63 protein-coding genes and 3 pseudogenes (1 of these 66 running past the window's edge) are annotated in these 54,803 nt (G+C 41.9%); 15 read left to right on the plus strand and 51 right to left on the minus strand.

The features are described from left to right. From V5G28_RS04170 to V5G28_RS36580, 3 genes and pseudogenes are all read right to left on the minus strand, one after another. Positions 1 to 388 (minus strand): annotated as a pseudogene (locus V5G28_RS04170) (reverse transcriptase N-terminal domain-containing protein); the annotation flags it as partial. Between the two features lie 289 nt (positions 389 to 677). Beyond that, complete coding sequence (locus V5G28_RS04175; RefSeq protein ID WP_336229645.1) at positions 678 to 812, minus strand: hypothetical protein; 135 nt, start codon at positions 810 to 812, stop codon at positions 678 to 680. Between the two features lie 192 nt (positions 813 to 1,004). Continuing rightward, positions 1,005 to 2,545: pseudogene (locus tag V5G28_RS36580) on the minus strand (ISL3 family transposase); the annotation flags it as partial. 752 nt (positions 2,546 to 3,297) lie between these two features. Here V5G28_RS36580 and V5G28_RS04190 point away from each other — a divergent pair. After that, positions 3,298 to 3,840 carry a hypothetical protein gene (locus V5G28_RS04190; RefSeq protein WP_336229649.1) on the plus strand — a complete coding sequence of 181 codons (543 nt, stop codon included), beginning with the start codon at positions 3,298 to 3,300 and terminating at the stop codon, positions 3,838 to 3,840. Between the two features lie 21 nt (positions 3,841 to 3,861). Here the strand turns inward: V5G28_RS04190 and V5G28_RS04195 are convergent, their stop codons facing one another. Beyond that, positions 3,862 to 4,164 carry a hypothetical protein gene (locus tag V5G28_RS04195; RefSeq protein ID WP_041042283.1) on the minus strand — a complete coding sequence of 101 codons (303 nt, stop codon included), beginning with the start codon at positions 4,162 to 4,164 and terminating at the stop codon, positions 3,862 to 3,864. Positions 4,165 to 4,205: 41 nt separating this feature from the next. After that, positions 4,206 to 5,156, minus strand: coding sequence for a ParM/StbA family protein (locus V5G28_RS04200; protein WP_336229650.1), 951 nt, complete (start codon positions 5,154 to 5,156; stop codon positions 4,206 to 4,208). A 304-nt stretch (positions 5,157 to 5,460) separates the two neighbouring features. Between V5G28_RS04200 and V5G28_RS04205 the strand changes: the two genes are divergently transcribed. Further along, positions 5,461 to 6,717, plus strand: a complete 1,257-nt coding sequence (locus V5G28_RS04205) for a ParM/StbA family protein (RefSeq protein WP_336229651.1) — start codon at positions 5,461 to 5,463, stop codon at positions 6,715 to 6,717. A gap of 85 nt (positions 6,718 to 6,802) precedes the next feature. On the opposite strand, the gene V5G28_RS04210 is transcribed toward V5G28_RS04205, so the two are convergent. Both V5G28_RS04210 and V5G28_RS04215 read right to left on the minus strand, forming a co-directional pair. Then, positions 6,803 to 7,213 (minus strand): hypothetical protein, encoded by a 411-nt coding sequence (locus V5G28_RS04210; protein WP_336229652.1) that lies wholly within the window; start codon positions 7,211 to 7,213, stop codon positions 6,803 to 6,805. Positions 7,214 to 7,324: 111 nt separating this feature from the next. Continuing rightward, on the minus strand, positions 7,325 to 7,681 hold the full coding sequence (locus V5G28_RS04215; RefSeq protein ID WP_336229653.1) for a hypothetical protein: 357 nt from the start codon (positions 7,679 to 7,681) through the stop codon (positions 7,325 to 7,327). A 132-nt stretch (positions 7,682 to 7,813) separates the two neighbouring features. On the opposite strand from V5G28_RS04215, the gene V5G28_RS04220 reads away from it, so the two are divergent. Continuing rightward, entirely contained in the window at positions 7,814 to 8,080 is a 267-nt protein-coding gene (locus V5G28_RS04220) for a hypothetical protein (RefSeq protein ID WP_336229654.1), read from the plus strand. A 277-nt stretch (positions 8,081 to 8,357) separates the two neighbouring features. On the opposite strand, the gene V5G28_RS04225 is transcribed toward V5G28_RS04220, so the two are convergent. The 4 genes from V5G28_RS04225 to ssb all read right to left on the minus strand — a co-directional run bounded on the left by V5G28_RS04225 (position 8,358) and on the right by ssb (position 11,408). After that, the gene (locus V5G28_RS04225; protein WP_336229655.1) at positions 8,358 to 9,365 is read right to left on the minus strand and encodes a ParB/RepB/Spo0J family partition protein; all 1,008 of its coding nucleotides are present in this window, start codon (positions 9,363 to 9,365) and stop codon (positions 8,358 to 8,360) included. Then, positions 9,362 to 10,132 (minus strand): ParA family protein, encoded by a 771-nt coding sequence (locus V5G28_RS04230; RefSeq protein WP_336229656.1) that lies wholly within the window; start codon positions 10,130 to 10,132, stop codon positions 9,362 to 9,364. The genes V5G28_RS04225 and V5G28_RS04230 overlap by 4 nt, the downstream gene beginning before the upstream one ends. A gap of 402 nt (positions 10,133 to 10,534) precedes the next feature. Continuing rightward, positions 10,535 to 10,954, minus strand: a complete 420-nt coding sequence (locus V5G28_RS04235) for a hypothetical protein (protein WP_336229657.1) — start codon at positions 10,952 to 10,954, stop codon at positions 10,535 to 10,537. 73 nt (positions 10,955 to 11,027) lie between these two features. After that, positions 11,028 to 11,408, minus strand: a complete 381-nt coding sequence (ssb, locus tag V5G28_RS04240) for a single-stranded DNA-binding protein (protein WP_336229658.1) — start codon at positions 11,406 to 11,408, stop codon at positions 11,028 to 11,030. A gap of 238 nt (positions 11,409 to 11,646) precedes the next feature. Here ssb and V5G28_RS04245 point away from each other — a divergent pair, with 238 nt between their 5' ends. Continuing rightward, the gene (locus V5G28_RS04245; protein ID WP_336229659.1) at positions 11,647 to 12,840 is read left to right on the plus strand and encodes a hypothetical protein; all 1,194 of its coding nucleotides are present in this window, start codon (positions 11,647 to 11,649) and stop codon (positions 12,838 to 12,840) included. Between the two features lie 209 nt (positions 12,841 to 13,049). Here V5G28_RS04245 and V5G28_RS04250 read toward each other — a convergent pair whose 3' ends face one another. From V5G28_RS04250 to V5G28_RS04285, 8 genes are all read right to left on the minus strand, one after another. Next, positions 13,050 to 13,721, minus strand: a complete 672-nt coding sequence (locus V5G28_RS04250) for a hypothetical protein (protein WP_336229660.1) — start codon at positions 13,719 to 13,721, stop codon at positions 13,050 to 13,052. Between the two features lie 79 nt (positions 13,722 to 13,800). Next, positions 13,801 to 14,694 carry an AAA family ATPase gene (locus V5G28_RS04255; protein ID WP_336229662.1) on the minus strand — a complete coding sequence of 298 codons (894 nt, stop codon included), beginning with the start codon at positions 14,692 to 14,694 and terminating at the stop codon, positions 13,801 to 13,803. Continuing rightward, a complete protein-coding gene (gene holA, locus V5G28_RS04260) occupies positions 14,691 to 15,647 on the minus strand; it encodes a DNA polymerase III subunit delta (RefSeq protein ID WP_336229664.1) in 957 nt (318 codons plus the stop codon). The genes V5G28_RS04255 and holA overlap by 4 nt, the downstream gene beginning before the upstream one ends. Positions 15,648 to 15,758: 111 nt before the next feature. Beyond that, positions 15,759 to 16,559 carry a hypothetical protein gene (locus V5G28_RS04265; RefSeq protein WP_336229665.1) on the minus strand — a complete coding sequence of 267 codons (801 nt, stop codon included), beginning with the start codon at positions 16,557 to 16,559 and terminating at the stop codon, positions 15,759 to 15,761. A gap of 72 nt (positions 16,560 to 16,631) precedes the next feature. Next, positions 16,632 to 18,449, minus strand: coding sequence for a ribonuclease H-like domain-containing protein (locus V5G28_RS04270; RefSeq protein ID WP_336229667.1), 1,818 nt, complete (start codon positions 18,447 to 18,449; stop codon positions 16,632 to 16,634). 109 nt (positions 18,450 to 18,558) lie between these two features. Further along, positions 18,559 to 18,861: a hypothetical protein gene (locus V5G28_RS04275; protein WP_336229669.1), complete on the minus strand. Its 303-nt coding sequence runs from the start codon at positions 18,859 to 18,861 to the stop codon at positions 18,559 to 18,561. A gap of 39 nt (positions 18,862 to 18,900) precedes the next feature. Then, positions 18,901 to 19,257: a hypothetical protein gene (locus tag V5G28_RS04280; RefSeq protein WP_336229670.1), complete on the minus strand. Its 357-nt coding sequence runs from the start codon at positions 19,255 to 19,257 to the stop codon at positions 18,901 to 18,903. A 4-nt stretch (positions 19,258 to 19,261) separates the two neighbouring features. Further along, positions 19,262 to 19,402, minus strand: a complete 141-nt coding sequence (locus V5G28_RS04285; protein ID WP_336229672.1) for a hypothetical protein — start codon at positions 19,400 to 19,402, stop codon at positions 19,262 to 19,264. A 246-nt stretch (positions 19,403 to 19,648) separates the two neighbouring features. Here V5G28_RS04285 and V5G28_RS36585 point away from each other — a divergent pair, with 246 nt between their 5' ends. Continuing rightward, the gene (locus tag V5G28_RS36585) at positions 19,649 to 19,753 is read left to right on the plus strand and encodes a hypothetical protein (protein ID WP_442994218.1); all 105 of its coding nucleotides are present in this window, start codon (positions 19,649 to 19,651) and stop codon (positions 19,751 to 19,753) included. A 215-nt stretch (positions 19,754 to 19,968) separates the two neighbouring features. Here V5G28_RS36585 and dnaX read toward each other — a convergent pair whose 3' ends face one another. The 5 genes from dnaX to V5G28_RS04310 form a co-directional block, all read right to left on the minus strand. Further along, positions 19,969 to 21,282: a DNA polymerase III subunit gamma/tau gene (gene dnaX / locus V5G28_RS04290; protein WP_336229673.1), complete on the minus strand. Its 1,314-nt coding sequence runs from the start codon at positions 21,280 to 21,282 to the stop codon at positions 19,969 to 19,971. A 68-nt stretch (positions 21,283 to 21,350) separates the two neighbouring features. Then, positions 21,351 to 22,727 (minus strand): DNA polymerase III subunit beta, encoded by a 1,377-nt coding sequence (gene dnaN / locus V5G28_RS04295; protein WP_336229674.1) that lies wholly within the window; start codon positions 22,725 to 22,727, stop codon positions 21,351 to 21,353. A gap of 71 nt (positions 22,728 to 22,798) precedes the next feature. Further along, on the minus strand, positions 22,799 to 23,806 hold the full coding sequence (locus V5G28_RS04300) for a DUF5895 domain-containing protein (protein ID WP_336229675.1): 1,008 nt from the start codon (positions 23,804 to 23,806) through the stop codon (positions 22,799 to 22,801). Between the two features lie 139 nt (positions 23,807 to 23,945). Next, positions 23,946 to 24,161: a hypothetical protein gene (locus V5G28_RS04305; RefSeq protein ID WP_336229676.1), complete on the minus strand. Its 216-nt coding sequence runs from the start codon at positions 24,159 to 24,161 to the stop codon at positions 23,946 to 23,948. Positions 24,162 to 24,379: 218 nt separating this feature from the next. Then, positions 24,380 to 24,862, minus strand: coding sequence for a hypothetical protein (locus tag V5G28_RS04310; RefSeq protein WP_336229678.1), 483 nt, complete (start codon positions 24,860 to 24,862; stop codon positions 24,380 to 24,382). Positions 24,863 to 24,886: 24 nt separating this feature from the next. Here V5G28_RS04310 and V5G28_RS04315 point away from each other — a divergent pair, with 24 nt between their 5' ends. Further along, a complete protein-coding gene (locus V5G28_RS04315) occupies positions 24,887 to 25,039 on the plus strand; it encodes a hypothetical protein (RefSeq protein ID WP_336229680.1) in 153 nt (50 codons plus the stop codon). 243 nt (positions 25,040 to 25,282) lie between these two features. Here the strand turns inward: V5G28_RS04315 and V5G28_RS04320 are convergent, their stop codons facing one another. The 15 genes from V5G28_RS04320 to V5G28_RS04390 all read right to left on the minus strand — a co-directional run bounded on the left by V5G28_RS04320 (position 25,283) and on the right by V5G28_RS04390 (position 36,072). Next, positions 25,283 to 26,914, minus strand: a complete 1,632-nt coding sequence (locus tag V5G28_RS04320; RefSeq protein WP_336229682.1) for a hypothetical protein — start codon at positions 26,912 to 26,914, stop codon at positions 25,283 to 25,285. A gap of 125 nt (positions 26,915 to 27,039) precedes the next feature. Next, positions 27,040 to 27,270 carry a hypothetical protein gene (locus V5G28_RS04325; RefSeq protein ID WP_336229684.1) on the minus strand — a complete coding sequence of 77 codons (231 nt, stop codon included), beginning with the start codon at positions 27,268 to 27,270 and terminating at the stop codon, positions 27,040 to 27,042. After that, positions 27,255 to 27,542, minus strand: a complete 288-nt coding sequence (locus V5G28_RS04330) for a GIY-YIG nuclease family protein (protein WP_336229685.1) — start codon at positions 27,540 to 27,542, stop codon at positions 27,255 to 27,257. The genes V5G28_RS04325 and V5G28_RS04330 overlap by 16 nt, the downstream gene beginning before the upstream one ends. Before the next feature lie 5 nt (positions 27,543 to 27,547). Then, the gene (locus tag V5G28_RS04335) at positions 27,548 to 27,916 is read right to left on the minus strand and encodes a helix-turn-helix domain-containing protein (RefSeq protein ID WP_336229686.1); all 369 of its coding nucleotides are present in this window, start codon (positions 27,914 to 27,916) and stop codon (positions 27,548 to 27,550) included. An 11-nt stretch (positions 27,917 to 27,927) separates the two neighbouring features. Beyond that, positions 27,928 to 29,073 (minus strand): tyrosine-type recombinase/integrase, encoded by a 1,146-nt coding sequence (locus V5G28_RS04340; RefSeq protein ID WP_336229687.1) that lies wholly within the window; start codon positions 29,071 to 29,073, stop codon positions 27,928 to 27,930. Positions 29,074 to 29,219: 146 nt separating this feature from the next. Further along, positions 29,220 to 29,852 carry a hypothetical protein gene (locus V5G28_RS04345; RefSeq protein WP_336229689.1) on the minus strand — a complete coding sequence of 211 codons (633 nt, stop codon included), beginning with the start codon at positions 29,850 to 29,852 and terminating at the stop codon, positions 29,220 to 29,222. A 4-nt stretch (positions 29,853 to 29,856) separates the two neighbouring features. Further along, positions 29,857 to 30,156 (minus strand): hypothetical protein, encoded by a 300-nt coding sequence (locus V5G28_RS04350; RefSeq protein WP_336229690.1) that lies wholly within the window; start codon positions 30,154 to 30,156, stop codon positions 29,857 to 29,859. Then, positions 30,153 to 30,842, minus strand: a complete 690-nt coding sequence (locus V5G28_RS04355) for a hypothetical protein (RefSeq protein ID WP_336229692.1) — start codon at positions 30,840 to 30,842, stop codon at positions 30,153 to 30,155. Before V5G28_RS04355 ends, V5G28_RS04350 begins: the two co-directional genes overlap by 4 nt. A 185-nt stretch (positions 30,843 to 31,027) precedes the next feature. Continuing rightward, on the minus strand, positions 31,028 to 31,891 hold the full coding sequence (locus V5G28_RS04360; protein WP_041041993.1) for a ThiF family adenylyltransferase: 864 nt from the start codon (positions 31,889 to 31,891) through the stop codon (positions 31,028 to 31,030). Next, the gene (locus V5G28_RS04365; RefSeq protein WP_336229694.1) at positions 31,879 to 32,475 is read right to left on the minus strand and encodes a Mov34/MPN/PAD-1 family protein; all 597 of its coding nucleotides are present in this window, start codon (positions 32,473 to 32,475) and stop codon (positions 31,879 to 31,881) included. The genes V5G28_RS04360 and V5G28_RS04365 overlap by 13 nt, the downstream gene beginning before the upstream one ends. A gap of 2 nt (positions 32,476 to 32,477) precedes the next feature. Continuing rightward, the gene (locus V5G28_RS04370; protein WP_336229695.1) at positions 32,478 to 33,365 is read right to left on the minus strand and encodes a hypothetical protein; all 888 of its coding nucleotides are present in this window, start codon (positions 33,363 to 33,365) and stop codon (positions 32,478 to 32,480) included. Continuing rightward, positions 33,362 to 34,090 carry a hypothetical protein gene (locus tag V5G28_RS04375; RefSeq protein WP_336229696.1) on the minus strand — a complete coding sequence of 243 codons (729 nt, stop codon included), beginning with the start codon at positions 34,088 to 34,090 and terminating at the stop codon, positions 33,362 to 33,364. Before V5G28_RS04375 ends, V5G28_RS04370 begins: the two co-directional genes overlap by 4 nt. Positions 34,091 to 34,133: 43 nt before the next feature. After that, complete coding sequence (locus tag V5G28_RS04380; protein WP_336229697.1) at positions 34,134 to 34,571, minus strand: hypothetical protein; 438 nt, start codon at positions 34,569 to 34,571, stop codon at positions 34,134 to 34,136. 8 nt (positions 34,572 to 34,579) lie between these two features. Then, entirely contained in the window at positions 34,580 to 35,071 is a 492-nt protein-coding gene (locus tag V5G28_RS04385) for a hypothetical protein (RefSeq protein WP_336229698.1), read from the minus strand. Positions 35,072 to 35,073: 2 nt separating this feature from the next. Continuing rightward, the gene (locus V5G28_RS04390) at positions 35,074 to 36,072 is read right to left on the minus strand and encodes a bifunctional DNA primase/polymerase (protein ID WP_336229699.1); all 999 of its coding nucleotides are present in this window, start codon (positions 36,070 to 36,072) and stop codon (positions 35,074 to 35,076) included. 83 nt (positions 36,073 to 36,155) lie between these two features. On the opposite strand from V5G28_RS04390, the gene V5G28_RS04395 reads away from it, so the two are divergent. Beyond that, positions 36,156 to 36,284 carry a hypothetical protein gene (locus V5G28_RS04395; RefSeq protein WP_336229700.1) on the plus strand — a complete coding sequence of 43 codons (129 nt, stop codon included), beginning with the start codon at positions 36,156 to 36,158 and terminating at the stop codon, positions 36,282 to 36,284. A gap of 23 nt (positions 36,285 to 36,307) precedes the next feature. Here V5G28_RS04395 and V5G28_RS04400 read toward each other — a convergent pair whose 3' ends face one another. The 3 genes from V5G28_RS04400 to V5G28_RS04410 form a co-directional block, all read right to left on the minus strand. After that, on the minus strand, positions 36,308 to 36,526 hold the full coding sequence (locus tag V5G28_RS04400; RefSeq protein ID WP_336229701.1) for a hypothetical protein: 219 nt from the start codon (positions 36,524 to 36,526) through the stop codon (positions 36,308 to 36,310). Positions 36,527 to 36,618: 92 nt separating this feature from the next. Next, positions 36,619 to 37,116: a hypothetical protein gene (locus tag V5G28_RS04405; RefSeq protein ID WP_336229703.1), complete on the minus strand. Its 498-nt coding sequence runs from the start codon at positions 37,114 to 37,116 to the stop codon at positions 36,619 to 36,621. A gap of 321 nt (positions 37,117 to 37,437) precedes the next feature. Further along, positions 37,438 to 37,887, minus strand: coding sequence for a hypothetical protein (locus V5G28_RS04410; RefSeq protein ID WP_336229704.1), 450 nt, complete (start codon positions 37,885 to 37,887; stop codon positions 37,438 to 37,440). 170 nt (positions 37,888 to 38,057) lie between these two features. Between V5G28_RS04410 and V5G28_RS04415 the strand changes: the two genes are divergently transcribed. Further along, positions 38,058 to 38,471 (plus strand): hypothetical protein, encoded by a 414-nt coding sequence (locus V5G28_RS04415; protein WP_336229705.1) that lies wholly within the window; start codon positions 38,058 to 38,060, stop codon positions 38,469 to 38,471. 118 nt (positions 38,472 to 38,589) lie between these two features. Here V5G28_RS04415 and V5G28_RS04420 read toward each other — a convergent pair whose 3' ends face one another. After that, positions 38,590 to 38,901, minus strand: a complete 312-nt coding sequence (locus tag V5G28_RS04420) for a hypothetical protein (RefSeq protein ID WP_336229706.1) — start codon at positions 38,899 to 38,901, stop codon at positions 38,590 to 38,592. Positions 38,902 to 38,964: 63 nt separating this feature from the next. On the opposite strand from V5G28_RS04420, the gene V5G28_RS04425 reads away from it, so the two are divergent. Beyond that, entirely contained in the window at positions 38,965 to 39,111 is a 147-nt protein-coding gene (locus V5G28_RS04425) for a hypothetical protein (RefSeq protein ID WP_336229707.1), read from the plus strand. A 598-nt stretch (positions 39,112 to 39,709) separates the two neighbouring features. Here the strand turns inward: V5G28_RS04425 and V5G28_RS04430 are convergent. The 5 genes from V5G28_RS04430 to V5G28_RS04450 all read right to left on the minus strand — a co-directional run bounded on the left by V5G28_RS04430 (position 39,710) and on the right by V5G28_RS04450 (position 44,862). Beyond that, on the minus strand, positions 39,710 to 39,856 hold the full coding sequence (locus tag V5G28_RS04430) for a hypothetical protein (RefSeq protein ID WP_336229708.1): 147 nt from the start codon (positions 39,854 to 39,856) through the stop codon (positions 39,710 to 39,712). A 65-nt stretch (positions 39,857 to 39,921) separates the two neighbouring features. After that, on the minus strand, positions 39,922 to 40,050 hold the full coding sequence (locus V5G28_RS04435) for a transposase family protein (protein WP_336229710.1): 129 nt from the start codon (positions 40,048 to 40,050) through the stop codon (positions 39,922 to 39,924). 273 nt (positions 40,051 to 40,323) lie between these two features. Then, positions 40,324 to 41,103: a hypothetical protein gene (locus V5G28_RS04440; RefSeq protein ID WP_336229712.1), complete on the minus strand. Its 780-nt coding sequence runs from the start codon at positions 41,101 to 41,103 to the stop codon at positions 40,324 to 40,326. A gap of 90 nt (positions 41,104 to 41,193) precedes the next feature. After that, positions 41,194 to 43,530, minus strand: coding sequence for a DEAD/DEAH box helicase (locus tag V5G28_RS04445; protein WP_336229779.1), 2,337 nt, complete (start codon positions 43,528 to 43,530; stop codon positions 41,194 to 41,196). A gap of 105 nt (positions 43,531 to 43,635) precedes the next feature. Further along, entirely contained in the window at positions 43,636 to 44,862 is a 1,227-nt protein-coding gene (locus V5G28_RS04450) for an NF041680 family putative transposase (RefSeq protein WP_336229713.1), read from the minus strand. Between the two features lie 480 nt (positions 44,863 to 45,342). Between V5G28_RS04450 and V5G28_RS04455 the strand changes: the two are divergent. The 3 genes and pseudogenes from V5G28_RS04455 to V5G28_RS04465 all read left to right on the plus strand — a co-directional run. Continuing rightward, positions 45,343 to 45,885 (plus strand): annotated as a pseudogene (locus V5G28_RS04455) (RNA-guided endonuclease IscB); the annotation flags it as partial. Positions 45,886 to 46,032: 147 nt separating this feature from the next. Beyond that, on the plus strand, positions 46,033 to 46,443 hold the full coding sequence (locus tag V5G28_RS04460) for a hypothetical protein (RefSeq protein WP_336229715.1): 411 nt from the start codon (positions 46,033 to 46,035) through the stop codon (positions 46,441 to 46,443). A gap of 293 nt (positions 46,444 to 46,736) precedes the next feature. Continuing rightward, complete coding sequence (locus tag V5G28_RS04465) at positions 46,737 to 48,989, plus strand: alkaline phosphatase (protein WP_336229780.1); 2,253 nt, start codon at positions 46,737 to 46,739, stop codon at positions 48,987 to 48,989. A gap of 381 nt (positions 48,990 to 49,370) precedes the next feature. Here V5G28_RS04465 and V5G28_RS04470 read toward each other — a convergent pair whose 3' ends face one another. The 3 genes from V5G28_RS04470 to V5G28_RS04480 all read right to left on the minus strand — a co-directional run bounded on the left by V5G28_RS04470 (position 49,371) and on the right by V5G28_RS04480 (position 52,189). After that, complete coding sequence (locus tag V5G28_RS04470; RefSeq protein ID WP_336229717.1) at positions 49,371 to 49,748, minus strand: hypothetical protein; 378 nt, start codon at positions 49,746 to 49,748, stop codon at positions 49,371 to 49,373. A 351-nt stretch (positions 49,749 to 50,099) separates the two neighbouring features. After that, on the minus strand, positions 50,100 to 50,777 hold the full coding sequence (locus V5G28_RS04475) for a tetratricopeptide repeat protein (RefSeq protein WP_336229719.1): 678 nt from the start codon (positions 50,775 to 50,777) through the stop codon (positions 50,100 to 50,102). 86 nt (positions 50,778 to 50,863) lie between these two features. Then, positions 50,864 to 52,189, minus strand: coding sequence for an Nramp family divalent metal transporter (locus tag V5G28_RS04480; protein ID WP_336229720.1), 1,326 nt, complete (start codon positions 52,187 to 52,189; stop codon positions 50,864 to 50,866). A gap of 256 nt (positions 52,190 to 52,445) precedes the next feature. On the opposite strand from V5G28_RS04480, the gene V5G28_RS04485 reads away from it, so the two are divergent. From V5G28_RS04485 to V5G28_RS04495, 3 genes are all read left to right on the plus strand, one after another. Then, positions 52,446 to 52,679 carry a hypothetical protein gene (locus tag V5G28_RS04485; protein ID WP_442994216.1) on the plus strand — a complete coding sequence of 78 codons (234 nt, stop codon included), beginning with the start codon at positions 52,446 to 52,448 and terminating at the stop codon, positions 52,677 to 52,679. A gap of 96 nt (positions 52,680 to 52,775) precedes the next feature. Beyond that, positions 52,776 to 54,515, plus strand: a complete 1,740-nt coding sequence (locus V5G28_RS04490) for an ISL3 family transposase (protein ID WP_336229721.1) — start codon at positions 52,776 to 52,778, stop codon at positions 54,513 to 54,515. A 46-nt stretch (positions 54,516 to 54,561) separates the two neighbouring features. After that, positions 54,562 to 54,803 carry the 5' portion of a four helix bundle protein gene (locus V5G28_RS04495; protein ID WP_336229723.1) on the plus strand. It continues 109 nt past the right edge of the window, so only the first 242 of its 351 coding nucleotides appear in the window; its start codon is at positions 54,562 to 54,564; its stop codon lies off the right edge, out of view.

Genomic DNA, 54,803 nt, shown 5'->3' on the forward strand with positions numbered 1-54,803 from the left:
GCATCTATCCGCAATAGTGGGAATTTTGAGCATTCTGGTACTGCCATCTTTTTTAGGGATAGGTATACTGCGTAACTTTTGGTGTTTCCAATTGTTACTTGATGCTCTTAGCAGTTCTTCAAGCTGAAAGCGCTCTTCAAATGTAAAGGACTTTTTGCCATCGATACCTGCTGTTTTCTTTCCAGCATTTAGCTGTGTTACTTGACGAATAGCCAGTAATCTAGCCGCTTTAGATTTCAGAATAAGTTTTTGCAAAGACAAAGCTTTGCGCTTGTCACCTGCTCGAACTGCTTTGAACACTCTCTTTGTAGGCGGAATAAATTGCGTCGAAATTTCTTCCACGGTAAATTCTTCCAAGATTCACTAGCCGTTGACTGTGCCTAATCATGCTCTGCTCCCGGACAGTGTTTTCTGAATACCTTGCGAAAATTACTTCGCATCCTACCCGACTCAAAGGATTTCCGTATCTCGTCTTACCTACCTGGGATTCGACCTCCCCAAGACTCTTAATTCGTTTTTATTCGTTCCCTCAGATGATTGATTGTTCCATTAGGTAGTGCCAATTTAACCATCAAATCCCCTAGATTCTTGCTGCTATCATTCGGAAATGCAGCGGGGATAGACTCTGATAAAGTCGGGTTTTAGGGTTATGTCCTGCTTATTATTAGGTTACTTTTCTAGGCTTCTGTTTTACCGTAGGAACTCCCCGTTAGCACCAGTGTCCGCCCATAACAGTCGTCTGATTGCGCCCTGTTCCCAGCTTCAGCCTCCGAAATTCCGAGTTCGGTCACTGTGGGCAGATAAGGAGTCACGCCTGAATCTTGCTGGTAGAATTTTCACCTTCATCCTTCTGAGAGTTCAACCATTGCTGGTTGGTTAAGCTATTTACGGACTGATTACCGTGATTCACTTAACAACGAATCGCACTTGAATCATAATTTGGTTCTTGGCAACTTTTGGTGATCTCGCTTGGGGGAAAGGCAGAAGGCAGAGGGCAGAGGGCAGAAGGAGCGCAACAAAGAAACCGAGCTGTTTTTAGCTTTGTCTAACCAAGCATCGAGCTCTCTAGGCAGGCGTTGACGCACAAGAAATGCAAACTGTTGAGCTAGTTCAATAGCTGACTCCAAATCAGAATGGGCTGTTTGTAGTCGAGCGATTGCTTCACGCTCCGACCGGCTCTGTTAGTTCCGGTCGTTGCAAGACTAAAGCAGTGACGCGACTGGGGGTGAGAGGACGATGGGAACAAGAGCTTACCCTGGGGGAAGTGTTTTTTCTTGAACCTTTTACTGGTTCAAATCCGGGCAAGGTCCTAGTTGCCGAGTGAAGCGATTGACCGTGGCATAACTACCGATATAGCCGCAGGCGCGAATTTCCTCAAACAGTTCTTGGGTGTTGTAGTGGCCGCTATTCCAGCGACTGAGGAGGTAATCATGATAAGGGTTGAGAAGACTGAGACCTTGGTCGCTACGGAAAGCGACGTTCGGTAAAAGTTGAGCTACGCAAGTAATTAGATACGGTATTTTTAGCAACTCCCAGTTCTTGAGCGATTGCTTGCACTGATAAGCCAACAGACCGTAAGCTCCAAACTTGCTCATGGATGTCCCTGCGTCTGTCCCGCGCCTTGGCGGATTGGACTTTTCTTTTTAAAGATGTGTTTTGGGGAAACCTTGGCACAACTGGGCAGGGATTCGCCTCAGCAATTAGGGAAAGGTTGTGTGCTGTTTCCACTTCTTTTAGCACTTTAGTATCAGTATTAAAGACTTGTTTTTCCACTTCTTTTAGTGCTTTGGCGTGAGTACCAAATACTTGCTCAAGCGTTTGAGATAAGTTTTGCAATAGATGAAAGCGGTCTGCAACGTGAATGGCTTCTGGCGCGCCTTGGCGAATACCACTTTCATAAGTTTTTGACCGATCTCGTGAGACGACTTTGACACCGGGATGAGCTTTTAACCATTCTGCCAAGGTTTCAGCCTTTGCATCTTTGAGTAGAGCAATTGGTCGGCTGCGTTCCAGGTCAATTAGTGCTGTGCCGTAAGTCTTACATTTACGCGCAGCAGAAGTCATCTACCCCAAGAGTATGTGGCGTTACGATTGGTGGCAGTGGGATTGAGCGGACTAAATTTAATAGTGTGTTGCGAGAAACTTTTATCCCCAATTGCTCCGAGAGCCTTCCCCCTGCTGCACCACCATTCGCTAAACCAATCGCACTTAGTCGTTGAGCTAAACGCAGAGTCCTTCGCGCCCAAGGTGCAGTTACATTGGTCAGCCTTTCGGTGAAAATGCGCCGTTTACATAAAGTGTTAATGCAAAAAAACTTCCGCACCCTTAACTGTAAAGTAATACTGTAATCAGCCCAGGGTAAGTCTGCTAAGAAGCGTTCATAGCGACTATGAATTTTATGAGTTGGTTGGTTACAAACTGGACAATTAACTACTCTACTGATGGCGCAAACAATCAACCAAATCTTCGTCTTTATCTCGTCAAGTTGGCAATTCTCAAGTTTCAGATTGGTTGAATCTGGTAATAGGTGAGTTAGCACCGACATAGGGCAAGCTTCGGCTTATTCCTCAAATGTTTGATGGAGTCAAGTTTGAAGTATCTCAATTATATCTTTCTTCCTTCTGCCTTCTGCCCTCTGCCCTCTGCCCTCTGCCTTCCCCCAACCTAGATCACCAAAAGTTGCCAAGAACCCATAAAATGGTTAATGCTTTCTGAAGCATATTGTGAGTTGAAAGTTTATTTTATGATTCAAATCACAGCCCTGGGCAAATCTCGCATTACACTCACGTGATCGCAGTCATAAGACAATTGTAGTGCTATATACTGCATCCGAGGGCGTGCAGTGTCAAAACTATTTTCAATAAAATAAAGTTATTGAGAAAGTAGGCAATGTAAAAATGACCCTACTAAACATACCTTGTTTCAAAACTGGGACTTCACCGTAGGGCAATTCCTTTAGGGAGAGGGTGCGACCGAGCGCAAATCCAGCTACAGAGTGGGTTCTGGGCGAAGTTCAGTCATGTTTACCCAAGTCATGATATCTAGGAATAAGGTAGGAAAATACTCCGAGTATAGTACGGCTTAACTTTTACCTTACTCTTCCCCTGTTGAATGATATTTCAACTAAAATAATAAACTTAAATATACATTTAGTTGTTAATTACCTTATTTTTGGAGAGTGGAGTAATAACTGAGTAAGAGTTGGATAAGAGTAGGGTATGGCACAACTCTCATCAGTAGGTTATTGTAGTGTTAATTACAAATAAATTGCTGAGAATCCCCATTTTATTAAGATTTATGCCAAGAAAGAAAGATTTAGAGTCATCGGTGATGCTGACGGTGATAAGGAAAAAGTCAACACTTGAAGGTAAGGTGCTGGAGTATATCAAGGAGAGTGAAGAGGGAGGGAGCGATTTGGCAATGGCAGCTATCATGCCGCGATATAAACCGTATTACTTACGTAAAGCTGGCGTGCGGGGAGAAGAACTACACTCCTGCGTTTTGGATGCGATCGCGGATTTAGAAGCCGAGATAGTCAAGTTAAAACGGGCATTTGGAATGGAGGGACTTGCCCAAGTAGTGCTAGTTCAACCTTATAATGGAGTTCCTTCAATGGGTGCAACTCTTACAACTGCTAACTTGGTTCCTCCAAAAGAGTCTTTTTTTGGTTTGAGTGAACCTGCTTCCGTTGAATCTGCTGCAGCAACTGAAGTGTCGGTGTCAGCAGACTTGGATGAAGGGGAAGCTTCAGACGATGATGACGATTTTTTTGATGACGATGAGGATGACCTAATTGCCAAAGCAGATATAGAAGTTGATGCGGGGTTTCGTTTAGAATGAGAAAACTCTGTCTAAACTCATTCACAATTCCCAATCCAGCGTAAAAGTTTCCTCACCATCTTCTGATTCAACTTGGGGGTCATTTGAGGTATAAGTTGAATCATCAACAGTGGGCTGATTTTGTTGTATGGGGGTTGTATGGGTGTTAACTACTGTAGACTGTACTGGTAATACACCCTGCTTAAACGCAAAGTAGCAATCAACAATAAAGTAAAGCGTCTCAAGATAACTTTTACCTAATCGTTGCGATTCTGCAAATATACGCTCGCGGTAGCTATCTTTGATTCGGACTTTTTCTGGAGTTTTATCTTGCTGAGAAATCATGTTAAATTGGTGCTTCACTGTTCACTGTTGACGGTTGACTGTTAACTGTTAACCGTCATTACAATTGCTTTAGCCATTTGCAATAGTCCATATGAATTAGCCTCTACCGGATTTTCTAGAATTTCAAACCCATTTTGTATAAGCAGTTTTTTAAACCCAGGAAGCAAGCAACCACCACCAATAGCCCAAATCTCATCGCCTTGGTGTTTGGCATCAAGGGCAAGATTAACAGGTTTTTTCAGATAGCTTTCATACCAATCTTTCAGACAAGTGGTGTATACTTCTTTGATATCAATATCACGGCTGTATTTGGTATGTCCCATTTCAAGGCAAAAGCGAATTTTCGATAAGTCCCCAAGCTTACCACCGTTGAGATGTTTCATCTTCTTAGCAATCTCACCGATGAGAACTTCCACTCCAGCAGCGTAGGGGGTATGTACTTCTCTTTTACCTTGATTGTAACGAGAATAAAGTGTTGTACCATTCCCAAAATCTACGACAGTTAACTTTTTGGGCAGCTTTCTACCAAATAAAGCACCCATACCTTCAGGTACGACTTTGAGAACTTCTACTTTAACATCAGATAGCTTGCCAGCGAGCATTGGTTGATATTCACCATTGAGTACTTTGACACAATTCTGAGTGAAAGCAACATCATGTAAACTGACAACTAGCTTTAAGTGCCAAACCTTACGATATGGCAAATGAGCGAATGCACCCAATAAAGTGATAAGGGCATTGTTGACTTTATTGATATTATTATCTGTATTACGCTCAAAATAATACCCAGTGCGGAAAGCCGACTCACCAACAGTGTAGGCATTACCATTAAAAACCACCCGACCGGGTACATCTTCCATTTCTTCTCGTGAGATGTAACTTGGAATTCTAACGACATCAAAACCATCGACTAACAGTTTGACGCTACCATAGCCATTATCAAAACCCGCACAAAAAATCTTTTGATTCGCGTGAATGTTCTTAGAACTCATAGGGGTCAAGTGGGGTATAAAGCCTCAATAAGTTTAATATACCCAAGAGAACCCCATATACATCCCTTGTAGGAGTTAATTTTACCGAAAAAGTTTTGAAAAATTTTTGGGGTATTTATAGCCCCTATTTATACCCCATTAAAAATTAAAATATCGTCGGTTAAAGAATCTCATAATTCGTGATTGTAAAATTTTTTCTAAAACAGCGTAATGCTGTTGTAAAGAAGGCTTTTTTCTATACCAAGATAATACTGGCAACGGTTAAATTGTAAGCAATAGTAGAGATTAATTTAAACCTTTATATATGTCTAAGACCAAGGGGAAACCAGATTTAAAAAAGATAGTCATCACGATAGACATGGGTGCAAGTAAAACCAAGGCTATTGTGCAAGAGTACCCTGAAGGAAAGCCTGTGGTCTTACTTTTAGATTCAGAAGTAGCTGATGTTGCTAAGGCTTCGGTTGAAAGTGTTGAAGCAGAAGGTAACCCCTCTTCTCGTGCTTGGGTAGGAATAGGTGGTGAGTATTGCGCTTTAGGAGAACTTGCCCGCCGTCGTTTCGGGGGTATATCGCAACTAAAAGAACTTAAATACGAGCTAGCAGTCCCCAAGATATGCGGTGCAATCTGGCTAGCGAAGGAGAAGTTGAACTTTGATAACGATGTTGCAGCTTACTTGAGTATCCTGCTGCCGCCGGGGGAGGTGCAAGACTCCGAACAGTTACAAGTTCGCTTGAAGGATGCATTTCGAGGGTTTGATACGCCAGCGGGTAAGATGCGAGTGAAAATGCTTCGTTATGATGCAGCTTCTGAGGGTAGTGGGGTATTTTTCCACCGCAGGAGGGTGCTTGACGAGAATATGCCTGCTTCGATGTACGTGATGCTTGGTTATCGCAACGCGAGTATTTTCACTGTTCAAGGTGGCATTCCGAGTGCGGGAATAACTAGTAATTTCGGTATGTCTTGGCTGGTAAACAATTTCACTTCTAAGGTATCGGGACTAAGCCCTGATAATCCCAATATTGTCGAGGTGTTGGTAGAAGCTGGGGTTAGTTGTGACCCCCAGGTGCTTCAAAAACTCTCGCGCAAGCGCAAACGCGAGGAGGTTCAAATTGATGGCGAGTTGATGTCTAAGGCTTTATTGCTTGCCAGAGATGAGTATTGGCGTGTGATTGTGAGGTGGTTGCGCTCAAAAATGGATGAAGATATCGAGGAACTGGTCTTTTGTGGAGGGACTGCTGATTACATTCGCCCAGAAATAGACGCTTACTTCCAAAAAGAGGGGATTAACGTATCCTGGCACGCCGACATTTTTATCCCTGATGAGATATCTTCTGGCATGGGTAATCGAATGGTGGATGTCTACGCGTTGCACCAGCATATAATTATTCAGTTTGATAAACTGACTGGTTATGCGCGCTCTGAAGTAGTGGTTTTAGCTGAATCTTCTGGAGTTAGTGCAGGTGATAGTACAACTACAACCATAGACGACCCTTTTTCTAAATTTGATTTTACGCCTGTTTCCCGCCCCAATGTTTTTATAAGAGTTAACGAAAATGCTTGAATTATTGTAGATGTAGAGTAGTGGGTTAAAAAAAATCAGCTAGAACATGGCTGTGCGGAACAGTTGCGCTCTAGCTGAATCTTGTTTAGTTGGAAATATTGTCAGTGGTTTCGGTGGAGTTATCAGTTACAGTGGGAGCATCCATCTCGGCATATTTCTTCTGCTGTTCTTCACGACGTTTCCAAGACTTGCGGTTGTATACCAACAAGTCTTCCAAACCCATGTTGAACTTTTTTTGTGCGAATATTAACAACTGTTCGATGGTGTAACGGCGGTCTTCGGGACGACCAAAGCATATTTCAAACTGTGCTTTAAACGCTGCCCAGTCGAAATTGTCAGCCCCTAATTGTCGTTGTGATTCGCGTCCGTACAAATCTCGGATGGAGTAGAAAATTGCATTGTACTTCCGCACATCAAATGACTCAACTTTGAATTGCTCCATAGCCGAATCATCGATTACAATAGCTTGGGTTTTAGTAGATTTTAAGCCAGCCATAATTGTCTCCTAGATGAGTTTTTTCGGGAATGCTGGGCGTATGCCCGTGTAAAGAAAAAGAAATCCCACTCAAGACACGAGTGAGATTTCCTTACCATGTAGACTTATTGATTAAGCGTCTGCAGTTTCTTGTTGTTTCCAGCGTTCGCGTTGTTTCCAAGTCCTTTTGTTGACTTCGAGTAGTTCTTTTAGCCCTTTGTTAAAGTGCTTGATAGAATACTCAATCATTTGTTCTACGTTGTACCTGGGATTTTTGATAGTACCGAATGTTGCAACAAACCGAGATTTGAACTCATTCCATTGGGCTTTGTTCCAGTTAATTTGAGACTGCGCTTGGATGGTCTTGCCCCAGGTTTCCTGCAATCCATAGTAGACTGCCTTGAGCTTGCGCTCATTGTAGTCAGCAATCTGGTAAATGCCCATTGCGCTGTCATCAATTAAGCTAACTTTCTTGGTTTTAGTAGCCATAGTTATCTCTTGTACGATAGATATTTCTTAGAGAATTAGCGTAAGCTTTAGTGCTTTTTATCATTGCTCCATACGATTTTTGGAGCAGAATTTTTTCTACGTTAGTAGCAGTTTTTACTTTGGGCAAATTGAGTGAATGGTGAAAAAAAACCGCAAGCGTGTTTAATTGCTTACGGTTTTTATGGATTTGTAGATGTAGATTTAGACGTAATAGTGATTTCCATTCCCAGCTTTCATATTCCCAACTATCAGGGTATCCCCGCTCCTCATCGCTTATATGTGTCTTCCGCTCCGGACGAGCAATATGTTCACTGTTCCAGTACCAACTACCATCAGTTCGACGACAAATCTTGGTTTCTAACCAGTTGTTTGTACGAACGAGAAAACCTCCATCTTTAAACTGGATAGCGCCTTTGAAACAGTTTCACGCATGCGTTAGATAGCCAGATACCAAAAACTTGCGCATTGGAATTGCATAGTCGAAGCGTGCGTGTTAGGTAACTTGTGCAATTCCAATACGTAAGCCTTTGTTGATTGAAGGGTATGGTAATGTTATTTCTCTGTCTTGTTAAACCAATTTTTGGTCAATAAATACTTGTCAACAGGCAATGCAAAAAATCACCCTACGGCTTAGTTCACATACTTGACAATGCCTACTTAACCCATGAGTTAACTTCTAACCATCAAGTTCCTTTTCTAAGCCATTATCTGCCACTAGACTATTCTCCACCGATGAAACTTTATCTATGTTAGATTCTTCTAAAAGCTCTTGAATTTGGGCAAAAAGCTTATTAATTTTTTTTAGCTTTTTCTCATCGTCCCAGATTTTACTCTTTTTGAGTGCTTTGTATATTCTGTCTGTTTTCTCTTTTTCTTCTTGTTTGCGAGATAGTGGCTTTTTCTCATCCTGAGTTTGAAGAATATCTCCTATTTTCTCTTTGATTTCAGACAGTGACAGATTTTCCTCAATCGCTTTATTTAAGAAATCTTGCCGTTTTGAATCATCCTTGAGCCGGGCGATTAATTGTGCCTTAGTGTACTCGATTTTTCCTTGCTCTAATACGGCTTGGATATCTGGAGGAAGTTTGAGCAAGGGAAGGCGGTTAGCAACAAACGACTGCCAGGATATCTTGCCCAATTGTGAGAATATCCTTTGAATAACTTGGGCTTCGTCACTAACCATAACGTTATGGTTAGAATTTCCCTTCGCGTCATTGTTCATCTGATATAGCAGAGAAACCACCATATTTGACTCAACTTCCAACTCAGTAGAAATTAGCGATAATATACCGATAGTTTCCTCAAAAGCGTTGAGTTCTTCCCGTTGGAGGTTTTCTACGAGTCGGATACGAAGTGCTGTTTTCTCGTCACACTCGATAATGCGGACGGGAATATCTATTAGTCCAGCAATTTCACAAGCTTTAAGACGGCGTTCACCAGCCACGAGTTCATGTACTTCACCAACTGGTCGGACAACGATAGGTTCGAGTAAGCCTTCCTGTTTGATACTATCAGCTAGGGATTGAAGTTTTAAGGGGTCGAAATAACGACGAGGCTGGCTGGATGGAAGAGTAATTTCGGCAATGGGTAAAGTGCTTTTAAAATCTGATGAAGGCTGTTCCTCTTCCAAACCAAATAAATTATCGAGTCCGGTTAGTTTTTCGAGTTCGCGTTTTTGGCTCATAGCTGAGTTATATATTTTGTAATTTCTTCCAGTGTGCTAACGGCAGGGTGGTTTTTCTTGTATAGTGCAAGTGGCAGATGTGCCTGGGCGGCATCAGGAAAAGCGGTTGATTTGGGAATGGGATTCGTGATGTGTATACGCTCTCCTACTTGCTTTTTAATCTCTTCCAGTATTCCTGTGTCTTGGAGGTTGCGACTATCGTATTTAGTCGGAATAAAACAAGCGATTTGTACTTTTTTGTGTCCTCCTTTTTTGATCCGAGCGATTGTTTCCAGCAGTTGGTTGGTGCCGAGATAGCACTTATACTGAGTTTCGACTGGAATAACAATATGTGTTGCCGCTACTAAGCTCATAATACTTAGTATTCCAAGAGAAGGCGGACAGTCAATCAAAATATAATCATACTTGTCAAGTACATCTTCTAGCGCGAGTTTGAGCCTTTGTCGGTTGTCAATTGTCAGGTCAGTAAGAATTTTTTGCTCTGCACCTGCTAATTGGATATTTGTTGGTACGAGGTGCATCCCGTGAATGGGTTTTTCCCATATATATAGGGGAGTTTCTTCGGCGATCGCACTATAGACAGTTTGCCCAATTTCAAGTTTTACGGACTCTAAACCCATAAAAGCTGTTAGCGATGCCTGCGGGTCCATATCTACAAGCAGTACCCGGTGTTTTTGGGCAAGGTGATAACCGAGGTTATGTGTAATGGTCGTTTTGGCGGCTCCACCTGACTGGTTGAAACTGGCAATTATTTTGGTTGATGTCATGTTACTAGGGAATTGGGTTCAAAAGTTGGGAATTGGGTTCAAAACTAATTGTCACACGCGCCCGAAAACCCTTACCGTATGAGAGTATTATATTTCCAGGGTATTTATGTGTGACAGTTAAGAACTTAATTGTTTGTGCAAGAGTTAAGAGAAGTGAAAAAATCGCTCGACCGTAAAGAAATGCGCGAAAAGTATTGACAACGACAGAATCAGGGTTTAGTACCGTTGCTAGTAAAAAACTTAATTGTTCGCGTTACATATCATATAAGCTGAAGCGATTTTTTAAACCATATAGCGCGATTTTATCAAACTGTGGTTTTTTATTCTGGCTTTCTGTAAAAAAAATATGCTAATACAAACAATCGAGCTTGTCTGTACTAGCACTATTTTTAACTACTCATCTTAGAAAGGAGGCTTAGAGTCGAATTCTTCATCCGTTGAAGTAATATTATCTTCAAGCAATTCCTTAGCAAATTCGGGTGTTTCAGGTGAATGAGCATTGCTGTCGCGTTGTACTAGTTCGCTGATTGGTTCTGCTGATACAAAGTTTCTGATTACAAGCGTCGCAATCTTTTCCTTGTAGTTTTCTCTTATATCAACCTGCTGGTCAATATACCCTTCCGCCGTACCATGTATGCCTACCCCTTTAGAGTTGATGATGACGGCTGGTGCGCCCTTGGAACGGTAGGGTATCTCATCAGCGACAACTCCCTCTCTTCCCCGGTAATAGAATTCGGCAATTCCGAAAGCAATCAAACTTCCTTCTTTATCGTGGGTTTGATTTACAGACTTAATTCGTACAGTGCTAGTAGCATTAATCATGTTCTTGTAGTTTGTAGATTTAGTAGATGGTTTTTCGCCTACACAGTATTCGTCGTAGGCGAAAAGTACTTTTCTAGAAATTGGCGTTAGCAAAAGCCTGTTCGTTTGGTGCAGAAGTAGATGTAGATTCTTCCTTACGGGGTGAACCTAATAACTCGATCGCGTTAATTGTGATTACGGGTTTTTGGCGCATGGTACCAGAATTTTTATCTGCCCAACGGTCAAACCCAAACTCACCAGTTATTGCAATCTGGGTTCCTTTACGAACGTAGTTATTGATAACTTCTGCGATGTGTCCCCATGCTACAAGGTCAAACCAAAGGGCTTGTTCGCTTCTGTAGGGAGGTCTGACAGCGAGGCTAATACTAGCTTTAACCGCACCGGACTCGAAATACTTTAGCTCCGGGTCTTGTCCGCATCTGCCAATTAGCATGACTTTGTTGATATAGTTCATATCGCAAGAATTGATTTACTTTTTTTCTGACTGCGTTAGCAAAAGTTCCTTCAGGATTTATTACTTGACGAGTTGTTTTTTCTTCAATCACACCCTTTTTACTCCACAGTCATAGGTGGTTATTCTTCGTCCTTGTTTTTCCTAAAATCGTGGTTTTTACCAAGGGATGGAAAGTTACTTTGTGCTATGGTGGTATGGCTATAAGTGATATTTATTTAAGTAATATAAGTAATTATTTATGCCTGAATATCTTCTCCTGAAGCGAGTAAATATTTGTAAGCTGATTCTTCTGGCTTTGATGTGGATACAATCTGATGAGGATAGCCAAAGCCAACTTGCTCCTGACTATTCATCCCCTTTGCGGGTAGAAAATCTGACTTGGTTAGGGGAAACCTACGTAGGAGAGGATGTTGAGCATTTTTGTGACGTTTCTAATACCACTAGGATAGGCGTGTGGGGAGAAATCTTAGAACTGAAGCTGGTAGATTTGGTTACTAATTTACCGACTTGCTTGCATGACGCATCATGGTATGCCCTGTTGGTGATCACAATGATGCTAGTGGACTTGGAACTAGATGGTGTGTACTTACATCCACAAGATAAGTATTTTGCCCGTTCTATTGCGCTTGATAGTTTAGAGCAATTGGGTGGTTCTTACTTAGCGAAAGGTCATCCTTATTTAGACTTTCCTTTATCTTTAGAAGAAGCTAAATTTCTACTACCAGTTGATAGAAAGCAAGAGTTAGAAATCGAGCTAGGAAAGTTTCTTATTAACACTTATGAACATGATTTTGAAGATGATGCACCAGATATTAGCCAGTTTCCCAAAGGTTATTTGAAAGAGGTTTTAAAAGACTTTTTTGCTAATTCTGACTGGCGGAGTGATATTGACACTGAAGCAGTTGTACAACTACAAGAGAAGTACGGGTCAGAGTATTCTCAAGCTGCATATTCCATTCAAACCAAGGATAATGAACGTTGGGGTTATACCCTTGTTTTTCTCAAGCAGTTTCTAGGCTTAGATTCCAGTTTTCTAGACAGCCATAGTGATTTATTCCTTGATGAATCTGAAAAAAGTAATTTCCCTGAATACTTTCGTATCAAGTCTCATTTAGAACGCTGGCAAGACCGAGCAGTTATCTTATCCCGATTGGTACATACCTTGGTTTATTTTTTGCTAGTAGGAGCAAATTATCATCCTAGTCATATTGATGAATTAATGGCTATCCCAGCTTCTTCACGGGCGATATCCAGCTTACAACCTTGCTTAGGGGTAGCTGCTTATCGGAGTGGTTACTATATGGCTGCTTCTGGTATTCCTGAATCAAAAGTCGGTCGAGACTGGCTTTTGGAGAAAGCTTTCCCTAACCTGCGTGATTTTTACCAGTGCGGTCGGTTGAAAGGGAAAAATATTAGTGTTGGTTTAGTATAAATTTTTCATATTTTTACTTGTGAATAAGCTTGAATAACTTCAGTGTCAGAACTTATACCATTTTGAAAAAAGAATGCGACACATGATTGCCTATATAACGGTTCTATCTGTCGCAAACATTTTTTGAATTGGTATTACGTAATTTTTACTACAAAGAGAACGACCTTTCCTTACAGAGAAGAAGAGATCAGAATTTGAACGAAAACTGATTATGAAAATAGTGATAATTGTTCTATCTGGACGATACTTTCGGTTTGAGGTTTTTCTGTAGGCTGTTTGTTGTTTAACGACTTTTTACCCCATCCTTCTTTTGCCGCGTGTTTGACCACCCGGGAGCGGATATCACTGGCTACCGTTTCATAATCGGAGCGGATTTTCTTATACTGAATTGGGTCGGTTCCTATCCTTTGCCAGAGACTATCGTAATTGTAGTTTTTGAAGGGTCTGTGCTTGGTAAGAGCATCATGACTTGCCCAGAGGTAGACATCCGTCCATTCTGGTGAAAGTGGTATCTCGAAAGTGATTGGCATCATGAGAGCCAAAACCTCACTACTTGAAGCCAATTTTCCTATTTCCCCTTTGTCTATCTCTTCTAGCGCTGCGTCCAATCTATCGATAGCGATCGCACACCAAACCCAAGCCGGAATTGACTGTTCCCAGTCGTTCTGCTGAGTTACAATTGGTCCTGCAACGTACTGAACAATTTCAGGACTTGCCCCTGCCAAATTAAGTAAGCTGGCGGTTACAGCTTTATGAATCCCTTGGCTGGTTAATAGCTGAAGTATCTTTCTGGTACTGGGGGTAAGTATTTCACTTGCTTTTTGGCTTTTGCTGTTACAGATAGTTTGCTCAATATCAAAAAGGCTTTGCTGCTGGTTCATATCATTCCTTGTGTAAATAAATACTGCCAGCTAAAAACGCTTTTAGCTGGCAGCAATTGCTGCTAATAGATGTATTTGGCTATGGCAAAAGTAAACTATCCCAAACACTTCTAGGGTTAACGTGGTACAAGAGTTGGTTTCTCGCCTGCGTAAATTTAGCGAGTAGCTGAGTGTTTTGTAACTTTTTCCACCAGTTGTGTTGTAGGTAAGTAAGTAGCCATAACTGCGTCTCGTGATTCCAACTTGAGATGCTGTTACTCAAACTGAGTGCGCTGAGGATATCGCTAGGAGGTGCTTCTAGTTGGCTTACAATTGCTTTTGGTATAGATAACAACATCTTTATGTGAGCGATCCCTCGACCGGGACTGCCTTCACTAATAGCCAGAATTTCTTGTGTTAGTTCAATTTGTTGGTTTTTTATAACAGACACAACCTCCTCATCGGTTAGTCTATGAAAGGGTATTATTTGGCATCTACTTTTAATAGTGGGTAGTAGCTTTTGGGGATGAGATGAAATAACGATGAATGTTCCAGTTTTAGGTTCCTCCAGGGTTTTGAGAAGGGTATTGGCGGCGCTGGGGTGCAGCATATCGCAAGAGTGGATAATTACTACCTTTTGGTTGCTATTAATGGCGCTAGTTGAGAGGAATTCAATGACTTCTCGTATCTGTTCAACCCGGATAGTGGGGATACCTTTTTGTTGAGAGGTGTTTTCACAGAGAAGTTGCCGGGGGGATGTTCCCTCCAGCAAACTTCTGGAGGAAGTCGGTTTGATATGCAAGACGTCTAAATGATTTTCTCCCACAATAGTGTTTGCAAATGCTAGAGCAGTTTTGGTTTTTCCCACTCCTTCAATCTCACTGGTAAATAGGTATGCGGGGGCAATCTTATTATGTTCGATTGCTTCAGTAAGCAGAAGTTTGGCGGTATGTTGTCCGATGATTTCCGTAAATGGATTAGTTTTATTGTTCATACGGTGCAGATTTCGATAATTCTGCTAGTTAAGCTATGAGTTCCAGTTTTGAGCTCGGTTTCGAGTTGTACGAGTGTAGTGAGGCTGTTTTTGAGCTTTTGAACAGCTACATACTTGACCTCATCCTTGAGGTAATGCAATCTTTTGGGGTTTTTCAGTTCGGCGATTTCTGCAATCTTGTTTTCGGCGAGTTTTGCTTCTAATCCAGCTTTAGTTATTAACCAGATGCGGAAAATAGACGTGAGCGTTGCTACTATTTTGAGTGGATGTTCGTTGTTATCCAGTAGTTTGGATATTTGCATTATTGCTAAGTTTGGATGGTTTCTTAACATAGCAATCGTAAGTTCTGAATAGTCAGTGTTATTATTACTAACTAGCTGGGATACTTCTTCAAGCTCTAAGGTTTTTCCATCTGCGTAGATAGCAAGAAGAGCGAATTCGCTCTTCGCTCGTGCGGTGTTGTTGCCAATTGCTTCGACTAAGTAATGAGTTACATCTGGTGTGAGTTTAACTTGATGAGCAGCTGCATACTTCCCTATCAAATTAATTATCCCTTTTTTATCCCAACTGGGAACGAGAGGGAATTCCTCTTGTTGAGCAGATTTTAGAATAGTTTTTACTACTGCCCTACGAGAATCTGGCTTGTTATTACCAGTAATTAAGAGGATGCTATTTGAAGGTATTTGAGAAAGCTGATTATCAAGGTCTAGGTTATCTTCATTTGATAAACTTCCAATCAGATATTCGCTGTCTACATGAACAATTTTGCTACCTTCTCCAAAGGGAAGAGTCATTACCTCAGTAAAAACGTTGGCAGCAATATTTTTCTCGTTACCAGATAATCTGACGTAGTTAAAAGCTTTCCAGTCCGGATAAACATTTTGATTAACCAACTGGTCAATTTTTTGATTGAGCGAGTAGGTATCCTCGCCGTAGTATAGGTATACAGGCATGATAATTTTGATATATTTCTAACTATCAGACGTGAGTAGTAAGTGGTGGTTTGAAAAAATAGAAGAGTTAGTATTAACTCTTCCCACTTGCCTAGTTTTTAGGATGCAGCTTCAAGGCGAATAGTTGTCTAAATCATATACTTTTACAGTTGTGACTTTAACTTTTGATTGATGATTTAAATTTTCTACAGATTTTATCCCATTAAACTTGCGAATTGAATCCTTACCTTCCAAGTAATGCAATACACATGATGGACCTCCCACTTGATATAAAGAAATAGCCGATTCCCACTCATCAAGTGATGCTTTTTTCTCTTGAAGAATTTGGACAATCGCAGAGGGAAGTTTGACTTCTTTATTGGTATCTAGGTTAAGATGGGGGGTGGTTTCAGATAGGAGTTCTTGCTCGCTTTTTGGTAGTTCGCCATACCTAATGTTTATCTGATTTAGCTCTGCTGTAATACCTTGCAGAGGTAGCGTGTGCTGTACAAATTTTTTCTGTTTTTTGGTTTTAACCTTTCGTTTTGGTTTGACTACAACAGGGTTTGTAGGAGTATGTACAGCGTAACATTGGGGAATGTAGAGTGAAAGTTGTCCCCAAAGCTTATAGGATACAGTTTTCTTCTCTGGTTGGTTAATTTTGTACTCAAATTTAGCAGTATGCCTGGGGACGCCACACCTGCGGAGTTTGACCTCAATTTTGTACGATAGACTGCCTTCTATAAGCGTATGGCTGTCAAGAATGACTGCGTTTGTTCTTTCCCACCATTCGACAATTACGATGCGATCGCCGCTTAGTCCTTCAATAATGTTACTCAACCGGGAGTTAGGACGAGAAGCAATAAATTTATTGACCCAGGCTCGCTGTTTTTTGTTAAGCCTGGGCTTACGATATGAGGATTTATTTTTCATTTTATTGCATTTCTATTGATGAATGATACCCCCACCAATCAGTCGCTCAATAATTGATAGGAGTTTGGTTATCTAGAACAGAGATAATTGTCGCTTGTTAGGTTCTAGTATTTCGGGAGCAGCTATTGTGAGAATTTCTTCTCGTTTTTTCTCAATCATGTCTAGATAATACTGATGTGAATATTTCTCATCACTAGTGATATTGGTTAACCCTCTAACACCATAATAGTAAGTGACTACATCACCAGGTTTTCCCAGTTTGAGGAGTTCCTTTTCACCCTCACGAATCCTGCGAGTGATGGCAAGTTTGTCTTTTGGATATTTCCTTGATAAAATCTGAGATTTGACATTCTCGTAATATTCCTCTGCGCCTACTTGGTTTTGGATTAAGTAAGTTAAGTATTCAACAGGAAATTCTTTCTCTAACTTGGAGCGAGAACGGCTTCTCCAACTACCTTTGCGGATAATCTTGCCATCTTCTAGCCATAAGAGATAGTTCTTAGTTCCCCTTTCAGGAATAAACATCGCTTCGGCGATAAACTCTAGTTTGACGCTTATCTTTTTGGGTAATTGAGATTGAAGTGTAGCGTACACTTCTTCTGGTTTAGGGTGAGTAAAGAACACCCCATCAGTATCAACTTCTATAGGAGTTGCGCCAACGCTGTTGATTACCTCAATCATGAACTGTAATATGCGCCTACCATAGGCTGTCACCAAGGCAGCTGCTTCCATATCGTTGAAAGCGAGTTCAGATGTTCCAAAGAACCCAAACTGAGAATTAGCCAGAACTTTGATGGATTCTCTTTTTTCCTTGGCAACAATGTCTCCAGTACTGGCAAGTTGTTCCAACCTCGACTTTTCAGTTACCAAATATTGCAAGATGCTCAGCCCGATTCGCTTTGTATCCTTACGAGAGACAATTCCTTTCGACAATATAGTTCTGGGGTACATGGAACTGATATCGATGTATCCAACCTTTCTATAGAGTCCTGGAATGGAGTCGGCACAACCTCCTTGGAATTTGTACTTGCGATCGGGTTTGGGTTTGTGTCCAGGATAATAATGCTCAAAAATTCTTTCCCACTTTGTGCCGTTACCTGCCAGAGCTAACTGCTGGAGGTTCATGCCCGGTACAATCAATGTTTCATAGTAATAAGAGGGCACAAGCCGGTTGGCTATAAGTTGAGTATCTTCTAGGTCGTAGGTAAGATACTCCTTAATTTTCTGCCATCCCTGATTACCAGAACCAGCTTTCCAGCAAGCGAGAATTTCCTCATAGGGGAGAACTAGTCGCGGTTCTGAGCGCAATCTCATTTCCAGTACCACTTGTTTGAGTGATCGCCCGTTGGTAAGTTCCTTGGCGACAAAATCCCACCTGAGAACGCAGATAAAGATATCTACATGCTGGCAGTTGCGGATGAATACTTCTCGAATCTTCAGTGGTTTACCACGTACCTGGGCAGTTCGGATAATGCGTGTTTTAGATGCAATTCTAAAGGGATGAGGAATGCCATGTAATTCACAGCGGGTGATAATAAACGGTAGGTCAAACTCAGTTCCGTTGTAGGTGTAAATTACATCTAATTTGCTTGCTTCTAGATGTAGGAGAAACTCGAGGAGAATTTTGCTTTCGGCTTTATCCATAAAGATGGTAATTTCCCCTATCTCGCTCATGCAGCCAATTGCATAGATCCGATTTTCTCTTGGGTTTATCCCTGCCGTTTCAATATCGACTACCAGAGTTTTGAGGCTAGAGTATGTCGGAATATTTACCGTGGTATGCCACTCAGGTATTGGGGTAGTATCTGACCAGAATATGTCAAGTTTTTCCTCATCAACGATGATTTTATTACCAGATTTGGTAATAAAATCTCGGTGGTTATAATTCATACTTTACTAAAGTTTACAGAATTACTTACTTTTCTTTGGCATGAATCCTTGTGGTTTAGTAGGGGGTTTTTTTGATGGTAAAAATACCTCAAAAATGATGTCCAGATTATTAGTAAGTGCGAAGATTGAAAGCGGCTGCACTAAGGGTTCTTTTTTCTTCTAATAGTGCGGTCATAATCCTGTACCAGGGTACTGCTGCTAATATTGATGTTGTCGCTGTAAGCAGCCATACTGGAAATTCGCGTACTTTTAATTGATTGTAAGTGTTTTTAAGATTTGAATTGTATTCCACCCAAGCAAAGGCTACTAATTCTTTAAGAAGGTCTTGCCTATCATTACTGTATATGTATTTGCACGCTTCATCTACACATCGCTCATGAGTTTGTTTGTAAGCAATTGTTATTTCTAGCATTTGGATTTTTTCTGCTTCTGCTACTTGCTAAGAGTGAATTCAATTGGTGCTGTATAAATTTTTGGCACAGCTAGAGGCAACTGCTAGAATACAGTCAAGGTGTTTTCTAAGTCGGTCAATTTCAAGCAGACAGTCATTAAAATGCGCTATTCCATTGCTGCATTGAACTGAATTTCCCTTAACTTGTTCTGATAGCTGTCTGGTGGCGAATGGTCCATCGATAGTTAGTGTGCCATTAATGGCTATATCTAAAATTTCGAGAAAACGTTTTTTAAAGAGTGCAAGGGTTTGTTTACGGTCTAATGTTTTAGGACGGGAATAGATAACTCCGCTAATTTCTGATTTATCGGGACATTCATCTCCTACGCCTGGAAAATGTCGTAAGTTCGGTGGCATTTTTTCACCCTTGGCAAGGCATAACTCGCCAAAACATTTGGAGCCGAAGCGGTAATTCATCAATATAGGTATCGAAGTCGGCGATTGCTGCTGGCAATACAAGTCCTGTACGAAAGCTAATTGCTTCAACTGGCATAATTTTCATCAGATACTTCCAGAATGCCAGTTGTTAAATTCTGTTGTGGTCTTGTTTGATATCTTAATTTTGGGCTTCCCAATCAGGGCAGTCTTTATAAAGAAAAACGCCTGAAAACCCTGAAGTAAAAACATGGAAACTTAAAAAGCTTTGATGTTTTTTGTCTTTTCAAGCGGGTATGAAAGCCAGTAAAAGGGCGTTAGCTCTCAGTCAACCCCTTCGCTTAATTCAAAATTCACGCATTATAAATTCAAAATTAGACCAAACGTGACTCAATCAGATAAGATGAGTCATTGGGTTGATATGTTGAGAAGTCACTATAATTGGTGTCTGAAGGACATGGTGAGCCTGGGAACTTGAGCAATCAAGATATTAAGGCAGTGATGTCTTAAGAATCATCGTCGCTTTTAGCGCGGTGAGTGTCAATAAGGTTGGGGCTTACTACACAAGCTAAATATTGCTGTAGATGCAATTTGTGTATTATATTTAATGTGGCTTTTGATAGATAAAAAATCTTTCCCCAAACTTTTTCATTGGGGAAAGTGAGTGTCTTTACAAAGCGGCGAACACTTGAATTAGACGGTTTGTAATTTAGATTTCATCTGAAGCTTTTGTACAAGTTGTACCCAGGCTGGCGCTTTCTTACCTTGGATGGGAGTCAGATTGTTCCAATGCATTTCCAGTTCAGATTGGGATAAATGTGGGAGTTGTTCCTTACCCCAATTGATTGCATCTTGGATTGTTTTCCAATTAGTCCAAGGTTGTTTTGCTCCTTTGATATTGCTTAACTCAATTAGTGTTGCTTCCAACCAAAGTTTAGCTGCCTCCGAGTCACGCATTAACTGTTGTCTTGACATTAACAGGGCAATACTTGCTTGAATCTGGGTTATTTCCCACATTTGAGAAATAGGTACGAGTTCTTCCCAGGTGTCTTTCTCCAGTTGAGTAATTTGTCTATTATCAGGAGCAGTTTTAGCGACTAGCAGGTCTTTGAGAAACCCAGTTAAACTTGAGTATATGACGAACGGGTTCTTGCCATACTCAATTAAGTCCTGGAGAATTTGTAAGTTAGCTGTTACTTCCCCTTTGGCAAGGTTTTCGGTTAGGGTAAGTAGGTCGTGTTCGGGAACGACACCTGATAATTCCCAAACCCAATTTGGTGTTATTTCTTCTACTCCCAAGTTGCTCAATTGATCGAGCAATACAAGACAGTTGCGAAGAAAGCCTCCACAAGACTTGACAATTGCCCAAATACCAGGTGCGTTAATGTTAATGTTTTCGTTCTGGGCAACTTCTGATAAATACTGAACAAGTGTTTCTAGTCCTACTCTCCTAAAATCAAACTTTTGGCAGCGCGAGATGATAGTTTCGGGAACCTTGTGTATTTCAGTTGTGCAGAAGATGAAAACTACATGACGGGGCGGATTTTCAATAGTCTTGAGAAGCGCCTGCCACGATTGGCTGCTTAAGGCATGACATTCATCAATAATGAAAATTTTGAATCTGCTCTCAACTGGTGCAAACTGGGTAGTGGATATTAGCTCGCGCATCAGTTCTACTCCGCTATTGCTTGCCGCATCCAGTTCGGTTACATCGAGGGAGGAGGAAGCTGTAATTCCCTTGCATGAGTTGCACTTTCCGCAGGGTTCAGTTGTCGGCTTTTCGGTTGATTGACAGTTGAGTGATTTGGCGATGATGCGGGCGGTACTAGTTTTGCCCGTGCCTTTGGGACCATTAAACAGGTAAGCGGGTGCAATCTTGTGATGTGCGATCGGGTCGCGACTCCCTCCTGGGAGTATCGCATTTGTGAGGGTGCGGACAATATGCTCTTGTCCGATAACTTCGCTAAGAGTTTGGGGACGATATTTCAGATGTAGTGGTTGGTACATAGGTTTGATGATGAATGGTGGTATTTATGTACTCCCTACCATTGACATTTGGTAGGGAGTTTGGATTTTTAAGCGTTTGCTGCTTCTTTCTTCGGTTGTGATGAGCGTGAGCTTGACTTACCCTTATTGGTAGGCTTAGCTACTGTGGGTGGTGTTTCTACTTGAGGGGTTTCGTTGTCTACAGTTACTACTGTCTCTGTCTCCTTGGTTTCTTTGATTGGCTCTGCTGCGTTGTTTGCCTTAAGGTCGGAAACTTCCTTATCGGGAGGAACCTCTGTTTCAGATTTCATGCTTTCCGTGTCTATCCTTTCAAATCCCTGCTTAATTTCTACTGGCATTACCAGATACAACTGATTAAGCAATCCACCTACTGGGCAGATGATGACTGGATGCGTGGGTTTATTGCACCGCACTACAATTTCATCCGTACTAATGTGCTTTAACCCTTCAAGAACATAGTCGATATTTAATCCAATACCGATGTTTTCTGAATTACTGCTAGTTGACGGTTTCATCAGTACCGAGTCAACCGCATCCCCGATATCAGTTGCTTCGGTGTATAGCGTTGCTTGCGTTGCTTTTAACTTCCAAAGGATTTTGACAATCTTTTGCTTGCGTTCGGCAAGATAACTTACCCGTTTGAGCGCGCTCTCGAATCCCTTCCGCTCTAGTGTAAATTCGTACTCAAATGACCGAGGAATCAAGCTGTTGATTTTCGGGTATTCTCCCTCTAGAAGTCGAGAAGTAACCTTGGTGTTAGGAAGGCTAAACTCGATGGTTTTATCTGATAGGAGAATATTGCATACGCTTGTATCGGCGCTTTGAGAGAGAATTTTGTTTAACTCGCCAAGCGACTTAGCTGGAACGGTAAAGTTGATTGGTTCAGGATATTCGCTATCGAGTGTTCCTGTTACCAGTGCGAGCTTGTGACCGTTTGTACTAGCGGCTTGCCACTTGTTGGTATGAATGTCAAAGTTGATACCAGTTAAAACCAACTTTGTTTCATCGCTGTTGGCACAATAGAGCGTTCCTTCAAGTGCGGCTTGTAGTTTCTTTGCAGCAAGATTTATTTCGGTTGGGTTTTTGCTTGGTGGAAGCGTTGGGAACTCGTGACTGTTTCCTCCAATTAGGCGACACTTACCGCTATTGTGAGTAATGATACAAGCTTGGTTTTCAACAAGAAGGCTAATTTCTCCCTTGACATTACTAACAGTGTCGGTTAGCAGCTTGGCGGGGAGTGCTGCTAACCCTTGAGTTTCCACATTAGCTGTGGTTGTAGTATGAATAGTCAGGTTAAGGTTTGTGCCAACTGCTGATACTGTCCCGTTTACGTCTGCAATAAGTAAGATATTTCCTAAGATTGGGTCAGTTGGTTTGGGACTAACTGCAAGGTAAGCAGTTTCCAAAAGTTCCGCGAGTTTAGATTGTTCGATGGTTAGTTTCATTTGCTACTTCATTTTTAGTAGATGATTTCTTAACGGGTGCTATTTCTAGCACCCTTTTCGGTTACTGATTGTTAGTAGGGCAGTTGTTCCATCCCCCTGCTATAGGCTGTATGGGCATCACCTGTTGTACTTGCGGGAAGTGCTGCTACTGGCATATCGGCTGCACCTATCAGGCGATTATGTTCGGCTACAATTGTTGAGGTTTTGCCAATGCGGTGGGAGAATTCGGGGTTTGCTTGCATAGTCGTTTGGAATTCGGCTTCTTTGTCTTCTGAGAAGAACTCAAGGAAGTCGCTACCGTCTGGGTTTGGTGATTTGTAGGAGGAAACAACTGCTACCCAGGATTTATCTTTTTGGTTGACTGCCTCCTTTGGTTCTAGCGACGGTGTAAAGGTAGGTTGGAATACGCCCAGGCGATGAAATTCTGCGCGTTTCTCAGCTACGGTTGTATCAGTGAACCGGGCGTATGCAACCTCTAGTTCGCGTTGAAACTGCTTGTAAGCCTCGCCAAACCGTGATGACGCAACACCTTTAATTGACAGGACAATTGGTACTGAGTGCAGGTTGTTGTTGTTTTCATCGACAAGTTGTAACAAGTAGAACCGTCTCAATACCGCCGCATCTTTTCCTAGCGCTTGGTACATTTCATACCCATCAGGTGATTCGTACACTCCGACGATTTTGCCGTCATCGCGCTGTTCAATATATCTAGGAGAGACATCGAGAATGTGCATCCTGGGAGATTGCAGCAGTACTCCCATTTCTGGTGTGCCGCTGGAGAAGGTATGCTTGTGGGTGGGTTCTTGCCCCTGCCAGTTGATTCCTGCCAAGAACTTGTCTTTGATGAACAACCCGACTTTTTCTGCCTCCATGTGGTTGATTACTTGACAGATGCAGATATTGCTAATTGGTGCGTTGTACTCAGGATTTGCAAACTTAGAAATAGCTGATTTACGCTTGTGTATATCAACTCTCCCATTTTGAACAGTTTCTTGAATGGGTTCAGATTGTGGATCTGCGGTTTCTTGAGCAGTTTCTTGAGCGACACTTGTAGCAGGTTTTGTTTGATTTATTGCCATAAATTTAGTTAATTGAAATCAATATTTAATGCGTTAGGCGAAAAGCTGTGGTAAAAAAACTTAAGTCGCCTGTTAGAAGACGACTTTTAATATTTTTTGAACTTTGAGCTATTTAGGTGAAATTTTCATTCTGAATAATTTAGGTTGTGGTATTAACAAGTGCTTTGTATAATTGTTGGAGGATGATAATAAATTGCCTGAGTAAAAGTGTATTTTTCGTTGTGAAAGTCAGTGACACAGATATCGTTTTTGAATTGTAAATTGCAACGGTTTGTTCTTCAGGAGCGCCGTAGGTTGTTACGTAACTTCCTTTGCCGCGAATAAACCTGTAGGATATAATAGTTTCGATTGCCATATTTTATCTCCTTATTCGTCGGGGTTTGGTTTCAAGCATTTTCTTAGTAAGCTTAGTCGCGTTTGTGACTTTCCAACTAGCAAGCTTGCACTTAGCAATTGCTAGTTCTAGCTCCTGCTGATTAAGAATTTTGTATCTCAAGTATCCTCCCCATACAGGGAAGATATACGTAAAATACTTGTCATCAATTTGGCAGTATGCTATGCGCTTGTAGTACACTATGGTTTGATGATTTTGATGATTCTGGTGGCTACAGCTGTGGGGTTATTTGAACTAAGGAAGGCATTTTTATCTACCATCTCGACATAAGTATTGTGGGTTTCTAACCATTCTTTAAATGTTGCATACTTGCGGTTGAAGAAAACTGATTCTGGTACTACTGAAATTAGTAATCCACCTGATATAAGTAGCTTCCATGCGTAGTAGATATGTTCGACAAGTTCACAAAACGGAGGGTTCATGATACAGGCATTGTATTGATGGTTAGGGTGAAACTCTAGAAAGTTTTTTCCTACGAGATTAAACCCTTTGAGATCGAGAATATGTCGTAATTTGGGATGGACTTCAACTACCTCTAATTGAACAGTTGGATGATTTTTGCTGATGTACTCGGCAATATTTCCGCTACCAGCACTTGGCTCTAGAATTTTCTCTAAGGTTTTAAGTTTTTCTTGGCATCTGATCGTGCTCCAAAAAAACATTAGATATTTTTTTTTGAAATATCCTTGAGTCGTTTCACCCAAGTGGCTCGTAACTTATTAGGTGAGAACTTTGGGGCTATTTTAACCTCCAACGGAAATGGAGGGCGATCGCCTGCGGCGCGGCGAAGCCGATTGCGCTCTGCGCAGAAGGGAGGCAATCGCGAACATGGAAATTGACGGGAAAATAAGGGTAAGACTCCAAAGGCTAAGGGGCTGCACTCAGTAATGCCAGCCTTATATATAAAGACACTCAGCCCAAAAAATCAACGCGGGTGGCTGTTTCAAATGGCTTGGGGTAAACAACCTCTCGCTGTGCCCAAGAGTAGGTGAATGCTTGCTGATACTCAAGCGCCTAGCCAGCGTAAAGTTCCACCACCACCCTGATCTGCAAACATAACACCCGCAGTTTTTCGGAGTGTGTTACAATCGCTGCGGAGCTCCTAAAAGGCGTAAAGAAGCTTGGTGGACAATTTGGTGAATAAAGTCTTGGCTTGCGAGTGTTGTACGGTGAGCTGATTTTGAAGTAAGAATCAAATATCGATTATGGTTATTTTTAAGCATCTGCTGCCGTTGACCTTCAAACCGTTCTAACAGGGGTTTAAGCCAAGAGGAGGCAGCCGGGGGGAAATCTAAGCGAGTGCTAGGACGACCTGGAGTGCGACTGCCTCGTGAAGGTTTGGGTCTAGGTACGATGATGTAGTAAGCATCCGGAAGACTCAGGGGTATAATGTTTTTTTGTAAAGAAAGCACAACCGGAATCTCAGCATGTTGAAGTTCCCAAACTGAAAGTGCATGAAAGATAATCAGATATAAGACAAAGGCTTCTAGTGGTTCTGCATTAGGAGCAGATATATAGTCACACAGCTGCTGAATTACTTCTAGTGGGTAATGTTTGATAGTTGGAGTTGGTGCTGAAACTTTAAGCCTGACTGGGTTTATAACCGTCAACCTATTGTTTAAAGTCCATTCAAAGAAAACAAATAATTTACTACAGTGCTGACGAACAGTATTGTGACTGTAGCGACTGACTTGGGTAAAGCAATGGAGGGTAGAACAACACAGACAAACTTCGGGTGGCTTACGCTGATGTGGGTTAAAATCTACTGCTTGTTGACATACCGAACATTTCCACTGCCAGTAGAGGGTTAACAGATAGTCGTTTATGAAAGATGGCTGGACTTGCTCTGGGGAACAAATGCCACACTTAAAACTCCATGTCCAAAATGCAGCAAGAACTTCCAGGTGGTCACGCACAGTTGCTGGCGCAGTTTTCTTTTCCCAAAGCCAGCTAACGTAGAGTTGCAACAGTCCCTGAACACCAATAGGAGCAGTGTTGAGCGGTTGTAGCGCGTTGCGTCTGAGAATATAGTTTTCTCGACTTTCAAGTCTACCTTGCACAGCTAGCAAATGCCCGAGTTCCAATAAGCTTGATCTAATACTCTTGGGTATCGCTCGCTTTGTTGCTTCTAATTGTGGAAGATTTTCTTCAATTGCCTCCCAAGTTAGGGGGTTGGGTAGGTAGTGTTGTTGTAAAAAACGACCAAAACGTCGAAATCTTTGATTGATTTTTTCTGATACAGAACTCCAATCAACCGTACTAACCAGTAGCTCAAATAAAGCTTTATTGTATGGGTAAGGCGTACTAAAATTCGCGACATAAAATATTAATGATTTTTTGGCAAGCTCGTCCTGATAGCAGGATTTACATAAATTTTTAGCCTTGTTAATGATTGTCTTAGATTTACCGCATTGCGTGCAAGGTTTGACTCCATTGCGCTCCTTGTATGCACAGTTGTTACATATGTTTCGTTTTAGTTGATTAGAAGCCCTAAGCTGGCCACAAACAGAACACTCAACTTTACCTAATTGTGCTTTAGCCTGCTTGCAGAGCTTGTGAGAAACAATATCTTTGCAAACTTTACAAAACCAGTTTTTTTCATCATATATTGGCTTGATTTGAGAACAGCGACTACAGGCTGCTACAGGTCTTGATAACTTCTTAATACAACGGGGACATAAGCCAGTTTGTTTTGAAACTTGATGTTTGATCATGCCACACCGCTTGCAAAAAGAACTTGCTTCTAGTTTGTAGCAGGATTGACAGATGTCACGGCTTGGGTTGTAAGTACTTGTACTACAACCACATATTTCACAGATAATCAAACGTTTAATTGTCATCAGCTATCAAAGAGCAAATTTTCTTCTTTCAGGTAGGCTGAAACATCAATAAAGTATTTAAGCTGTTCGACTGCGTCGATGAGAGCGAGCGCATCACAACCACGCAAAAGAGTATCTTCCTCACCACCAGCCCAAGTAATTACGGCAAGAGGAGGTTCATATTCAAATTCAATCAACCGAATTTGAGATAAATTAATTGTGCAGCAGGGCAGTTTCACGAAAAATGGCATAGCAACTCCAACTCATCGAGAGATGTGGTTTTTAATAAAGCAAGTTTCTGTTCAGGGGGCAGACGTTTGATAGTCCTTTCTGCGTGTATCGCCTCTATTTTGCTAGAGAAAATCCAAAAGCCGAGCAATTTCAAAGGACGATTTGTTCGGGTGTAGCGTCCACCTCGTCCAGCATTATGTTCAGTCATACGACGTTCAACATTTCTGGTATGGCCAGTGTAAAGTGAACCATTTGCACAACAAGCCAGGTATACGTAGTGAAGTTCAGACATTTTTGTCACCCATCCGTACCGTGACTGGGAAATTGATGCGGATCCGGAAAGATGCTCTCCTGTTTCTCTGGTTGCTTTTTATCTCCATAAAGCCGAGACGGTTTGTTATTAGATGCTTTGCCTTGCTTTTTGAGTTCCTTGGGCGGGTCTGGAAGCACGTCAAAAAAGTCACTGACTTTACAATCTAAAGCGTTACAAAGTGCCTGAATTGTTTGAATTCTTAATGCACTAGGTTTTCCATTAATCAAGGCAGAAACTGCTTGCAAGGAAAGTTGGACTCCTGCTTTAGAAGCAAGTAGTGCCTGAAGTTCAGAAGGACGGTAAATATCTCGCTCAACAGCTAGCCACTTCTTAAGGTTCCACACGATAGGCATGAGCCTTCTCCTTATACTCTGGTTGTGCCAGATATCAAATTTTTGACAACACTATCGATAACTCGGTCGTAGTACGAGCGACTATGTTTGACATAGCGGTGTAAGGTACTCGGGTTTATGTGTCCCATCATGTCCATCAGCACCCAGACTTTATCGGGATTGTGCTCCATAAAGTTGGTGGCAAAGGATTTACGCAAGCTATGCCAGGCTAATTTAGGAGGTAATTCCAATCCAGCTTTTCTCGCTTCACAGACAATTACATGCAAGCAGCGCCACATTGTCTGATATGAGATTCGGTCTCCACTTTCTGATATGAAGAGGGCTGGATTTGATTTAGCATTGGGAAAGTTGGGTCGAATTTGATCCTCGTAAACATGCAGAGTCGCTTGAGCAAAAGGTGTAAAAATCGTTTTACGAATGCGTTTACCTGAACCTTTTGCTCCCTTTCCGTAGCGGGTTTGAATGCGATTCTGCTCATAGAAAATGTCACGATGGGGTTTGAGAGCATCTAAATTGAGAATCTCGTTAGCTCGCAAACCACTTTCTCCTGCCAGTACAACCATCGTGTAATCTCGTGAGGCAGTAAGCTTCTTTGGATTGTGACTGATATATTCTTTACGGATGAAGTCGTAGAACTGAGTTAGCTGCTTACCTGTGAGGACAAAACCTTCATCTTCAAGGTCAAGGATGTGTACGGGGTAATCATACTCTAAGACTGGCTGATCGACGCGACCGTATTTAGTAATGATAAGTTGTACTTCGTCGCCTGGGATATAGGGATTCTCCAGCACATATTGAAACAATCGTCGCAGTTTACCTAAATAGTCATTGACTGTACGTGGTTTAAATTCTGAGGTAATCAGTCCCTTACTGAACTCAATAATTCGCTGTCGCCCAAGTACTGGTATCATTGCTTCCCAAATCATCAGCTGCCTTTCACCATCAGGATGTTGGTCATCCTTTACCATGAAACCTTCAAACCATCCCTTCAAAAATCGTTGCTCTGAATCAATTGTGCGATCGCTGTGGTTGCGCGTGACATGGGTGTCCAAGTACCCCTGAAGAATGGCATGGTGGTCTGCCAGCTTCTCGTCCAAGGGGATAAAAGCAGAAGCGACTTCAAGTCGATGCACGACAACGAGGTTTGGACGTCTCATACCCAACCCCTACCTAAAGTATAACCTTATTATATAAGGTTACTCTTGTTTTTATCAAGCGTAACTTGAGTTAATTCCCGAAAAGCTCATTAAATAAGGTTGGAACTTGAGTTAGTTGATTAAGATGGAATATGAAAAACGTGGGATTATGCCAGCATTTGCCAATTTTGTTGAATATCCGCCAGTTCAATAAGCCGCTGACAAATTGATTCAGGAGTAGGAAAGAAATCTCCTGATTTCATTCCGATAATCTCCAGTTCAAGTTTGTTAAGTTGTTGTTTGGTAGTATCGATTTCTTCAGGTTTTACACAAATCTGAATTTCTTCTATCGCAGATACAATCTCGCTTGGTGTGTGTAAACCTGCACGGCTGAGTGATTTCACCCAATTTTGATAATATTTATCGTTGAGAACTGCTTGTACTTCCTGCGCGGTTTTTCCCCTTTGAGAAATTCTAAACAGTGCTTCAACCTGTAACTTTTGCGAGAAACCACGTAATCTGGGTGGGATATTTCCTGTTTCCCACATTTGTGCAGTTGCAAGTAACCAAGACTGGATAATCTCAAGTTCAACACCTTCCTGAATTATTCCTTGAGCAATGGTTTTGCGGCGGTGTGTCGCCCTTTGATTACCGATAGCAGGGTTTTTCTTTTGGTCAATAATTGATTGCATCGAAGCGGCAAGTTCCCGTAGCCTTTCGGCTTTTTTGGTGTCGGGAATGTTGAAAATGTCGAGGCTGAAATTATCTTGTTGTGGTAGACTGAACAGGGATAGTTGCATTAGTCTATTCCTTTAAATCTTTGAAAGCGCACTCAATAATTAGTTCAGTTGGTACATTCCAGGCCTTTACCTCAAATAAAGTTTTGAGGCGTTCTGACGGGCGAATAATGGCATCGCTGCATTTATTTTTCCGAATCAGCCATTGTTGGAACTTTTGGGCTTGATTTTCATCATCAAAACCAAAATAAGTGGTTTTGCGAATGCCTAAAGGATTAGTGATTGTCCCTACCCGACGGGAGAGGAGATTGAATGTCCAACCTGAGGGGGTGAGTTCAATTTTAGTAATTTCTAATGCTGGATTCATATTTCAACTTCTGGGATGGTTGCAAGATATTCTTCACCAGTTATTTCCTGCCTGAATAGTTTTTGGAGGTTCTCATTATGTTTTTCTAGGAGTGTTTTATCACTTACGGTTTCTTTCCCTGCCTGTTCTGTAAATGGGGCAAGAGTTCTTTCTAATCTTTCTTTAAAAGCGGTATGTCTGGCTTTAGAGTAAGTGAACTGATAAATAGGAAAGTCATCGCTATTGACAAATAGGTAGATGAGTGAGACTGAATCGTATCTGAGAACTGTTTTTTGGTGTAGGAGGAATAACCTAAGTTGCGTTTGGTATTTTTCCTCTAGTGTTTCAAATTTTGTAGGTTTTTGGATAGTCCAGTCAAATCCAATTACCTGATTTTCCCCATAAACAACTAGGTCATATTGACTGTAAATCATGTTATACTGGTAGTAGTATTGTAATTCTGCGTTCCATTCTTTGCTACCAGGAAGATTAAGAAATGGCTTGACTTTATCTACCCAGCTAGCGATCTGAGGATATCTTTCTAAGAAAGGTTCTACTGGAAGACCTAATCCAATCTGCTGCATGATTAGATGAAATTGACTTCCAGCTATTTCCGAATTGTCTCTGATATTTGATAAGTATTTAGCTTCTGCAAAGTCTGGGTTTTTCTCGAAAATTTCCAGTAATTGATGGTTAAACCGATTCATACAAATTGTCCGAACTTTTAGGACAGTTTGCGTTAGCTTAGAGCGGTGGTTTCTTTTTAAACAGGCAACAGGGAATAGACTGTTTGAGGTTTGAGGTGGGGATTTAAACCCCACCGATAAACTTGCCACGGAAAGAACGTGCGTTCACGGCTCCCTGAGGGAATAGGGAATAGGAAATCTGTTCCCTATTCCCTATTCCCTATTCCCTTCTTTGATGAATCGTGATATTTTTTGAGGTTGTCGATGCTGGTGTATAGGCTGCGGGTTGACATTGCTTTCAGGTCAAAATAACTGACGAACTTTTTTAATCCTCCAATGAGGGTTAACTCTAAGAGGTATTGACTAGCGATCGCGCTTGTCATGCGGTTGATAAATAATGACTGATAGTTCCGTGCCTGGATTTCTGCACAGGAAAGGTTGTTGTTGGAAAGTTCTTCTGCTTGGGGAATTAGCAGTTCCGGGTGAACAACCGCCGGGGAGGGGAGGTGCAACCAGAATTTAGGGCTGTCTGGGTTGTTGCAAGCTCGGAGGATATCAAAATTAGAGTGGGTTCCGACTAATACTTGTCCCGAGTTGCTACTGTTACCGCAATCTAGCCAAAATAGTGATGCTGCCTCTTTTGGGCTATTTAGTTTGAGAACCGAATGTATTTTGCTCCTGGCGGCGTTATCGACACAACCAATAATTACTGTTAGGCTGTTCCACGAACTGGTGGCGCGGACAATCTCTTCTTCAAACCAGTCGCAAATAGCTGTAATTTTAACCCCATACTTGGCGCTGCATCTGATGGCGAGTGTTTCTGCCTTAAATAGTCCAACCTCCGCTTGTTGATAATTTTGGCGGGTGATATTCTTGGCTTCGACCGTATCGCCATCGATGATGGTAAAGTTGACCTCTTTCCCGATTTGTTGAAGTTGGAGTATTATTCTACACAAGTCTTCTGCAAGATACCCGCCCGTTCCCCCTGCTCCGACTAGGATGAAGTTGATACGAGTGTGGCGCTGGGGTAGAACTGGTAAAGCCTGTTGGTAAGTACTTAGCTCGAGCATATGATGTGAGGCAATAGTTCAAATATCAAATTGGGGTCGATTGGAAAAAAGTGATTGTATATCCCAATACGGGTATAAATCGTAGGAGTCGTTTTAAGTGTGCCGATGATGGCGAACACTCGAAATTTGCCTTTTTCTTCCTGATTATCAGTACTTGAGGGGTAGGCTGCTAGGGTTCCGTGACTGTGAATTTCCACTAATGCATCTGTATAACTTACTTTAAGTGAGTTTTCTAGGGATACAACGTGGGTTGAGGAAGCTGTCTGCAACGGGGTGTGCGACCACCATTGGTTATTTGCCGCTCCCAGGTAGAAAAGGATTTCCTGGTGGGGGTTGATACTAGCAGTGTTAATGATCTCCGTGATTATCTGGCTCTTGACTTTTGGTACTGTTAGCCGGAAGTATGGCTCAAGTGGTTGTAGTCCAGCAATCTGAGTTTGGGCAATTTGCAGGCAAACTTCCAACTCGCGACGGTGCGATCGCAAGAAAAGTCCGTTTGATGCAAGCCAGTATTCCTGTAGTTTTTGGCTGTAGGAAGGAAGATTGTGACTTGTGGCGAGGTAATAACCGACAAAGGGATTCATGATTAACTGAATAGGTAGTTGATAATGTCTTGTGGGGTTTTGATTTTCCAAGCGGAGGTGGGAACAAGGTCTTTTGATGGGTACGATCTGGCTTTTGAGTCGTGTAAGCTGACTAGGGAACAGCAGATATCGTTGGGATGGGTTTTTGACTTTCCTTGAGCCAAGTCCCTGTTAAAGGGCGATTTCCAGAACAACTCCCAGCTTTGCAGTATGGTGCTAGCACTGCACGTACCGGGAGAGTTTTCTCCAAAGCAAATGCTAGAGTCGTCCCGGACGTTAGGTAGGGGTGGTTTGTACAATTGAGCGTCTGGTTTGAATACCTTTCCTTTAACTGCCCACAGGTAATATTTGCCACCACATCCAGCAAATAGGAATGCAGGCATTGGGATAGTAATTACCTTTGCTTCCTCAACGGACACTTGCACGCCAGCCGCCTCAACGGGACGGACAGTTTCTTCCGCAGGGTTACCCTCCTCCGTTAGCTGTAGCTCCCACCGAGTGAAGGCACTGTCCTCGGAAACCCCCGCAGGCGAAAAGCTCCTCAAGTCGGGGAACCCGCCCACGGTAGTGTCCTCCTCTATAAGTTGGATTCGGTATTTTTGAGGAGGGTAAAACTGAATTATTGCTTCCCCTGCTGGAGTTCTCCCCCACCAAACCGTGTTACTAGGAAGCCACCCAGATGTAACAGTTTTGCTAGTGAAAGCTTTTTCTACCGCTTCGGGGGAAAGGAACTTGTAACTGCATTTTTTACCTTCGCGTTCGACTAAGATAAATTGCCCCTTAAGGATAATTAATTGCGCGAGTAACTCGGACTGGGGAATTCTTGTAAGAAGGCTTTGAGATATACTTTGTAAGTCAATTATTGGTAGTATATTGATATCAGTATTCATGGTTCTGATGCTTGATTCCAAAGTTTAACTACTGCTTTTCGGGCAGGAAGAGATGTTTCTATAAGGTGGGCAAGTGCATTTGAGTTTTCCATCATCAATACAGCTTCTTGCCACTTTTGAGCAAGAAAAATGACATTTTCGTAAGTCCACTCTAGCCAGTCGCTTGTCTCACACGTAACATCTAGCCAGATATTTTCAGTTGAGTAATCGATAATTCGTATGGCTGTAACTAGATGTTGAAGTGGGCTTTTGTAGCGACGGCATAGTTTAGTAAGCGAGTCGGGATAAATATCTTCTGCCTCTGTAATATACTCAGGAGTAAAACCAAAATGTGGTTCCCATTCGCCGATATTGTACCCTTGTCCCATAAGTGAGAGGAGGAACTTTTCAGAGTATTCTAGATCCTCAAAATCTTCGTACCACCACTCAGGTTTTTGTGGTGATATTGGGATACTACTATGATCAGGACTAAACTCTATATCGTCGATGTATTCAACTGGAAAGAGATTTTCGTTTACCAGTCGAATAAACTCAATTTCTCTATCAAGATAAGGACTTTCGTGATCTGAGTGCTTGTCAATAGGAATGGTTGATTCTAACCATTGTTCTGGGAATATTTTTTGGTACAGACTTAAGATATTTACTCGTTGGGAGAGATTTTCAAGGTAGATAGTCGCTGTTAAACAAGTGATTGGTATTTTGAATGAGTGTATGTTGGTAAGCATAATTAGTAAGCCGCTACGAATAATAGCGGCTATGCACATGTTATTACAGTACGGGATATTTACTTGTGACGGCGGGTTGATGCTTAAGGCTTTGGGCTATTTTTTCTGTGGAACTTTTCCAACTTTGAGCCGATTTTATTGCCTTGTCTATTTCAGGCTGTATTGCAATTAAACCTTCAAGAGTAATTTGATTGTTTATCTCTAGAAGTTTTAACTGCCACCCTAACTTTAGTGCAGGATTTACTTCATAAGGGGATTCTTGCAACTGCTGTATTGTTACTTCTTGAGTCAGATTACCCTTAGTACCTGCTTTCTTTATCAGGCGAATTGAAACAGTGTCATCAGTTGTTTGTCTTTCTATTTCGGCATTAGCATACTCTGGAAAGTAGACGCTAATAGCTGTTTTAAGTGTATTCTCGTCAGAGGCAATTGCTTCATCCAGTGGGATTTTCTGTCCTTCAATGTGGGCAATATATTTCATAATAGTTGTTAAAACAGTGACAGTTGGTTACTAGAGTTAGATGCTTTATTTTTGCTTTCAGGTAGTTCGCGCTTTTGTACTGATGGACGTGACTGCTGATGATTGTGATGTATGATCTGATTTTCCCTCTGCTTGCATATAGCTAACATTTCTGGGAGAGACTTTTCTAATTCCACTATCCAGTTATTTATGACAGGATGATATGTTAACTCAGCCTTGCTAATTGTCTTGATAATGGGAGGAGCATTTTTAATTCCAATTGAAATAATTGCTGTTTCTGAATTTGGTATTACCTGAATGGTAATTAGGACAGGGTTTATGTTTTGATAATCTAGACTTATCTCGTTATATGAATTTTGATTTCTGGCTTCAGTATTTATATATTCATCTGATGCTTCTTCTAAATTATTGCTATCCTGGGTATCTGAATTAAAATCTCTGCTGGTGTAACTAGCCTCTGGGTTAGTTACATTTTCGTTAGTTTGTATTTGACTGTTCATAATTAAGAAAGGTTGGCGAATCTGAATAAGGTACGAATAGTGATGCCAGTTTTGCGAAACGACTGCCATTTATAGGCGCATTCGCCTATTTTGTATTTAGGTGATAGCTGGCTCCAGGTGTCCCATGCTTCAAAAAGGATAGGGCTAACACTATAAAGTGCCATCCCTACTTGAATCCAGGAATGGTAATCATCCGCAAATCGAGGGTGGATAACTTCTAGGAGTGTAAGTGCGGTTTGGATATTGTTCTCGATTTCGGGATAATGGTGAGCATATCTGTTTATTCCATATCTGCGATCATATTTTTTTTGAGGTAGGTTGAACTTTCTTGCTTTCTCCTGTTTGACGAGCATCTGGGCAATTACCCAGTCGGGAGCTATCTCTATTTGGCGCTCGGACGGGCTACAATCCTTAAGCCATTTGTACTTCCTGCCGTCTGGATGTAAGGAGGGAGGGAGTACTGATGCTAAGTTCTTGCCTCGAAACTCCAAGTGTTCGTCTTCCCCTGTTTTGATTTTGCGAGATTTTACCTCCCAAGCTTTTGAATTTGGGATGAGGTACAAATGTTGACTTCGGTACTTCCTTCCAGAAGTAAATGCAACTGTGGGAGGGAGATATTTGAGCGCGCGTTCGTGCAACGAGTCTGCAGGAGTATCGCGGACAGTGTTAGGTGTTAGTTGATCAAGTTCTTCTGGTTCTGGATGTTCATTGATTTGTATTATTTGTCGCCAAGAGGTTTCCCCGTCGCAGTCGATAGCTACTAAATACCCTTGGGGGTGATTGGGTCCGCATACCAAGGCTACACCAGTGGGGATGATATATCTGTTGTTTGTCCAAACCTTCAGGCGACGGCGGACAAGTTCGGCTTGTAGTTCTCTGGGAGAGTAAGTATTCTTCTCCCATTCTTTTCCCAAAGGACGTTTACCAAACGTGGGAACGATTTGCCATTCAGAGGGTAAGCTATCCAGAGAAGCCACCAGATGACGGATTTGGGCGTGCATGAGTTCATATAGATAATCTGCTTGAATGACTCATACACGCCCTGCGTTAGTGTGTGTAGTCGTTCAAATTTGGCTTGAATATCATGCCATTTGAGGAAAGTAATACAGGTTGCTACGTACATACAGCATATTTTATGGTAGCTTGGATTTTATTAAGGCGAGCGATCGCATCTGATGGAAGCTTGGTTGCTTTTTTTTATTACTACCAGTGAGCATACTGGTAGTAATTGATTTTTTATGATGCTGGTGAATGACCAGCTTCAATTAGCTTGATAAGGGTATTTTGGTCAAACGCTTTGATAGCTGATACCAACTGTTGCCACTCTTGCCATTTTTTATGAGAGTAGGCGTGTTCAGGATCAAAGTTGCAGACTTCGCAGAATTTATGAAAATCTGCGTTCCAATGAAATGTGCAGATACCTACTAGTAAATAATTAATTTGTTGGTTGTCCATAATTGCTTGATATTTTGGTTTATAATTATTGGTTTGACGCTGGTTGAGGGCATACTCTACCTGGTAAATATCTACTAGTACTGTTGTTGTGTTTATCTGTTAATAATGGATGCTATTGCTTCATCCTTAGTAAGCCATTTCAGGCTTGTTGTACTGTTACAAGATTGAGATACCCAGAAGCCTTCAAGACTTTGGTAAAAAGTTCCAAGTAGTTTTATTCCTTCCCAGATGCGGTACAATTCACCGAAAATATCGTTCACTGTGTCGATTTTAATTTCTGGTTTATATTGCTTGAGCAATTTCCATTCTTCAGGGGTAAGTTTTTCAAATGGTCTGTCTAGAAGTAGTTCTTCTGTCTCTGATACTGGTATGCTATGACCAGATTTTATATTTTCTTTCTCAGATTTTGGACAAGATATCTTAACCTCGTACCCTAAATTTACAGCATGATTGATGATAAAATTAATGCTGTTTGACTTGACAAAATCTCCTATTTTGAAGTTGGATCCTATTAGGAGGGATGTCGGCGCATGAAGAATTTGAAATTTCCTGGAGTTTTGATTAGAATCAGCTAATAGTTCGACGTACATTGTTACTTAGAAACGAACTTTCAGAAAGCTGGTGCGTCAGCGATGTACGTGGTTTTTCTATAAAAAATAATCCTGCCTTTTGATAGCAGGACTAGCTCTAAGTTTTATTGACGAATCGAGTGCTTTTGTTGGACAGTTATGATTTCCTCTAGTAGGGATAACCCGACAGATTTAAACAAAGCTGGATAACACCATGTTCTTTAGAATAAACCTGTTTGTTTGCTTCTAACCACTCAGGCTGAGCCATAAAAATTACCTGCTCGTTAATCTTAACAAGCAGGCGTTAGTTAATAGTGGTGGTTTTTATTATTACAGTATTAATCACACATATCCCCATCCAGGCGGGTATTGCATGAGGATAGCGATTTTGAACTGTAATTTTAGTTCTTGTTTTTGGACTTTCGGGGTTGAACTGTGATATTTTTTAATTCTTTCTACGGCTTGTTGCCAACTTCGCCACCATTGTTCTGAACTCAAGTCTTTTACATCTACAGCATTTCCTTCAATGTTAAAGGCTGGTATGTACTGATAAAGTAAGATTTTAGGAATGATGAAACCTGAACCACCAAGTTGCGAGGTTAAAAGAGTAAGAAAGATTGTGTGGGTTAAATCATACTTATAAAGTACACATCTAACGACACCATCTGAACAATATTCTAGATACACATCACCATGTTCAGAATCAGTATCTATTGGTTCATTCCATAAAACCTGCCATTTACCTATTATTAATTCTTCACATTGTGAGAGCTTTACTTCGTTCAAATCCATTTTGATGATGAAAATTCTTACAAATTACTTTTTTATACAAGTGTTAACATCTGGAGTGATTTAAACTTTAAATTGGCTTTATAGAATATTTAGTTATTAGATTGATATTTTTACACGTACTTAATATTTTTAGAAGATACTGGATATAGCTGTGTTTAAGAATTTGTAGTATGAGGTCTATACAAAAGCAACAGCAAATTGAGCTAATTATCCAGAAAGCTCGCCAGGAGAATTTTACTGATGAAGAGAAAGTTATTTTTGATGGCTTTATTGTCGAGGCGGGAGTAAAAAACCCGGCGAAGATGACTGAGGCTAGTGCTGATGCTTTTATTAGATACCTTAATAGCTGTGAAGCATCTAACGAATTTGTTGCTAACGTAGTTAACCGCCTCGCGCAAGTTGCCCCTGCTCATATCATGACCAAGATTCTCCTGAGCGATAATGACGGTGATGGCGTGCCTTTGTATCAAGAATTGCAACTTGGTACAAAGGCTACTGAATACGATACTCCTTTAGAGATAGCGGCTGCACAGCAAAGGCAATATCAGTTCTTTCCAAGTCGGGATAGTGAGATGGAGTTGTAAGTATAATCAAAAATGGTTGACGGTGTGTTGCAAAATTGCACTGCAATACATTTAACTAACCCAGTCAAAATTGCTGTTGAAGCTGTCACATTACTTTGGACTCGTTGTTTTTAGTGATTTATGCGTAATAAATAATAATATTTATTGCATCTTGGGTGCTAATTTTATACTGTGTGGCAAGTTTATTGATATTTGCTTCACCAGCAGCATGTGCTTTGATAATTGCGTGAATGATGTTTGGTGGAATATTAATTTCACGAATTGTAATAACTGGTTTAGGGAAAGTTTGAGGAATGAGAAACTCTTTCCTTTTTAATAAGTGTATTTGATGATAGCGCTCTTTTCTGGGTATCCATAGACAATTACCAGGGGCAAAGTTGCCTTCTGCATCAATACGCGATATAACTGTCCCTTCTGGTGCTGCTCCCATATCTTTTAGGAACTGGGTAAAGTTATCGCGCCAGGAATCATCAACTTCAATTCCACACCCGCCATGATGCTTGTACTGATGGTGGTTTTTGTTATAGCAGATACGCTTGATATGCAGCCAGGAGTTGTATTCGTGGCTTTTGCAGCGACCGTGGACAGTTTTATCGATCTTGAGGATTTCGCGCTGCTTGCATCCACAACTCTGCGTTAGTCCCCTTTTTAGGCTATTTTTGCTGACATACTTTTGGGTTCCGCAACTGCATTGGGTCAGGAGTAGTAGTTCACCCCTTTTCCCCTTAGCCTCTACATCGGATATAACTGTTAGTCTCCCAAAAGTTGCCCCAATTGGGATAGATTCTTTTCTTTTCTTACAACCGCAGTTGGTTGACCGATCATTGGTGAGAGTGTGACTGTAGACAAGTTTTTGGGTTCCGCAATTGCAATGACATAATACTTGCTTTCCTTGTTTATCTAATATAGTCCAACTCCCAAAGTTTTCTCCTATATTAATGACTCTTTTCTTGGTCTCCATAATTCATTGAATTTTTGATATTTTCTAGATATCAATAGTATTAAATATTTTTTATGAAATTTATTAATTTCATAATTTTATGACTGTTATAAGAGATATGGCAGTATCTTCATGAAATAATTAAATAACTACCCTTATCTCTTCATATATGCAAATTCTCAAGTAAATTTACTGAGGGGGTGACAGAAAGGGCTAGGATGCAAACAGAATAAGTTTCATAGCCCTAAGTAGTTCGGGAATTGCTGTGATTTCATGCTTACTTGCCATCCACTTTCACCTAACCGAGAACCAATCGACAGCTAGAAGCCCAAGCACTTAGCAAATGTACTCCTGTCTGACCTGCATTTCGGTCGAAGGACTGACGCAGAGTTTTACCATCAATAGCAATTACCTGCCCACCGATGCTAGCTGCTAGGTTTTCCATCCACTTCCCCGAGTCTTTGCTCTAGTTGCTGTGGGTCAAGACGAGCAAAGACTCGGGCAAAGGTATCATGGAAGGAAATCCCATGATAGCAAAGCCAAAAACTTTTCTAGCCATTCCAGCTTTGCTTGTCCAAAGGTTTCAATCGCCAGCCAACTGTCAGCTCCAATAATCACAGCCAGAATAGCAATCGCCACTTCGGTCGATCAGCTGGTGTTGTCTAGTTCGTTCAACTCGAGGGTCTTCAAGTTGGGAAAAGTGCTGAAAGATACTCGATTCTAGGGTTAGGGTCATGGCGGAGGACGAGAGCGGGATGGCTTGAGTGGAGAAGTAGCAAGCCTAGAACGCTATCATAAAACGAATCCCAATTTAGATGCGTTTACCCTGCTAATCTGTGGCAGCCAAGGTTTGGATAACTGTAGCTTTTTCAAAATCAAATAGGAATCCTATATAACTACCTGCCCTATGTTTTAAGCTAATCTTTGATTAAGAGCATTTTCCACTTGATAAGTTCCAAGAGTGCAGTTTGCATAGAGGGGGAATATAGGGAATTCGGGGTAGTTATTCATGGTTTTTGTGACCCTGCATAGTACCATGACTCCTTCCCTCCCCTTTTTCTCTTGATTGTGATAGTACCTGATGACCTCGAACTCATTGTTACCTGCTTCAAACTTGCTTCCTGCGTGCTGGGAGATAGCTTTTTTCCAGTTAGGTTGCCAGATCATAAGAGTATTTATTGCCATTGACCGAACAACGGGATTATCAAGCTTAGTAAGTATGTCTGGCAGGTAGTTACACTCTTGGCTCATAACTTCTCGCGCATAATTTACCAACCAATACTCGGCTTCTTTTAAAAGAATTTTTGATTCGATGGTTTGGCATACTTCATGCTGAACTTTAGACATTAAATATGCTCTTTGCTCAAAAACCATTCCATTTGTTCGCATTTTTAAATCTGATGGATAATCAATCATTAAATCAGCTAGTTCATCGCTGATAGCAGGTAAAGGATATTGAATCTTCTCTTTCTTGAAATTCGGACATATTTTAACTTGATACCCTAAACTGACTGCATGATTAACTATTAGACAAACTTCTGATGCAGGAATATAATCACCTAACTGATAATTTGTCTCTAAAAGTAAATATGTCGGCGCATGAACAATTTGGAATTTTTGAGGAGATTGCTCGCAGTCAGGAACTAATTCTACGTACATAACACTAACCAAAATACTTTTGGTTTTAGTCAACGTTAGTTACTAGTAGTGGTTTGATTTATATTGGTTAGTATTAGATTTATTATCACTAGTCCTACCTTATAAATAAGGCAGGACTGTTTTTTAGAGAGTTTGTACCTGTTCTTGGATTAAATCTTGGAGTATAGATAATCCAACTTGTTTAGAGATGGCTGTATTGTCATCTGGACATCTATAGATGACAGTACAATTGGAACATCCATGCTTACATGGACAATGTTCCACTAAGAATCTTGCCCTGGATACAGCTTTTTCTAAATATTGAAACAGCGTATCGCACATTCCGGTTCCTCCTTCAACTGTATCAAAGAAGTAGCCGAATGAGTTAGGTTGGGTTGGTTCTTCATGGAGTATAAAGTCGATATCCTTACTGCTGGCTCCATGTTCAACTAGTGGTAATGCTAGCATGAGTTGATGTGCTAGACTGTGGATGCAAATGTCGGTTTCGTTGTATTCAAATAACTCTCTTTCCTCCCTGGAGACGTACTTCTGATTCTTGATTTCTGACCGATACTTGTCTACTTTTGATTTGAAGAAACTTTTTGCTTTTCGGTCGATTGTAACTTGCAGGCAACTGGTAGAATAACTAATAGTAAAAGCTTCCTTATATGGCACTTCTTCTACTAGCTGGATTATGTCTCTTTCTGTGAGTTGACTGTTGCATATGAGACAGTTTTCTAACTTGCTTGCTAGAGATTGATTGTGGTTTCTACAATCTCGATTTGGACAAGTCCATCTTGATTCCCGATTGTATATTTTGTATCCGATTACCGACTCAGATATTTTACATATTTTAGGTGTGAGTTCTATCACTCCCCTCGGTAGTTTGATTGACTTTGCTTCGCTAGTAGTTTTAACCTCCTCAAATTTAATGACTCCTTGAGGGCGCGTGAATAGGTTTGTTTGTCCGATAGGCTTGAGGAAAGCTTGTCCTTCTTTGATTTTTAACTCTGATGATTTATACCAAACAGGGTTGCCATCAAAATCTTGAGCTGTATAAATTGCATCAGGGTATACCTCTCTTAAGGCAGTGTTGATTGCACTTTGTTCAAATTCCTCTCCGTTTAAGGTATTTATGTAGTTGATATTGTTGCTCCTACTCCCCCTAATTTTGATATCGCCGTGTATGTAACCCAGATGGCGGGCACACGCTAGTTTGCTGTTGAAGCTGTATACCAGCTTATTTTCATTAATGAGTTGGTTTGCAATCGCAAGTCCTGATTGCCCGAAATGCTTGATAATTTGATTGATTGTCGGGCGTGATTCCTTACAGCAGGCTAAGATATGGCACGTGAGTAGATTTTCAAAATTGGGATTAAAATTGATGACCTCCGGCGGATCGGTTAATAGTCGGTCGGGATGTTTCGAGTAGTACGAGTCCAAGATTGATTGCCTGGAGGGGATAAATACCACCAGTCCTTCTTCTTTTCTGCCAGCACGACCCGCCCTTTGGCGGAAGGATAAGATACTACCAGGATACCCGCAAATGAGAACAGCATCTATACATCCCAGGTCTAACCCAGCTTCGAGGGCAGAAGTTGAGACAATGAATTTGACTTCTCCGGATTTGATATCTGCAATTATTTTTCTCCTTTGGTTGTTTTTCAAATTGGCGTAGAATGCAGAGATAGTATTTTTGAGGTGAGACAACCCATTTTCGCTTAATATTTTGCGGATAGTTTGGGTTAGGGCTTTGACCATTTCCCGACTGTCGCAAAAGCAGATTCCTACTACATCTTTACTAACGAGTAAAGCTGCTATTTGGGCTGTAGTGTACAGGATGCTGTTTTGGGGTTTAAGACTGATAAACGTGGTTTCAGCTTTTCTTGCACCATTTTGGTTAATTACCGTAATATTTTCTCTACGATTGGAAATCTTTTGGGCTATCTCTTGACTGTTGTTGATAGTAGCTGAGGCGTAAATATACTTGAGTTTAGATAAATTACCTCCCACCGTTTCTATCATTAGTTGGGTGCGACGGTTGAGTAGAGCAAAGTTCGCACCGAAGATTCCGCTGTAGAAGTGAGCTTCATCTACTACAATGATGGAAATTTTGCGTAGTGTTTCAATGAAGTTGTAGTTATCAAATTGGTAGTTGGTAAGTTCATGATTCCAAACATCGGGTGTGACACAAATAATCGAAGGTTTATGTGTATAGAGTTTTTTACGCTCTTGAGCTGGAGTATCACCATTAATATTGAGAATTGCAGGGCGAATAGATTCCGGTAAGAGGTTGATGAACTCCTTTATTTTCTCCTCTTGGTCAAATGCTAGGGCTTTAAGGTTGAAGAAAATGATGCATGAATTGCCTTTGAGACATTCGTGAATGACTGGAAGTAGGAATGATATTGATTTCCCACTATTTGTTGGAGTTTCGAGAATTATATCTGATGATTGATTGTAGACTGACCATGCTTGAATTTGGTGGAAGTATAATTCATCTGCTGTTTAGACTAGGACATGAAAAAAGACCCAGTACCAGTGGGTTAGGAAGGTTTCAATTGGAAGATAACAGAAAGTATATATTTAAGCTGACTCAGGAGTTCGTTTGCGTGATTTAGGAGTCCTTTTTTTGACTATAGGGTAAGGAATTCTACGCTTACGTGTTTTACCCGCTTTCCAGCCAGAAGATTTTCCACGGGGTTTGGGGGGATGGGCAGGTGTGCCGATAGCCGCGAAAATTCCCCCCATCGCTTGGGCAACTCTTCCAGGAGTTAATTTATCGATTGACTTTTGCCAAGGTAAAGGGTTATCAGCAACGATATCACGAGCTAACCACAACTCCCAAGTCATTATTGGCATGAGTTCGCTCCATCTCTCACATTGTTTTGGTGTACTCAGCTTAGGTAAAGTCCAATGAAGACGCTGTTTGATAAACCGATACCAATGGTCAGCAGCAAAACGCCTGAGGTAGAGTCGCCAGACTTCTGATAGGGGAGGCATTTCGTCTCCAACCCAGGCTAGCCATAGTGGTTTTGTTACACGTAACGAACCATCACTGTTAAGTCGTTCAACTAGTATTAAGGACATTGAATGTTTAGCTGCAGCTCTAAAGTGTAGCTCGTGCCAAACACGAATTTGTATCCGCCCAAGTTTTGGGTCATTTTGTTCTAAAATTTGGGCAGGGGTTGTCCAAGTACCCGTATCTGAGAGCTTAAACTTATTACCGTGAATACGAGGTCTACCTCTACCAGAGTAAGGAGCTGGAGAACTCCACAAACAGAGGTTTGAGCGTAATCGCATCAGTTTATCTGCTTTGATATCTGCCGTTTTTAATACAAACGGTGCACATCCATACTCGCTGTCCCACAGGCTTATTGGGCGTGAAGGCAAATACTTACATACCTGTTTGAGTTGCCATACTGCCTTAGAGATTGGACTTTCCCAGCTAGTTATTCTTTCATGTCTTAAGGGTAAAGCCCAACTACCAGAATCTTCCGGAACCCAAACAATTGTACTATAACCCTCACCTGGTGCAACTGGTTTGTTGTTTGCGATTCCAGTACAGTAATGTTCATTTGTGCGGTCTTGTAGCGTGACTGCATGGGGTCTTGCCCAGGCTGTATGGTCTCCCGCTAATACAATTCGCTTGTGTGTTGGTATCTGTTCGATGTACAATCGCATTAACTTTTGGCGTTGAGGTCTTGTATCTTGTAGAGCTTCATAAATACTTGACCACTTGCGACGAAATACAGGCGATAGCGACAGGTCTGCAAGACAATATGCTTTACGCGTCAGCAGCACGGCATCCATTAATTCAAAAGTTGCATATGCAGGCTTTACTTAACAAATTGTAAGCGCAGGCGCGAAAATCTTTTAAGTGAGTAATAAAATTCATCGTGAAGTTGAGAGTTGGTCGTTCTTCTCTCATCTTCCAGCGAAGGGGGTCTGCGTTCACCGTAGACTGTCCTTCCAAAATTTTATACTAACGACACTTACATTTCTTTGTTAACGATCGCCATGCAGGGCGGCTCCACAGCTGCGTCGCCACCCTGCTTTTAGTCTCTTGTCTAGCAATAATGATAATCAAAAAGTGGTTGGTAGGAGAGAGGCGAGCGACGCTCGCCTCTCTCCCCTTTAGCAGTATTATCATTATTGTATTTTTTGCCCTATATACGTGTTACATACTTTGAAAGAATTATTGATCGGTTGAGACTAACTCGAGAGAGTATTTTTACCCGTAATTTTAGTTGCTTTCCGTTCCCTTCTATCGCTTTTAGTCTAAACTCCAGTAAAAAAGACCTTTCAAGATTAGAAAAAATATTAAAACAGGCTAAAAAACCATTGGCAGATGCGGCAGCCGTTAATACAACTCGGTGGGCATTGTTAGAAGTTTTGAAAGCCAATGGATTACCAGTAGAAACAGGTTCAGGCGGTTTAACCAAGTTTAATCGCAGTCAACAAATGCTCCAAAAAACTCACTGGCTAGATGCGGCTTGTGTTGGTAAATCAACTCCAATTCTCAATATTAAAGGTATTAAACCATTGTTGCTCACAGCTAATGGTCATGGTAGTAGACAGTCGTGTAGAACCGATAAGTTCGGTTTTCCAAATCGACACGTACCTAGGGAGAAAATACATTTTGGGTTTCAAACTGGAGACATTGTTAAGGCAATTGTTACTACTGGTAAAAAAGTGGGTAATTATGTTGGAAAAGTGGCTATTCGTTCATCAGGCAGTTTCAATATTTCAACCAAGAACGGATTAATTCAAGGAATATCTCACAAATTTTGTAAACGTATTCATGCAAAAGATGGTTATTCGTATGCAATTTAAACCCAAGAAATTGGGAATTGTTCAACTGTTCCTCTCATTGTTTTCGCATTCGCTCAAAGGCATTCAAGGAACGTTTCGTAATTCCCCCTCTATTCCTCCCGCCACCAAACCGAGTACGGTTTTGGTGGGGGTCTCCTGGAGGGTTAGATGAAATCTCAACCGAATTCTCAAGTTAATCTGATAATTGAGCGGGCGAAACAAGAAAATTTTAATGAGAATGAGATTGCCCTATATAATGATTTTTTCGCTGAAGGAGGGATAAAAAATCCTGCTAAGATGACGGAGCAAGATGCCACTAACTTTGTTAATTTTCTAGACAGTTGTGATGCGTCGAACGAATTTGTGGCGATGGCTTTGAATAGGTTGGCGCAGATTGCTCCGGCGAGTGTGATAGCACAAGTACTGGAGAGTGACGCTGATGGTGATGGCTTGACCCTTGCTGAAGAGCTAAAACTTGGGACCAAAGCTACTCAGTATGATACACCTGCCCAGATAGCTGTCGCACAGCAAAGGCAATTTCAGGCTTTTCCATCTAGGAATTCTGAATTTGAACTTTAAGTTTTAATGCATTCTTGCAGGGCTTGGGCAAAGTGCAAAACGGTTTTATCTTGTATTTACCAGAGTAAGCAGTAACTGCTTTCTATCAACTTTTCGACTACTCCAATAGAAGTAAACTCTATCACAATCTAGAAAAAAAACTTATTTTTAATCAAAACATTTTTGATTCTTAACCTAAGTTTGGAAGATTTAGAGAGAAAGGTGCACAAGGCTGATCTCAAGTTTTTGTGCCAGAGATTTTTATTTCTCAATCTTAGGAGAGCGTAGTAGTCGTGGCAAAGAACGTTATTATCATGATTGGAGACGGCATGGGCTGGGAAATGGCTCGTGCTGCTGCTATTTATAAACAAATTCAAGAGGGGAAAACGGGCGCTACCCTAAGTGATTTCTATACTTCTGGGGAAGGTACAGGACTAAGCTACCAAAACTTGACTGGCTACACCCTAGCTACGACTTATGGCACAACTGTTGCCGACAGCAACGGAGTTTACAGTACCGCTAACTCCGCCTTGGATAACTCCGATCCGGTAACAGGAGGTAGTGCGGTTCGTTCTGGTTTCAGCTTTGACCCTGCCTTTAATCCAGGTTCCACAGCAACTGGCGGAGCAAAAGTTAGTGAGGGTGCAGTAGGTAACTTGGTCGGTTATGATCCAGAGCGTGGCGGTATCAACCCCTGGACTCTCGGCACTGACCCAGACTACATCAAGTGGAGCTATCCGGATTCTGCGAACACTGCCACCACCTTGTACACCGGGGTAAAGAGCTATAACAATGCCATTGGTGTAGATATTTTCGAGCAACCCCTCGAAACCATTCTGACAACGGCTAATCTGCAAGGTAAATCCACAGGTCTGGTATCATCAGTACCCATTGACCACGCCACCCCTGGTGCAGCCGCCGCCAGCGTGAACCGCCGTACAAAGTATGATGATGAGTTTCCTAACTTAGACAACATACTTCAGCAAGAATTGCGAATTTATCAGCCAACGGTGTTGCTAGGTGGGGGACATCCAGTATCAAACCCCAGAGACCCTTTACCAGAAGGTGTCGAGCCACCTCGTAGCAATGAGTTCATCACAGAAGAAACTTATCAAGAACTGAGCGCAAACCCTACTAACAACATTTACAATTACACCTTTCTGGAGCGGGGATCTGACGCAGCCACCAAGCTAGCTGAGACTGCTGCTGCTCTTGACCCTAATAAAGGCGATCGCCTACTAGGTTTATATGGCGCTCGTGGGCAGAATGGTAACTTGCCTGTCAGTTCTGCCAATGGGGACTATAGTACGACTGGACTTGATAACTTCAGCGTGTTCACCACTCAAGGAAAGAACCCCGACACTAAGCGACCGCTACTGCCTGGAGAAACAGACGAATCCTTTATTGCCACAGAGGTCAACGAAAACCCGACCCTCAAAGACTTGGCGCAAGGAGCATTAGAGGTTCTGGGTAAGGATCAAGATGGCTTTTGGCTGATGATCGAAGGTGGGGATATTGACTGGTCTGCCCACGACAACAACATGGATAACCTAATTGGCACCGTGTTGGACTTCGACAAAGCTGTTACGTCCGTAATTAATTGGATTGACAACAACGGTGGCTGGGAAAATAACCAGCTGATTGTCACAGCTGACCACGACCACTATCTAACCCTAAATCCGAACTTCCCCTCTTTGGTGCAAAACCTTGGTGGTGAAGCGCTGACGGATTTAGACACACCAGCAGAAGCAGGGCACTTCTGGGGTTCTAACCCCGATGTCAAGTACGGCTGGGGAAATCATTCCAACCGTCCAGTACCAGTTTACTACCAAGGTCCTGACTCGGAAGTGCTTACCAGCTTTGAAGGTCAGGGTTACGAAAGTTATGGCTATCAAATTCCTGGCATACCCGGTCTTGTAGACCAAACCCAAATCTATAGGACCATGCTGGAAGCGGTTACAGGTTCTACAGAAAAGCCCTTGCTACAAGGACCTCAAACCTACTATGGCGATGCTGGTAATGATGTCGTTTACACTGGGCTTGACAATGACACAATCTACGCTGACGAGGGTGACAATAGAATTTTTGTGAACAACGGCGACAACAAGGTGTTTGCTGGTTCAGGCGATGACCTTGTGTATGCTGGCATTGGTAACGATGTTATTTACGTCGGCGAGGGTGATAACACAGTCTTTGCGGGTGCTGGTAACGACGAAATCTACGGTGGCGCAGGAGACGACCAGTTTTATGCAGGTGCAGACGATGACCTGATCTACGCAAGTGAAGGCAACAACATCATCTCTGCGGGAACAGGCAACGATACAGTGTATGTCGGTAGTGGCGAGAATGGCTTTATCCTAAACGCCGGGATTGGTTCTGTCACCGTCTATGGCTTCACGTCCGAAGACTACATTAGTCGTGGCGGTGGTCTAACTGCCCCCAGCACAACCACTCTTCCTCCCGATCTAAGTTTTAGCATCAGCGGTAATGACACCCTGATCAGTGTGGGTGATGACCTGCTGGCAACCCTAAAGTGGACGCAACTTGACACCGTGACTATCGTCTAGTCCTATTTTTAACTGGGGAGGTCTTCATTCCCCAGTTTCATCTTAATTTATGGCGATCAATTGCATAAAAGTAGTTACTCATAGTTAACCACGACTGGCAACACTGTATTTTGGACTAATGCTGTCAACAGAGCAACGAATTTCTGTCAATCCAAGGAAAATTGATTGAAAACGAGGGGTAAAAACTTAGCAGCCAAGAAATAGTGAAGACAGAAAATTTGTGATTGTTTGTCTGAGCTTCTCAAGCTGTCTTATAGCAGGACTTCAAAGGCTTTTCTATGGGGTGTCTGTAGTGCCTCGGTTGGCGGTGGCGGTAATTCTTCATCGATCACGCGCCAACGGTATCTGTTGCTACTTACACCCGGAATAGCAACAAGCCCTCTAGTACACCAAGTTTCCAGTACCGCGCAGCTGACGTAAGGAATTTATACAATAGGGACAGTCGCAGCTAAATAACTGAATTGCAGCGTTGCTTTCCTCCTCAGTAAAGTTCAACATGGCAACATTCTGCTCTGATGTTCCTGTAGTAACGGTTGTTGAACGTACAGGGGGAGCACCTGGCTTTCTTTCTGAATCTTTAATGCAAACAAAAGCGTAGTTACCGTGGGGATGAGTGATACAGGTACGACCATCGTTGGTGTGCATTAATCGCTGGGTAGTAGTAGCAGCGTGGGCAGGATTGATGATTCCTAGCGTAGACATCAGCGATGCAAAAACTGTAGAGCTGGAAAGCAAATTCAGTACAAGTTTTCTGTTCATGGGCTTCCTTAAAAACGTGCCTGACCGCTCAGGTTATTCGATTCACTGTCAAAAATCAAGTGAATTTTTTCCTGAAATAATCTAGTTTGACAATGCTCGTCACACGTTTGTTTCCGTCGATAGCATTGATTCCAGAAAAGTTGTCACGAAGCTAACCTGCCCTCCTCCCTAATTTCGCTTACGCCACCGCCACTTACTTACGCAGGGAAACCCTCCTGCAGTAGTGGCTCTCAATTTCGGATAGAGGGCGTTATCTCCTTGTTCCGGCAACCTCGCCCACCATATGGCGGGTGGGGAATTTCGCGGAAGAAAGTTAAAAACAGGTTTTTACATTTTTGAGTTTTGGATTGCTTACCGCTGAAGCTGCTGAAGGAGGGCTTGTGTTTGCTGATACCCTTGGGTATTTCCTTGCTGTTGAAACAGCCTTGCAGCCAGCTCCAAATCAGCAACAGCGCTCTTGTTGTTTCCTAAAGCATATTGAGCAAGTCCCCGGTTGCCATAGGCATCAGCTAGGTTGGGGTTTATATTGAGGGCCGAATTAAAGTTTGCTATGGCTTGCTGATGATTTCCCTGTCTATAATTGGCAAGCCCCAGATTGTAGTAGGCATCTGGTGAGGTTGGATCAATTTTTATTGTCTGGTTAAAGTCGGCGATCGCTTTGGTGATATCTCCCAGCTGTGCATGAACAGTCCCCCGACCGCTATAAGCATCCGCATGGTTGGGATTTAGCCGCAGCGCCCAGTTAAAGTCGGTAAGCGCTGCTTTCAAGTCTCCTAACTGAGATTTTGCTAGCCCTCGTAGGCAATAACCCTCGTAATATTTAGGTTTCAATTGTACTACAGAGTCAAAATCTTCAATAGCTCCATTGAAATTGCCTTGCTTAAGCTTTTGCACTCCTTGGTTATAGTATTCCTGAACATTTGTTTGCTGGAAGCGAATTTGTGGTGATTGTGCAGAGATAGCAGCAGGCAATCCACCTACTACACTCGTTATTCCCAGGATTGCAATTGTTTTATGAATGTAGTTCATGGCTTGACTTTCTCCGTGCTAGAAATACGAGGTAGATTTGCACAGAAGTATTCCCGATTACGAATATTGTATACGAGTCAAACAAATTAAGGGACAAGATGTAGCCAACCCAAAAGACTTTGTAATAGTAACTCTGTATTTAAACCGACGATAACAATTGCAACTCCCCAGGCTAAACATTTGAGCCACAGCGGATTCACAAACTCACCCATTAAGCGGCGGTTACTCGTAAACATTACCAATGGAATGACTGCAAACGGTAACTGTAAGCTGAGGATAACTTGACTGAGAACTATGAGGCTGCTTGTACTATTTTCTCCAAATAGAATAATAGTAATTAATGCTGGAACGATAGCAAGCAAACGGGTTACCAGGCGGCGTAACCATGACGGAAAGCGAAAGTGCAAAAATCCTTCCATCACAATCTGCCCTGCTAGGGTTGCTGTCAGTGTTGAACTTTGTCCAGAAGCAAGTAAGGCGATGCCAAAAATAGCACTCGCAGCACTAACTCCTAACAATGGTGAAAGTAGTTTATAAGCATCTTGAATTTCTGCCACATTTTGATTACCTGAAAAATGAAACGTTGCAGCAGACACAATTAAAATTGCTGAATTGATAAATAGTGCCAACGACAGAGCAAAAGTTGAATCAATAGTGCCAAACTTAATCGCTTCCCATCGCTTTTCAGGCATTGGTTCCCAATCGCGTGTTTGCACAATGGAGGAGTGTAAATATAAGTTATGAGGCATCACCGTTGCCCCTAAAATGCCGATGGAGATGTAAAGCATTTCTGGATTCTGTAAAATTTCTCGCTTGGGCAAATATCCCAACAAAATTCCCCCTATATCAGGTCTAGAGAAAAGAATTTCTGCTGTGAAACAAATGCCTACAGTTGCTACCAGCATAATCACCAAAGCTTCTGTATACCGAAAGCCTTTACCTTGTAGAAATAGCAATACAAGGACATCCAGTGCGGTGATGCATACACCCCACACTAGAGGAATCCCAAATAGGAGTTGCAGGGCAATAGCACTTCCGAGTAGTTCCGCCAAGTCACAAGCGGCAATGGCAATCTCACACAATAGCCATAAACAAAAGCTGACCCGTAGGCTGAAATAATCCCGACAAGCCTGTGCCAAATCTCGCCCTGTGGCAACACCCAAACGCACACACAAAGATTGCAGTAATATCGCCATTAGGTTCGACAGCAGAATCACTGTCAACAGGGTGTAGCCAAACTTAGCTCCCCCAGCGATGTCAGTTGCCCAGTTTCCAGGGTCCATATATCCAACTGAAACCAGATACCCTGGTCCTCCATAAGCTAGCATCTTGCGCCAAAAGCTACTACTGTTTGGGATAGAAATGCTACGGTGAACTTCAGGAAGACTGGGTCTATTTTCAGGATGAGCCATTGGTTTTGCTGTTTGATAATCTCATATTCTTTTCATAATTTCAGAAAATGTGCTACAAGCATCAACCGTAGGGTGTATAGATACAAAGGGAAACATTACATCTACACTCGCACAGTCAAGACTGTATTCATTGATGTATTGTACTAACATGACGGATTGTTGCGCTTTTATATAACCATTGAGAGACTCAAACCTGAAAAAATCTGAAGTTTGTAAATAATCTTTTACAATTCTTTGACAATTAGGAGTTGCTTAGGTGAAAGAAATATTAAAGTCCTTACTTTACTTCATCTGGGCTGGCTTGTTTGAGATAGGCGGTGGCTATTTCGTCTGGCAATGGTTAAAAGAAGGAAAGCCTCTGTGGTGGGGAATTGCGGGAGGTATTGGGTTAGCTCTATACGGTATCGTCGCGACTCTCCAGGCTGCAAACTTTGGTAGAGTTTATGGGTTCTTGGCAGCTTTTGGTGATCAACACGGAAACTCGTTTTAAGGCAGAGGGCAGAGGGCAGACGGCAGAAGGAGGGAGAAGGAAGAAGGAAAAAGGATATAATTAAATTACTAACTTCAAACTTCCGACTTCAAACTTATGACAACAACTGCCAGCGTTGGCGATAAAGTAGTATGTCAATTATTACCCGGTAAAGCTCTTTTTCAACTTGAAAATTGCCAATTGGACGAAGTAACTCATCAAATTACTTTAATAGCGTCCTCAACAAAAACTATTGCTCAGTGCCCACTGTGTCAACAGCTAACCCATCGAGTTCATAGTCGTTACTCGCGCAAATTAACTGATTTACCGTGGGCAGATTACAGGATTAGTTTACATTTGCGGGTGCAGAAGTTTTTTTGCATCAACGCACGATGTAAAAGGCGTATTTTTACAGAGAGATTAGGTGGCGTAACCGCGCCTTGGGCACGAAAGACGAAAAGATTAGCTGAAAAATTGACGGCTATCGGTCTAGCGTTGGGTGGTAACGCAGGGGTTCATTTGAGCAAAAAGTTAGGTTTTGTCGTGAGCCGAAATACCTTGCTGCAAATGGTACGTAGAATACCCTTGCCCCCGGTGATAACGCCAGTAACTCTTGGGGTAGATGATTTCGCTTTTCGTAAGCATCACACCTATGGCACGATACTAGTTGATCTGGAGCAAAGCCGACCAATTGCTTTACTTAAAGATCGCGAATCCGAAACCTTGAGTGCTTGGTTGCAAGCTCATCCCGGAGTTAAGACGGTTTCGCGAGACCGCTCAAAAGCTTATGAAAAAGGCATTCGTCAAGGGGCACCTCAAGCCATTCAGGTGGCAGATCGCTTTCATCTGTTGCAAAACTTATCTCAAACGCTTGAGCAAGTCTTTGGTACTCACGCTTCGGCGCTTAAAGAAGTGGAAAAACAAGTCTTTAGTACTGATACTAAAGTGCTAAAAGAGGTGGAAACAGCACACAACCTTTCCCTAATTGCTGAGGCTAATCCCTGCCCAGTTGTGCCAAGGTTTCCCCAAAACACATCTTTAAAAAGAAAAGTCCAATCCGCCAAGGCACGGGCCAGACGGAGGGACATCCATGAGCAAGTTTGGAGCCTACGGTCTCAAGGCTTATCAGGGCAAGCAATCGCTCAAGAACTGGGAGTGTCTAAAACTACCGTATTTAATTACTTGCGTAGCTCAACTTTTACCGAACGTCACGAACGTAGCGACCAAGGTCTGAGCCTTCTCAACCCTTATCATGATTACCTTCTCAGTCGGTGGAATAGCGGCTACTACAATACCCAAAAACTATTTGAAGAAATTGTTATGGCGGGCTATACCGGCAGTTATGCCACGGTCGTTCGGTTCACTCGTTATCTGAAGAGATCGCCTGGATTTGAACCGAGAAAAAGTTCAGCTCTAGACGCTTTCCCCAGGGTCAGATCTTCTTCCCAACGTGCTCTCACCCCCAGTCGAGTAACGGCTTTAGTCTTGCGACGACCGGAATTAACAAAGCCTAATGAGCGTGAAGTGCTCGCTCGACTACAAACAGCCCATTCGGATTTCGAGTCAGCCATTGAGCTAGCTCAACAGTTTGCAGTTCTTGTGCGTCAACGCCTGCCGTCAGAGCTCGAAGCTTGGTTAGATAAAGCTAAAAACAGCTCAATTTCTTTGCTGCGAAATTTTGCTCTCGGTTTAGAGTCTGACTACAATGCTGTCGAGGCGGGAGTAACGCTTTTGACGAGTAATGGCCCAGTTGAAGGACACATCAACCGTCTGAAGATGATCAAGCGCCAAATGTTTGGTCGAGCCGGACTTGATTTGTTAACTCGACGATTTTTATTAACCACAACAAAGGTATAATTCTTAATACTTCAAACTTATTTTCCTCTACCTTCAAACTTCAATTATGAGTTATAGAAATCAGTTTATTTGGCAACGAGCAGTTAAGCTTGCTATTAATTGCTACAAATTTACCCAACTATTTCCTAAGTCGGAATTGTATGGATTGACAAGTCAAATACGACGTTCGTCTGTATCTGTAGCATCGAATATAGCTGAAGGTTATGGTAGACGTTCAAAACAAGAATACATACAGTTTTTACATATTGCATTAGGTTCTTTAAGAGAACTCGATACACAATTAATCAT

Origin of the sequence: Scytonema sp. PRP1 (assembly GCF_036697665.2) — a bacterium.
Classification (GTDB): Bacteria; Cyanobacteriota; Cyanobacteriia; order Cyanobacteriales; family Nostocaceae; genus Kalymmatonema; species Kalymmatonema gypsitolerans.

What these genes read in the sequence shown, in the direction of transcription:
- V5G28_RS04320 (WP_336229682.1), bottom strand. Translation starts at nt 26,914, where the DNA reads ATGATCAAACATCAAGTTTCAAAACAAACTGGCTTATGTCCCCGTTGT.
- V5G28_RS04345 (WP_336229689.1), bottom strand. Translation starts at nt 29,852, where the DNA reads ATGCAACTATCCCTGTTCAGTCTACCACAACAAGATAATTTCAGCCTC.
- V5G28_RS04225 (WP_336229655.1), bottom strand. Translation starts at nt 9,365, where the DNA reads ATGAGCCAAAAACGCGAACTCGAAAAACTAACCGGACTCGATAATTTA.
- V5G28_RS04385 (WP_336229698.1), bottom strand. Translation starts at nt 35,071, where the DNA reads ATGAACAGTCAAATACAAACTAACGAAAATGTAACTAACCCAGAGGCT.
- V5G28_RS04375 (WP_336229696.1), bottom strand. Translation starts at nt 34,090, where the DNA reads ATGCTTACCAACATACACTCATTCAAAATACCAATCACTTGTTTAACA.
- V5G28_RS04405 (WP_336229703.1), bottom strand. Translation starts at nt 37,116, where the DNA reads ATGTACGTCGAACTATTAGCTGATTCTAATCAAAACTCCAGGAAATTT.
- V5G28_RS04325 (WP_336229684.1), bottom strand. Translation starts at nt 27,270, where the DNA reads ATGCCATTTTTCGTGAAACTGCCCTGCTGCACAATTAATTTATCTCAA.
- V5G28_RS04415 (WP_336229705.1), top strand. Translation starts at nt 38,058, where the DNA reads ATGAGGTCTATACAAAAGCAACAGCAAATTGAGCTAATTATCCAGAAA.
- V5G28_RS04370 (WP_336229695.1), bottom strand. Translation starts at nt 33,365, where the DNA reads ATGAATACTGATATCAATATACTACCAATAATTGACTTACAAAGTATA.
- V5G28_RS04365 (WP_336229694.1), bottom strand. Translation starts at nt 32,475, where the DNA reads ATGAATCCCTTTGTCGGTTATTACCTCGCCACAAGTCACAATCTTCCT.
- V5G28_RS04310 (WP_336229678.1), bottom strand. Translation starts at nt 24,862, where the DNA reads ATGTTTTTTTGGAGCACGATCAGATGCCAAGAAAAACTTAAAACCTTA.
- V5G28_RS04355 (WP_336229692.1), bottom strand. Translation starts at nt 30,842, where the DNA reads ATGAATCGGTTTAACCATCAATTACTGGAAATTTTCGAGAAAAACCCA.
- V5G28_RS04335 (WP_336229686.1), bottom strand. Translation starts at nt 27,916, where the DNA reads ATGCCTATCGTGTGGAACCTTAAGAAGTGGCTAGCTGTTGAGCGAGAT.
- V5G28_RS04360 (WP_041041993.1), bottom strand. Translation starts at nt 31,891, where the DNA reads ATGCTCGAGCTAAGTACTTACCAACAGGCTTTACCAGTTCTACCCCAG.
- V5G28_RS04470 (WP_336229717.1), bottom strand. Translation starts at nt 49,748, where the DNA reads ATGAACAGAAAACTTGTACTGAATTTGCTTTCCAGCTCTACAGTTTTT.
- V5G28_RS04430 (WP_336229708.1), bottom strand. Translation starts at nt 39,856, where the DNA reads ATGGAAAACCTAGCAGCTAGCATCGGTGGGCAGGTAATTGCTATTGAT.
- dnaN (WP_336229674.1), bottom strand. Translation starts at nt 22,727, where the DNA reads ATGAAACTAACCATCGAACAATCTAAACTCGCGGAACTTTTGGAAACT.
- V5G28_RS04270 (WP_336229667.1), bottom strand. Translation starts at nt 18,449, where the DNA reads ATGAATTATAACCACCGAGATTTTATTACCAAATCTGGTAATAAAATC.
- V5G28_RS04205 (WP_336229651.1), top strand. Translation starts at nt 5,461, where the DNA reads ATGTCTAAGACCAAGGGGAAACCAGATTTAAAAAAGATAGTCATCACG.
- V5G28_RS04190 (WP_336229649.1), top strand. Translation starts at nt 3,298, where the DNA reads ATGCCAAGAAAGAAAGATTTAGAGTCATCGGTGATGCTGACGGTGATA.
- V5G28_RS04215 (WP_336229653.1), bottom strand. Translation starts at nt 7,681, where the DNA reads ATGGCTACTAAAACCAAGAAAGTTAGCTTAATTGATGACAGCGCAATG.
- V5G28_RS04195 (WP_041042283.1), bottom strand. Translation starts at nt 4,164, where the DNA reads ATGATTTCTCAGCAAGATAAAACTCCAGAAAAAGTCCGAATCAAAGAT.
- V5G28_RS04305 (WP_336229676.1), bottom strand. Translation starts at nt 24,161, where the DNA reads ATGGCAATCGAAACTATTATATCCTACAGGTTTATTCGCGGCAAAGGA.
- V5G28_RS04300 (WP_336229675.1), bottom strand. Translation starts at nt 23,806, where the DNA reads ATGGCAATAAATCAAACAAAACCTGCTACAAGTGTCGCTCAAGAAACT.
- V5G28_RS04390 (WP_336229699.1), bottom strand. Translation starts at nt 36,072, where the DNA reads ATGCACGCCCAAATCCGTCATCTGGTGGCTTCTCTGGATAGCTTACCC.
- V5G28_RS04235 (WP_336229657.1), bottom strand. Translation starts at nt 10,954, where the DNA reads ATGATTAATGCTACTAGCACTGTACGAATTAAGTCTGTAAATCAAACC.
- V5G28_RS04460 (WP_336229715.1), top strand. Translation starts at nt 46,033, where the DNA reads ATGAAATCTCAACCGAATTCTCAAGTTAATCTGATAATTGAGCGGGCG.
- ssb (WP_336229658.1), bottom strand. Translation starts at nt 11,408, where the DNA reads ATGAACTATATCAACAAAGTCATGCTAATTGGCAGATGCGGACAAGAC.
- V5G28_RS04410 (WP_336229704.1), bottom strand. Translation starts at nt 37,887, where the DNA reads ATGGATTTGAACGAAGTAAAGCTCTCACAATGTGAAGAATTAATAATA.
- V5G28_RS04450 (WP_336229713.1), bottom strand. Translation starts at nt 44,862, where the DNA reads ATGGATGCCGTGCTGCTGACGCGTAAAGCATATTGTCTTGCAGACCTG.
- V5G28_RS04350 (WP_336229690.1), bottom strand. Translation starts at nt 30,156, where the DNA reads ATGAATCCAGCATTAGAAATTACTAAAATTGAACTCACCCCCTCAGGT.
- V5G28_RS04480 (WP_336229720.1), bottom strand. Translation starts at nt 52,189, where the DNA reads ATGGCTCATCCTGAAAATAGACCCAGTCTTCCTGAAGTTCACCGTAGC.
- V5G28_RS04420 (WP_336229706.1), bottom strand. Translation starts at nt 38,901, where the DNA reads ATGGGAGCAGCACCAGAAGGGACAGTTATATCGCGTATTGATGCAGAA.
- V5G28_RS04395 (WP_336229700.1), top strand. Translation starts at nt 36,156, where the DNA reads ATGCCATTTGAGGAAAGTAATACAGGTTGCTACGTACATACAGCATAT.
- V5G28_RS04250 (WP_336229660.1), bottom strand. Translation starts at nt 13,721, where the DNA reads ATGAACCAGCAGCAAAGCCTTTTTGATATTGAGCAAACTATCTGTAAC.
- V5G28_RS04255 (WP_336229662.1), bottom strand. Translation starts at nt 14,694, where the DNA reads ATGAACAATAAAACTAATCCATTTACGGAAATCATCGGACAACATACC.
- V5G28_RS04465 (WP_336229780.1), top strand. Translation starts at nt 46,737, where the DNA reads ATGATTGGAGACGGCATGGGCTGGGAAATGGCTCGTGCTGCTGCTATT.
- V5G28_RS04245 (WP_336229659.1), top strand. Translation starts at nt 11,647, where the DNA reads ATGCCTGAATATCTTCTCCTGAAGCGAGTAAATATTTGTAAGCTGATT.
- holA (WP_336229664.1), bottom strand. Translation starts at nt 15,647, where the DNA reads ATGCCTGTATACCTATACTACGGCGAGGATACCTACTCGCTCAATCAA.
- V5G28_RS04200 (WP_336229650.1), bottom strand. Translation starts at nt 5,156, where the DNA reads ATGAGTTCTAAGAACATTCACGCGAATCAAAAGATTTTTTGTGCGGGT.
- V5G28_RS04475 (WP_336229719.1), bottom strand. Translation starts at nt 50,777, where the DNA reads ATGAACTACATTCATAAAACAATTGCAATCCTGGGAATAACGAGTGTA.
- V5G28_RS04230 (WP_336229656.1), bottom strand. Translation starts at nt 10,132, where the DNA reads ATGACATCAACCAAAATAATTGCCAGTTTCAACCAGTCAGGTGGAGCC.
- V5G28_RS04275 (WP_336229669.1), bottom strand. Translation starts at nt 18,861, where the DNA reads ATGCTAGAAATAACAATTGCTTACAAACAAACTCATGAGCGATGTGTA.
- V5G28_RS04425 (WP_336229707.1), top strand. Translation starts at nt 38,965, where the DNA reads ATGATGCTTGTACTGATGGTGGTTTTTGTTATAGCAGATACGCTTGAT.
- dnaX (WP_336229673.1), bottom strand. Translation starts at nt 21,282, where the DNA reads ATGTACCAACCACTACATCTGAAATATCGTCCCCAAACTCTTAGCGAA.
- V5G28_RS04380 (WP_336229697.1), bottom strand. Translation starts at nt 34,571, where the DNA reads ATGAAATATATTGCCCACATTGAAGGACAGAAAATCCCACTGGATGAA.
- V5G28_RS04400 (WP_336229701.1), bottom strand. Translation starts at nt 36,526, where the DNA reads ATGGACAACCAACAAATTAATTATTTACTAGTAGGTATCTGCACATTT.
- V5G28_RS04285 (WP_336229672.1), bottom strand. Translation starts at nt 19,402, where the DNA reads ATGAAAATTATGCCAGTTGAAGCAATTAGCTTTCGTACAGGACTTGTA.
- V5G28_RS04210 (WP_336229652.1), bottom strand. Translation starts at nt 7,213, where the DNA reads ATGGCTGGCTTAAAATCTACTAAAACCCAAGCTATTGTAATCGATGAT.
- V5G28_RS04265 (WP_336229665.1), bottom strand. Translation starts at nt 16,559, where the DNA reads ATGAAAAATAAATCCTCATATCGTAAGCCCAGGCTTAACAAAAAACAG.
- V5G28_RS04490 (WP_336229721.1), top strand. Translation starts at nt 52,776, where the DNA reads ATGACAACAACTGCCAGCGTTGGCGATAAAGTAGTATGTCAATTATTA.
- V5G28_RS04340 (WP_336229687.1), bottom strand. Translation starts at nt 29,073, where the DNA reads ATGAGACGTCCAAACCTCGTTGTCGTGCATCGACTTGAAGTCGCTTCT.
- V5G28_RS04330 (WP_336229685.1), bottom strand. Translation starts at nt 27,542, where the DNA reads ATGTCTGAACTTCACTACGTATACCTGGCTTGTTGTGCAAATGGTTCA.
- V5G28_RS04280 (WP_336229670.1), bottom strand. Translation starts at nt 19,257, where the DNA reads ATGCCACCGAACTTACGACATTTTCCAGGCGTAGGAGATGAATGTCCC.